Source organism: Faecalibacillus sp. TM498 (genome assembly GCF_020589955.1).
GTDB lineage: Bacteria > Bacillota_I > Bacilli_A > Erysipelotrichales > Coprobacillaceae > Faecalibacillus > Faecalibacillus intestinalis.
Map to the genome: position 1 here is coordinate 1 of NZ_JAJDKB010000017.1, position 50,401 is coordinate 50,401.

Genomic DNA, 50,401 nt, shown 5'->3' on the forward strand with positions numbered 1-50,401 from the left:
AGGGTAAAAAAATTCATACTAGATCACACAAACATATCATAGTGTTTTGGTATGAATTTTTATATACTATCTTTCTTGACGCATCCAAATTCTTAATAGATAAAAAAAGGAAAAGTAAACGGGCGTCGCTTACTTTTCCTACGTCATTCAATGAATATAGTTGTCAAAAAAATATCTAAGAGAAGAATGACTTTATAATCTTCTTTGATTACACTTTCATTTTACATATCTTTTATGAATTGAAAATGAAATTTATAGATTTTGATAACTATTTTCATATATTTTTTTATTTATGATTTAGTGTATGCAAATTATTTTCATCGATGTGCTTGAATAAAGGAAATATTTTTTAATTCAATTTCATTAAAATACTCTGACATATGATTATTCATCATTTCTGATGTCAAAGTTTCATCTGCACTATACCAACTTTTAGATTTAAAATAGTCTGCAATCTCAGGTGTTTTAAACGTACAATGATGTCTAGCATAAATTTCATTAAGTCCTAACCGTAACTGAGAATCATCTTTATTTTCTAAATCAGCTTCTGTAAGAAGTTCTGTATCACTATGAGCAAATATATATTCATCCTCATCTGTATTTTCTTCTACTGTTGTTTCTATTTTTTCATTTACAATAACTTGAAGGGCTTTTTCTTTACCAGATTCACTAGTACAAATTACTTTTGTCTTACCTGATGATAAAGCCGTAATTTTACCATTTGTATCTACGATACATATTTTTTCATTTTTCGATTGATAAGTACATTTAAAATTAGTTTGAATGGTATATTCATCTCCAATATTTAATGTAACTTTACTTTTTTCTAAATGTAATGGTTTTTCAACATGTTGACTAACAAGATTATCTGGTGAATAAGATGGTTTATTTCCTTTAAAAAATAAAATAAATCCTAACATAGCAATCACCACGACAAGTGCTATGATTCCTAAAATAATAATTTTAGTTTTTTTACGCACTTCTTTTTTATGTTTTTCTCTATTTTTAACCCTTGAACCTACTTCTTCTACTTGGATATCCTCTTGCGATATTCTTGTTCCACAAATATCACAATATTTGGCTCCTTTTGTTAGTAAACTATGACATTTTGGACATAACATAATCATCATCTCCTTACCTTTATTATAAAATAAAATATATTGATTTTCACTACCCGTTTTAGTATAATGTCAAAGACTGGTTCGAGAGCCAAACCCAGTATAAAAAACTAAGGATAAGTAATGAAGATGGCTCTATCATCTTTTTTATTTTATCTGGCTTCTAACTGTACTTTAGAAGAGGAGGACTACAAATGAATAATAAAAAGGTACAATTAATTGTAATGAATGCCATGATTGGGGCTGCTTATGCCGTTTTAACAATTTTGATTTCACCTATTGCTTATGGAGCAGTGCAAATGCGCTTAACTGAAATTATTGTTTTACTTGCATGTTACAACAAGAAATTTATTCCAGGACTTACTATTGGATGTTTGCTTGCAAACCTTGCATCTCCAATGGGATTATATGACATTTGTTTTGGAACAGCTGCAACATTGATTGCTTGTCTTGGTATGTATTATGTTAAAAATGTTTTTGCTGGAGCTTTAATTGGTGGGGTTGTCAATGGTTTAATCGTTGGTTTAGAACTTTATCTAGCTTTAGAATTACCATTTATGATTAATGCATTCTATGTTTTCATTGGTGAATTTATTGTTTTAATTATTGGAGCATTCTTATTTAAATGTTTAGAAAAAAATAAAACACTTATGAATAAATATATTTTAGAATAGTAAAAAAGCTATAACAGCGAAATGCTTGTTATAGCTTTTATTTATGTTCTTCAATATAGTTTACTATATCGTTTACTGTTTTAAAATTCATAACGTCTTCATCAGGAATTTCAATTCCAAATTCTTCTTCAGCAGACATGATTAATTCAACTGAATCTAATGAATCTAATTCTAGATCTTCTTTTAATTTAGCATCTAAAGTAATTTTTGATTCATCAATATCCATTGTATCTTTTAAAATTTCTTTGATTTGATCAAGTACCATTTTATTTCCTCCTTCTGTATACAGCTATTATAACAAATGCTTTTGATTTGTAAACAAAACAATTTGACAAACAACCTAAAAGTCTATATCATTTAGGAAAGTATGTTTGGGAGGTAAAATAATGATTTTAAGACCAACGAAAATCGAAGATATTTCACGTGTCATTGACATTATTAATCAAGCAAAAACTTATTTCAAAAATAATGATATTGATCAATGGCAAGATGGATATCCTAATGAAGAAACAATTGAAAAAGATATAGAAAATAATGAAGCTTATGTTTTAGAAGAAGACGGTGTTATTTTAGGAACGTGTATGGTAACGATTCATGGAGAACCTGCTTATAACCGTATTGAAGGAAAATGGATTTTAAATTGTCCTTATATATGTGTACATCGTATTGCTGTTGATAATGAATATAAAGGAAAAGGATTAGCTTCTACGATTTTAGATCAAGTAGTTGCTATGTATCCAGATTATCATAGTGTTAGAATGGATACACATCATGATAATCTTTCTATGCAAAGTTTTTTAACTAAATATGGTTTTAAATATTGTGGAGAAATCACTTTAAAAAGTGGTGCTTTAAGAAGAGCTTATGAAAAAAGAATCTAAGCTCTTTTTTTATGTCCTTAATTTTCCTTCTTTAAGTAATCTTAATAATTCATCATTTTGCCTTTGTGAACCTGTATAATTATCTATTCCATTTAATTTAGCTAATTTTGTTCTATTAGCAAAAGAAGCATCTTCTTGAATAGAACGCAATGCATCTGTAAAACTATTGCCTGTATAATCAGGTGCACTTAAATATCTTATCTTTCTTTCTATGACCTGATCATTGACCCAGCCGGCATCTTGTCCTATAAGATAGGGATTTCTAGCACCTTGAACAATTCTCGTAATAATTCCAAAATGACGATATGGCATTAATGGTTGCGTAGATTCACTTGTTAAAAATACATGGTGAAATTCTACCTCATCGCCTATCTTATACCTTGTTAAATTCGTATTAGAAAAATTATTATAACCACCTTCTTCGATGATTTGTGGAAAATCTTTATAGGCATAATTTAGATCCACCATTGTATCAATTCCTAAAACATTTCCTGTAGCGCTATATTGCCACATACCATATTCTCCATCATAATTAAGTTCATCATTATATCTTGCAATCCATTTTGTATACTCATTAAAGATTGGACTTGTAAGTTTAGTTCTAAACCAAAACAATGATGCATACATTCCTACATAGTAACCTTCTTGTTCAAGTCTTTGAGCAAATGTTTGTGCAATATTCGCTATTGTTTGATTACTTTGTCTTCCTGTTGTATTATTATCTTCTAAATCATAATAAACAGGATAGGCCATTTGATAATCCTTTACGAGTCTTAATACATGTTCAGCCTCTGATAAAGCTTCTCTTTCATTGGTTGCATAAGAATATAAATAAACCCCAAAAGGAATTTTTAAACGTGTACATTCATCCGCATTTCTTTTAAAATATGGATCATCTTGACTTTCCAGATTACTTCCATACCCACATCTAATGATTGCAAAATCAATATGTTTTTTAACTTCTTGCCAATCAATCAACCCTTGAAATTTAGAAACATCAATTCCATGTTTTACCAAAATTTTTCACCTCATTATAAAATATGTCACAATGTCAAAAATGTTATTATTATCGTTGTTTATATTTACTTTTGGTTAAAAAAATAAGATAATAACTACGGGAGGAATTATAGTTATGAAAAAGAGTTTAATCTCCATGATTTGTTTTACTTTGTTAGTATCCTTTTTTTGTTCTACAAGTCAAGTTCATGCAGTAAACTTTGAAGGACAAGAAGATAAATATATGAAACTTTGTTCTAGTAAAAGTTTATCTAATAGTAATTATAATACTTGTAAACAATTTAATTCATACTTAAAAAAGAAAAACAATCAGTTACAAAGTTCTATTGATGAATCTAAATCTAAAATTTCAGATACTCAAAGTTCATTAGATGACGTTGTTTCTAAAATTGCTGATTTAAATAACCAAATTGAACAAAAGCAACAAGAAATCAACTATTTAGAAAGTTCAATTAAATCATTAGAAGCAAGTATCACAGCTAAAGAAAACGAAGTTAAAGAACGTATGTATGCTATGCAATCATACAATAATAGTAATAGTTATATTGAATTTATTTTTGGTGCTTCAAACTTCTCTGATTTCTTTTCAAGAATTGATAGTGTCAATGAAATCACTCAATTCGATAAAGAATTAGTAGAAAAAATTGCTGATGAAAAGAAGCAAGTTGAATCTCAAAAAGCAACTATTGAAACAGTAAAAGCAAATATTGTTTCTCAACAAAACGAACAATATACTTTACAAACTCAATATGAAGATCTATTAGCTAAACAACAAAAAGATTTAGCATCTGCTGAAAGTGAACAATCTAAAATTTCTGATACTCAAAGTTCATTAGATTCATTCTTATCATCAGTCGTTGTTACTCAACCATCTTCATCAGGTAGTAGTGGTTCTACAACTATTAGACCATCTACAAATGTTCCTACTACAAATAGATATGGTTCTACAGTTGTAGCTGCTGCTTATTCTAAATTAGGTTGTCCTTATGTATGGGGAGCAAGTGGACCTAATTCATTTGACTGTTCTGGTTTAGTTATGTGGTGTTATGCACAAGCGGGTGTTTCACTTGATCACTATTCTGGATCTCAAGGTCAATCTGGAGCAATTATTCCATTAAGTCAAGCTCAACCAGGAGATATCTTATGGAAAAGTGGACATGTAGGTATTTATATTGGTAATGGTCAATATATTCATGCACCACAAACAGGTGATGTTGTTAAGATTGCATCTAATGTAAGTAGATTTACTTGTGCAGTTAGACCTTATTAGTAATGACTTAAAACCTTTAAGTTTATAAGCTTAAAGGTTTTTATTTTGTATAAAAACAACTTTTATTTACTTTTTTTAGAAAGTGATGTATAAATAATATGAGGGGGTGTTTTGTTTGAAAATTAAAAAATATTTTGTAGGATTTGTTGCATCTACAATGCTTGTATCAACATGCTATTGTATAAAGCCTGTAGAAGCTATTGATTTTTCAAAAGATGAAGCAAAATATATGTCACTATGTGCAAGTGGAAAACTAACAAATAGTAATAAAAAAACATGCGAAGAATTCAACAGCTATCTCAAAGCTAAAAATAAGAAGTTAAAAAAAGATTTAGAAAATCAAAAAAGTGCTGCAGCAAGTACAACTCAAACATTAGATAGTGTACAAAAGAAACTTAATTCTTTAAATTCTGACATTTCATCTAAAGAAGCTGAAATTCAATATGTTGAAACATCTATACAAAATACCCAAGCAGATATAGATAAAGATAATCAAGAAATAAAAGATCGTATGTATGTCATGCAGTCTTATATGAATGAAAATACTTTTATCAATTATATATTTGGGGCTGATAATTTTACTGATATGTTATCTAGAATAGATAGTTTCAACACACTTACTTTAAGTGATCAAGATTTAATTGCTCAAATGTTAGAAAAGAAAAAGGAAATTGAAAATCAAAAAGTTACTTTAGAAAACGCAAAAGTTGTTTTAGAAGAACAAAAGAAAGAACAAGCTGCTATTCAAGTACAATATGAAACATTATTAGAAGAACAAAGAAAACAAATTGCTGCAACTGAAGTTGATGCAAATGTTGCTGCAAGTCGTAGTGAAGCAATTGATGCCTCATTAACAGAATTCTATGAACAATCTAAAAAAGACGATGTAGGTCATGTCAGTCAGATTCCTACACCAAAACCATCTAACAGTAACAACAATAATCAAACTTCAAATTCAAATAATAATAACAATACAGGTAATAATTCAAACAATAATTCGAATAATAATACAACTAACAATGGTTCTCAACCATCTCAAGATAGTACAACATTAGGAATAAGTATTGCTAACTATGCTTTATCTAAACAAGGTAAACGCTACTATTGGGGAGCAAGTGGACCAAATTATTTTGATTGTTCTGGACTTGTTTACTGGGCACATAATCAAGCAGGCGTAAAAATAGGTAGAACAACTGCTGCTGGATATGCTGGTAGTGGTAAAGCTGTTTCTTATAGTAATTTACAAATTGGTGATGTCATTACTTTCAATTATGGAAGTGGTGTCGCTCATATTGGAATTTATATTGGTAATGGTAATATGGTTCATGCCTCTGGTAAAGGATCTGGGACAGTGGGTCAATATCCTGATCAGTGTGTTAAAGTAACATCAGTTGCTCCAGGAAGTTATTTCTATCGTCATATTTATAATTGTCGTAGATTATACTAAAATAGGATGCGCTACATTTTGTAGCACACCCTATTTTTTATTTTAAAAATGTTTTGTAGTCTTCATAATTTTTCTTTAATAATTCAGGAGTATTTAAATGATATGGACAATGTTGTTTACATTTACCACAATTTAAGCATTCTTCAATTTTTTTCATCTCTGCTTGCCAATGATCATTAAGCCAACTTGCTGCTGGTGCTCTTCTTAACATTAAAGACATTCTAGCACATTGATTAATTTGAATTCCTTTAGGACAAGGCATACAATAACCACATCCTCTACAGAAATCTCCTGCTAATTCTTTTCGATCATGAGCAATTAAATCTTGAATTTCTTGAGTAAGTTCTGGTGCTTTTGTTTGATATGAAATAAATTCATCCAATTCACTCTCTTTTTGAATTCCCCAAATTGGTAAAACATTATCAAACTGTGCTAAATATGCATAAGCAGCATCCGAACGGTTAATAAGTCCACCTGATAAAGCTTTCATACAAATAAACCCAATATTGTTTTCTTTACATTTATTCACTAAATCAATATCTTTTTGATCTGCTAAATAACTAAATGGGAATTGAATTGTATCATATAACCCACTTTCACAAGCTTCTATAGCTACTGGTAAACGATGATTCGTTAAACCTATAAAATGTATTTTTCCTTGAGCTTTTGCTTCTAACATTGCTTCATATAAACCTGTACCATCTCCTGGTTTAGGGCAAAATGAAGGATTATGAAATTGATAAATATCAATATAATCTGTTTTTAAATTATTTAAACTTGTTTCTAAGTCTTTCCAAAAACCTTCTACTGTAGTAGATCCTGTCTTCGTTGCAATATAAATGTCTTTTCTAACATCGCTTAATGCATTTCCTAGCTTTTCTTCACTATCACTATACCATCTTGCACTATCAAAAAAACGAATTCCTTGATCATATGCCTTTCTTAAAATTGTTGTTGCATCTTCTCCAGTTACTCGTTGAATTGGTAATGCCCCAAAACCATTACGATTCACTGTAATTCCTGTTCTTCCTAATGTAACTTTTTCCATTCCTTTTTCCTCTTTTTCTAATCTTAACTTAAATATTCCCCAATTCCATTTACAATTCCTTGAACAATTTTATTTTGATAATCCTCACTTGAAAGCAATCGATCTTCTCCTGGATTTGATAAAAATCCCATTTCTACAATAGTAACAGGCACTTTTGACCAATTTAAACCTGTCATATTATCAACAATTGAAACTCCTCTATTTCTAGAACCTGTTGCCTTACAAATATTATTCACAATACTTTTTGAAAGTGATTGTGATTGACTTGCAATACTTGCACAATATCTATTAGAAGTTGAAGGTGCAAGTGTCAACGTTCCTGTAGAAGAAGATGATTCACTTGAATCACAATGTAAACGAATAAATGCATCTGCATTTGCCTCATTTGCCATTTGAGCTCTTTGAACATTAGATAAATCGACATTTTGTGATGTACGACACATAACCACAGTATAACCTTGATTTGATAAAGCTTCTTGTAATTTAAGTGCCACTTCTAAGTTGATTTGTGATTCTGTTTTCCCCGTTACACATCCTGTTGCCCCTGTTGTCACTTTTGCTTTCATTGTCGATGAACCTGGTCCATTAGGTTCTAATGAACTATTTCCTCGTGCTTGATGTCCTGCATCAATACAAATCACTTTTCCTCCGCCATGATAAATCTTAGCTGCTGATAATTCTTGTTTACGTTTTTCTTTTACATGTACAGTTATTTCTTTTTCTGCTTGATTTCCTGAGCTATCTTTCGCAAATACTTTTATTTGATAATCCCCTGCTTTATTTATATCTAATGAAGATAAATCATATTGTAAATCAATATTGCTTAAATCTGTTGCTTTGATTTCTTGATTAAAATCATAATTTTCTGTTCCTTCTTCAAATGAAACTTCATTTATTTCATTAAAAACAGGAGCTGTAGTATCTTTAACAATCACTTTCTTTTTTAGTTTTTGATCTTGATATTTAATATTTATTGTATAGTTTCCAATTGCTGGATAATCTTTTTGATCTTCATTTTTTAGATTGTCTGTTATTTTTGTTTCTTTTTTTATTTCTTTCAACTTATCTCTATCTATGTCTTTTGTTTGAATAAGATCATCAAATGAATATTGAACTATATTTCCATATTCTACAAGAATCTCTTTTTTATTTTTTAAAGATAATTCAATTTTTTCTTCTCGTGTAAGATAATAAATACCTCCCACTATCACCGCGATAACAATCCCAATAACTCCTATAAACTTCTTTTTCATATTCCCTTTTTCTCCTTAAAACTATTATACAAAAAAAAGAGAAGAATGGAAGTTCTTCTCTATAAACCTTTGACATGAATACGTGTAATTGCACGTTGCAAAGCTGCTTGTGCTCTTAACATATCGATTTCATTGTTTTGTATTTTAAGTCTTTCTTCAGCTCTTCTTTTTGCTTCTTGTGCTCTTTCTAAATCAATTTCTTCTTGTGATTCAATTGCATTAGCAATTAAAGTTGTTTCTGTTTCATTTACATAAATGAAACCACCTGCGACAGAAAAATATGTTCTTTTTCCATCAATAATATAATTCATTTGAGACACTTTCACACCACTTGCTAGTGGAATATGATGAGCTAAAATACCTATTTGTCCAGCAGTTGTATCAAGATTTATCTGATCAATTTCCACTTCTTGGTAAATACCTTGAGGTGTAATGATTTTTAGCTTAAATTTAGTCATTTTCGATTTGTTTAGCCTTTTCTACAGCTTCTTGAATAGTACCAACATTATGGAATGCTTGTTCAGGTAATTGATCCCATTTACCTTCAAGAATTTCTTTAAATCCTTGAACAGTATCTTCTACACGGACATATTTTCCATCTAAACCAGTAAATTGACTAGCTACTGTAAATGGTTGTGATAAGAAGTTACGTACACGTCTTGCACGTGCAACGATTAATTTATCTTCATCACCTAATTCATCCATCCCAAGAATTGCGATGATATCTTGCAATTCTTGATAACGTTGTAAGATTTGTTGAACACCATGAGCTACTTCATAATGATCTTTACCTACAACTAATGGATCTAAGGCTCTTGATGAAGAGTTAAGTGGATCTACTGCAGGGTAAATACCTAAAGCAGCGATTGAACGATCCAAGACGATTTTAGCATCTAAGTGAGCAAATGTTGTTGCTGGTGCAGGGTCAGTTAAGTCATCAGCTGGTACATAGACCGCTTGTACTGATGTAATTGATCCTTTTTTAGTTGATGTAATACGTTCTTGTAAAGCACCCATTTCAGTTGCTAGAGTTGGTTGATATCCTGCTTGTGATGGTACACGTCCAAGTAAGGCAGAAACTTCTGAACCTGCTTGTGTGAAACGGAAGATGTTATCAATGAATAATAACACGTCTTGACCTTGTCCATCACGGAATTGTTCAGCCATTGTTAAACCAGTTAAGGCAACACGTAAACGTGCTCCTGGTGGTTCGTTCATTTGTCCAAAGACAAGTGATGTTTTAGATAAAACGCCACTTTCTTTCATTTCATAGTATAAATCGTTACCTTCACGGCTACGTTCTCCAACACCGGCGAATACTGATAACCCACCATGTTGTGTTGCGATATTGTTAATAAATTCTTGGATCAATACTGTTTTACCTACTCCGGCACCACCGAATAACCCAATTTTACCACCTTTGATAAAAGGACAAATTAAGTCTACAACTTTAATTCCTGTTTCAAAGATTTCTGTAGTTGTCATTTGTTCTGCATAAGTTGGCGCAGATCTGTGGATAGGCATACGTGGAACATCATTTCCTAATTCACCTTTACCGTCAATTGGTTCACCTAAAACATTGAACATACGTCCTAATGTATCATTTCCTACTGGAACTGAAATTGGGTGACCTGTATCAACAGCATCCATTCCTCTTACTACCCCATCAGTTGGTCCCATGGCGATACATCTTACTGCATCATCTCCAATGTGTTGAGCAACTTCTACGACTAATTCTTCTTCACCATTTTGAATACGAATTGCTGTATTTAATCGAGGTAATTTATCTTCGCTAGCAAATGCAATATCAATAACTGGCCCACGGGCACTAATTATTTTCCCAATATTTGCCATATTGACCTCCTTATTGCGCATTAGCTCCAGCAACAATTTCACTAACTTCATTAGTAATTGCTGTTTGACGAGCTTGATTGTATTTTAATAATAATTGTTCTGTTAATTCTTCTGCGTTATCTGTAGCATTTTCCATTGAAGTTCTACGTGACGCATTTTCACTTGTCACACTTTCAACAAGATAGCCATAAACGACAGCTTGTAAATACATTGGTATTAAACTATCTAAAACTTCTTCAGGACTTGGTTCAAAAATAGTGAATTTATTGGTAATTTCAATATTTTCAAACTCATTTGTATCAATTGGTAAAAGTGTTACTGTACGTGGTTTAAATGTTAAGTTATTAACAAATTCAGTATAAATGATTTTTATACTTCCCACTTCTTTATTAATATAAAGATCTGTGACACTTTTTACTAATTTAGTCACTTCATCAAAAGCTAATGTTGAATTTAATGAAGCAAAATCAGTATTGATTGGTCCTTGATGCGTTCTACGGAAATAATTTGTTCCTTTACTTCCAATTGAGTAAACATAATCTTCATCTTTAATTTGTTGACTAATTTCTTTAAAGACATTGGCATTATATCCACCACATAATCCTAAACTTGAAGAAATAACAATATAAACATCTTTATCTACTTTATTTTCAGCGAGATAGGCAGAATCTTTTAACCCTTTATTAGAAGCTAAAATTTCCGCACATGTTTGTCTAACACCTTGATAATAAGGTTTTAATTCATCAAGTTGATTTCTTGTTTTACGAAGTTTAGATGTCGCAACTAATTCCATTGCTTTTGTAATCTTTTTAGTAGATTCAACGGATTTAATACGACGCTTAATTTCTTGCATTGATCCAGGCATTAGTTAGCCCCTTGTGTTTTTAAGAATTGATCAACATAAGCGCCTGTTGCTTCTTTCATCTTCGCTTCTAATTCATTTGAAATCACTTTTTGAGTTTCTATTTCAGTAATAAATTCAGGATGAGACATTTGAATATTTTCTACTAAACCATCCATAAATTCTTTTACTTTTTCTACAGCTATTTGTTTTGTATAACCATATTTTAATGCAAATAAAGTAATGACTTGTGTTGGCACACTACGTGGTGAGTATTGTGCTTGTTTTAATACTTCACGTACTTTTGCCCCATGATCTAATGTTGCTTTAGTAGCAGCATCTAAGTCAGAACCAAATTGCGCGAAAGCTTGCATTTCTGCATATTGAGCAAGTTCAAGTTTTAAAGAACCAGATACTTGTTTCATCGCTTTAATTTGTGCAGTAGAACCTACACGTGATACAGATAATCCTGTATCTACAGCTGGTCTAAATCCAGAATTGAACAATTCTTGTTGTAAGAAGATTTGTCCATCAGTAATTGAAATAACGTTTGTTGGAATATATGCTGAAATATCCCCAGCTTGTGTTTCAATGATTGGTAAAGCAGTAATTGATCCTCCACCATTTTCTTCATTTAAACGGCAAGCACGTTCAAGTAATCTTGAATGTAAATAGAAGACATCCCCTGGATAAGCTTCACGTCCTGGTGGTCTTTTTAATAATAACGACATTGTACGATAAGCTACCGCATGTTTAGATAAATCATCATAAACAATTAAAACATCTTTTCCTTCATCTAACCAATGTTCAGCAATTGCACATCCAGCATATGGTGCAATATATTGAATTGGTGCAAGTTCACTCGCTCCGGCAGAAACAACACATGTATAATCCATTGCTCCACCTTGACGTAATTTTTCAACAACTTGTGCAACCGTTGAATTCTTTTGTCCAATAGCAACATAAACACAATAAATGTTTTGTCCTTTTTGGTTTAAAATTGTATCAATAGCAATTGCAGTTTTACCTGTTTGACGGTCACCGATAATTAACTCACGTTGACCTCTACCGATAGGAATGATAGCATCAATTGATGTAATACCAGTTTGTAATGGTTGATCAACTGATTTTCTTGTCATTACACCACTAGCAACACGTTCGATTGGTTTAGTTTTACCAGTATTGATTTCACCTTGACCATCGATTGCTTGTCCTAATGGATTAACAACTCTTCCTAACATTTCATCCCCGACAGGGACTTCAATAATTCTTCCAGTACGTTTAACTTCGTCTCCTTCTTTAATCGTACTTTCAGATCCAAGTAGTACGGCTCCTACACTATCTTCATCTAAGTTCATGACCATTCCGTAAACATCATTTGGGAAAAGTAATAATTCACCTAACATGGCATTATCTAACCCATGAATAACACTTACACCATCACCAACAGTCACGACTGTTCCGACATCTTTTTGTTCAATGATATCGTCATAATGCTTAATTTGTTCTTTAATTAAAGCACTAATTTCATTTGGTCTAAGCCCCACTATTTCCACCTACTTTCTTAATAGTTCTTTTTTAAGCATTTCTACTTTATTTTTAATTGTTCCATCATAAATACGGTTAGCAATTTGAACTTTAATACCACCTAATAATGATGGATCAATAGATACTTTTAAAGTAACCTTTTTGTTTTCTTTTTGACTGATTGCTTTTTCTATATCTTGAATTTGTTGATCAGTTAATTCATAAGGTGTATAGATCATACCTTCTTCTATACCTAAATATTGATTTGATAAATTAATATAAGATTTAACAATATCATCAATATAACGAATTCTTCTTGATTGCACTAATAGTTTTAAGAAATTTAAAACATATTGATCAACATTCCCTTTAAATGATTGATCCAATAATTGAATCTTTTTATCATTTTCAATAAGAACGTGATTAAAGAATTGAACAATTTGAGGATCACTATCTAGAACCTCACCAACTAATTTGATGTCATCAAGATATTGAGTGACTTTATTTTCTTCTTTCGCTAAATCAAATAAAGATTCAGCATATCTATCGCCAACAACACTCATTAGTTAACCACATCATCAACAAATTCTTCTACTAATCCTTTGTTGATTTCTTCATTCATTTCTTTGTTCATCACTTTAGTTGCAACCTCAATAGCAACATCCACAATTTCTTGTTTCATATCTGCTTGAGCTTGTTTCTTTTCTGTTTCAATTTCTTTTTGTGCTTGTTCAATTTTAGCTCTTGCTTCTTCGTTTGCTTGGTCAATAATTTGTTGTTTCACTTTTTGACCATCATCTTTTGCTTGATCAAGAATTTCACGATATTTGCTGGCAGCTTCACGTGCTTCTTTTTCAGCTGTTTCTAAATTTGTAGAAGCTTTTTCGTTCATTTCTTTTGCCTCATTGATTGTAGATTCTATGTAATCTGCTCTTTTAGCAAAATATTCCATGACATTTTTCCATAAAAACTTCTTAAAAATAAGTAACAAAACTCCTGTAGATAATAATTGAACAATCAGTGTTGTAAGATTAGGGAATAATTTTCCTGCTATATCTGGCATCTTTATTCCTCCTTTGTCAGATTTTCAATTATTAATATACGAATAATAAGATTAAAGAAACTAATAAACCATAGATGGCAACTGTTTCTGATAAGGCAATCCCTAAGATCATCATAGTACGGATTTTACCTTCAGCTTCTGGGTTTCTACCAACAGCTTCTACAGCTTTACTAGCAGCAATCCCTTCACCAATCCCTGTTCCTAAACCTGCACATACAGCAAGACCTGCTGCAATAGCAATTAAACCTTTTACCATAATTTTTTTCCTCCTAAAAAATAGTTCATTTTTCATTTATATCTTAACTAGCAAGCTAGTAAAGAACTTAATCTGGATTTTCCATCATTATCAAGATAGATGATAATGTAACGAATACCAATGTTTGAATGCATCCTGCAAAGACATCAAAATAACAATGTAGCCAAGGAGCAATCACTGGTCCTAAAAAGTTAAAGTTGATCAATAACCCTGAAATGTAACCTGTTAATTGATAAACTAAATACATAAGGATCGATCCACTTAAAATATTCCCAAATAAACGCATTGATAACGAAATCAATGGCGAAAGAATACTTAATAAGTTTGTTGGTGGCCATACAGCACCCCAAATGTAAGATAATAATCCTTGTTTTTTGATTGCATTAAACTGAATTAAACAGAATGTAATTGTTGTTAATGCAAGAGTAATAGAATAATTTGAAGTTGGTGCTTCAAATCCTAATAATCCACTTAAGTTAGCAATGACCAAATATGCAAAGAGCATTGCAAAGTATGGATAATAGTTCTTTTCAAATTTCTTTGGCATGATACTTTTTAAATAGTCGTAAATCATTTTAACACCTGTTTCAACAACTAAAACAACACCTTTAGGTCTTGCTGTTGGATCAGCAGTTGCAAATTTCTTTCCGGCATAAATAAAGAAAATAGCCATCACCACCATAATAATCAATGAAAAGATTAATTCTACCTGTAAAGAATCTAAGAAGTTACTCACCCTTTCACCCCCTTCATTTGATAACTTACAATATATATGGTTATTTTAATGACCATATATCCAAAAAGAACACCCATCAGATTAAACCATTTTGGAATAAAAATAGCAATTAAAAAACCAATCGCATAAATTGCAAGTTTGACTATATTTAATAAGATAATTAAACTTGTAGATCTTTTTAAGTTCAATATCATATCAGACGTGATAATAATAACATAAAAAATTGCAAGATTAAATAAATATCCAAGCAAAAAACCTAGCGAATAACTGATAGATTTCATCATCAAACCAATAATTGAAAAAACGATAAAACCTATCAAAAAAATAAAAAATGATTTCTTAAAAACTAACTTTTCATTCATGATTTTCCACCTTTTAATAATGTTCTCATCACTTCTATAAACGCTAAAACAAGAAATACTAGCGTCAGAAGAGGTTTGGTTAGTAATATACTATCCAAATATAAACCCAATATGACGCCAGCTATTAAAGTTCCAAATATTTTACCTGATAACGTCAATGCATAAAGCAAATCTTTAAAAAGCTTCTCTTTATTATTCATTTGTTCCAAACAAACGATCTCCGGCATCTCCAAGTCCAGGAACAATATAACCATGCTCATTTAATTTTTCATCTAATGCTGCAAGTGTAATATCAACATCAGGATGTGCTTCTTGAATCGCTTTAACTCCTTCTGGTGCTCCTACTAAACAAACAAGTTTGATTTTTCTTGCTCCTCTTTGTTTAATATTTTCAATTGCCATATTAGCACTTCCACCAGTTGCTAGCATTGGATCTAAAACAATGACTAAAGCATCTTCTAGACCTTTTGGAAATTTAGCATAATATTCACGTGGAATTAAAGTTTCTTCATCTCTTTCCATTCCAATATGTCCAACTTTAGCTGTTGGAATAATATCTCTAAAACCATCAACTAAACCAATTCCTGCACGTAAAATAGGTGCAAGAATAATTTGTTGATCCATTTCTTTTCCCACCATTGGACAAACAGGTGTTTCAATTGCTTTATCTTTTAATGAAACATTGCGTGTTACTTCAAATGCCATAAGTTTAGCAATTTCATCTAAGTTTTGTTTAAAAATATAAGTTGATGTATTTTTATCACGCATAATTGTTAATTTATGTTGAATTAAAGCATGATCTAATATTGTTACTGACATATTTGCCTCCTAGATATATTTAATATTTGAATACATTGTGACCTTTTCAGTAAGTTTTGCTACTCGTTTTAAACATTCTTCTTTAATTTCGTCTGTTTCTTCATTTTTTAAACGATAAGCAATAATTCTAGCAACTTCTTCAAAATCTTCTTCTTTGAATCCTTTTGTTGTCATTGCTGGTGTTCCAATACGAATTCCTGAAGCTTTGAATGGTTTTTCTGTATCAAAAGGAATTGCATTTTTATTAGCTGTAATATTGATTTCATCAAGTAAACGTTGTGCTTTTTTACCAGAAATACCACAACTTGCTTTAACATCAACAAGTAATAAGTGGTTATCTGTTCCTCCAGCAACCAATCTGAACCCTTCTTCTTTAAAGACTTTTTCCATTGCTTTAGCATTTTTGATAATTTGTTTTGCATAGTCTTTAAATTCTGGTTGTTGTACTTCATAGAAACATTGTGCTTTAGCAGCGATAATATGCATTAATGGTCCACCTTGCATACCTGGGAAAACTGCACGATCAATATCTGCAGCAAATTCTTTTTTACACATGATGGCACCACCACGAGGCCCTCTTAATGTTTTATGTGTTGTTGTTGTCACAATGTCAGCATATGGAAATGGTGATGGATGAACACCAGCAGCTACAAGTCCAGCGATATGAGCCATATCTACCATAAATAATGCGCCATTATCATGAGCAACTTTAGCCATAAATTCAAAATCAATAATTCTACTATAAGCACTTGCTCCAGCAACAACGAGTTTTGGTTTAATTTCTTCTACTTGTTTTTTATAAGCTTCATAATCAATTGTTTCTGTTTCTTTTGAAACACCATAGCTATAAAATTCATAGTTAATTCCTGAAAAGTTCAATGGATGTCCATGTGTTAAATGTCCTCCATCAGCAAGTGACATTCCTAACACTTTATCTCCATGTTGTAATAAAGCTAAATAAACTGCAGTATTTGCTTGTGCCCCACTATGTGGTTGAACATTAGCATGTTCTGCCCCATAGATTTCACAAATTCTTTGTCTTGCAAGTTCTTCAACTTCATCAACAAATTGACATCCCCCATAATATCTTTTTGCTGGATATCCTTCAGCATATTTATTTGTAAGAACTGATCCAGCTAATTGTAATACTTCTTCAGAAACAAAGTTTTCTGAAGCAATCAATTCAATGTTATTTCTTTGTCTATTTAATTCTCTTTCAACACTTTCAAATAATTGTGTATCTTTCATAGTTTATTACTCCTTTTCTAAGGCCATCATTTTTTGAATTCTTGCATCATGTCTTCCGCCTTCATATTCGCTTTCAAGCCATGCATGTAAGATTTCTAAAGCTAAGCCTTCCCCTATAACACGTTGCCCCATTGCTAACATGTTTGAATCATTATGTTGACGTGTTGCTTTTGCACTAAATACATCATGACATAATGAACAACGAATTCCGTTTACTTTATTGGCAGTAATGCTGACACCAATTCCAGTTCCACATACGACAACCCCCTTGTCGCACGTTCCATCAGCAACAGCTTTTGCTGCTTTAGAAGCATAATCTGGGTAATCACAGCTTTCTTCTGTGTATGTACCAAAATCTACAACTTCATAACCATTTTTTTCTAAATCTTCTTTTAATACATTTTTTAATCTGAGACCACCATGGTCACATGCCATTGCAATTTTCACTTCAATACCTCCCTGATTTTTTCTTCACTAATACAACCTTGACGTAATATTGTTACATCATCATCAATTTTTACCACTGTACTTGCTAGAGTATTTTGACATTTTCCTTTGACGATCATCTTTAGTTTCCCATTAAATTCATGATACACATCTAAATCATTTAAAAGTGTCTCTTGACCTGAAATATTAGCGCTTGTTACTAACATTGGCCCTACTCTTTTCAATAATTCTAATACAAATGGATCATCAGGTATTCTTATACCTATCGTTTCTAATCCCGCTGTAAAATCATCTGATAAAATTGATTTCTTTTTTAAAACAAGAGTTATCATTCCCGGCATAAATTCATCAATCAATTTTTGAGCATTTGTATTTACATAAGCATATTTTTCTATATCTTGAGAATCATAGATCATCAAAGATACTGCTTTACTATGACTTCTATGTTTAATTTCATAGATTTTTTCAAGTGCCGAAAGATTTCCAAACTTCACACCTAAGCCAAAAACAGTCTCGGTAGGAAAAGCCACAACCTCATCTTGTTTTAATAATTCAACAACCTCGTTTATGTTCTTTTTTTCTACCAAAACTGTTTCCATGATTCCACCTCATTTTGTGATATTATACTATTTTATTATTTAAAATGATACCCTTATCCCTGGATATTTATCTCTTTCAATAGAATATTTAGCATATTTCTTAACGATTTTCCCACTATTTCTTTAATTTTCCCTAAACAAGCAAAAATCAACCTATTTTATATAAAATAACAGTGAAATCTCTATACAAATAAAATTTAAAAAAAGATATTTCACTACCGACACACAGAAAATAAAAAATCTGAGATCATATCTTAAAAACACATTTCGCGTTCTCAGTTTAATATAGAGATTTTACTTGTGTTTAGAAAGGAGGCATTTAAAAAGCAACTCTGTTTAATGAGAGTTGTTTTTTATTTAAACCAAAAATGAACAAAAAAGTAATCACCTATGCTGACAAGTTTGTGATTACTTTTTAATAAATTTTGAAATAAACCATCATAGCAATGAATCTATTTGATAGCTCTTTTCATATATATTACATTTTATTTCATCTTTAAAGACAATTCTATTTTTGATTATCTTTTAACCTATATTTTCTATTTGTGTTTGTACCAATAGCTTCAATTGTTTTCATTTCTGATAATATTTTTCTTGTTCTAGCAGAACTAAGATTTAGATATTCAGCAATAGCATTTGTTTTGGATTCACCATTTTCTTTAAGATAATTTTCAATTTTTACCATGTTTTCTATTGTTTTATTTCTAATCTTACTTCCTTCGCTTGTTTTCTTCGCTTGTTTTCTTCGCTTGTTTTCTTCGCTTGTTTTCTTCGCCGTTTTTTCTTTGTTTGTTTTATCTACAAATTCAAGTGTTAAGATAGTTCGATCAGGATCAAATCTTTCTTCAATAACAGGTTCTTTCCATCCTTGATCTTCCCATGTATTGAAGATATTAGGAACACCACTTCCAGAACGTTCACCTATGTTTACAAGATTAAACATTTTCATAAGAGTTTTATTACGCGGATCAGATTCTCCACCTTTTCGCATTTGTTCCTTTCCAGTTCTAATATATCCAGGATTTTCGAAAATAATTTGATTTTGATCTTTTTTAATAACAACCCCTCTTGTCCCATAGTAATCTGCATTAATCAAACAATTAGCCAATGCTTCACGAAGTGCTTTATGGACAGGTGTATCATCTATCCTGTCCCCTCCTTTCATCGAAAAAGGAACTTTAACATCTTTAATGATTTTATTATAGACTCTAAAATAAAAGTCACATATATTTCCAGACCATTCACCTGAACTTGATTGTAAACGATCAGTCCAACGAATAGATGGATCTAAAACTTCTCGATAATCTAAAAAATAATCTGGAAAATGACGTACAATATTATACTCATCTCCAAACATCAGCATTCCTGCTGCTGTAGGATGTAATTGATGATCTTCTTTTGAAATAGCTGCTGCACCAATGCTTCTTAAATATTCATCATTATTTAATCTTTCAAAGGGATGTCCTGCATTTAATACTTGATGTCTATTTCGATAACCTTGGATTGTTTCATAGTTTAAATCTTCTAATGGAACATCATCTAACACTTCCATATCCATTGTTTTTTCTGCTTGGTCACGTAACATTGTTTTAACTTGCAAACGTGTACAATGATAATCACCATCATGATTTCTTCTATATGTTCCATAAAATAAATTATTATTAATATAGACAGGTTTTTCTTCCCTTCTTGCCATTGGAACATGAATCACAATAATTTGATCATCTTCTTTTTTATAAACTTCTACATCATCATCTCTTAATAAATTAATACTTACTTTTTGTCTATTATTAATATCATTCCAAAATTGTTTAATTAATTTTTGACAACTGTCAGCATCTAATCCTGAAGTAGACCATGTTCCATCTTTATTTTCTATTACCCCTAGAATAATAACTCCACCATATCCATTTGAAAAAGCAGAATACGTTTCCCAAATAGAGTTTGGTAAACCATTTTTAGCACTTTTTACTTCTCTTCGATTATCTTCTTTATATGAATCAAATTCATTCAAATCAAATAGTTTTTCCACAAAGATTATTCCTTTCTTTTGATCATATATAATATATGTTCATATATTGTATAAATTATACTATTTTTACTTCTAAAAAAATAGCTTATTTTAGCAAAAATAAAAAGGCACTGATCACTCAGAACCTTCATTATTTTTTAAATACAACCAACTTACTTAAAATATAATTTAAGATAACAACAATCACATTGACAACAACTTTAGCAACAACATCATTAACAATATTAAAATTCACTAAGAACCACATTAACATCATATCCATGATTCCTGTTGCTAACCTAGAACCTAAAAATTATAGCAGGATAACTTATCCTGCTATGAAATATTTATTATTTACTTGGATATTCGATACTAAATCCTCTAAAAATTCCATTTCTATTTTCATTACAACAATCAAACATGTATTTATATCCTGCATCATTTGAATAATGGAATCTACCATCCGTTTCTTGGTTTGGTTCACCTAAAACCTTTTTAACTTGTGCATATTTTACTTTATTATTTAAAGCTAACGATCCTTCACTTGTTTCTACAACAACATCTTTAGCTGCTTTATCGTATTCTTCTTCAGCGTATTCATCATATTTTACTTCAATAAACGTTACAGATGCTTCTGCTACACTAATAGCTTTTTTAGTTGGATTTTCATATCTTAAATAGAAACGTGCAACATCTCCACTATCTAATTCTACACTTAGATATGCTGCCATTGATGAAATCCCATTAGCATCTAATTCCACATCTTCTACTTTATCACCTGTATCATTTAAAGTAACTGTTCCAACTTGTGATAAATAATTTGCATATTCTCCTACTGTTTCAGGAATTGCTATTTTTTTATCATCAATTGTAAAATATTTGATTAATCCATCAGCTTCTTGGAAATCATTAACATCTTTAATTTTAATACTGTTTGATGTAGCAGGTTTCTTAGTTGTTGTTTTATCACTAGAATCACTATTACTACATCCTACTAATGACATCGATAAAACAAATGTCATTAATACAGCCATTATTTTCTTTATCATAATTGTTCCTCCACGAAATTTTCATTTCTTTTCTTTATTACTATATAACAAATTACAATTATCTACAAATCTTTTTTTCTTAAGAACAAATTTTCATACTCAGATACAATTTTAGCCCAACTATAATCATTGTTTATTCTTTCTTTAGCTGCTTTTCCTAAAGTATCAATATAATCTTGATCAAATGTTTCAACATGTTCTATAAGATGTTTTAAATTATTCTTTTCTTTACCCCAATAAATACATGAATCTAAACCTACTTCTTGATTAAAGCCAACATTTAATAAAAGATTTAAAGAAGTAGAGCCTAAAGCTTCTAATAAAGATGGATTTGTTCCCCCTACTTCATGACCATGTAAATAAGCAAAAGCATTCTTTCTTACACTTTTTAATAAAGCATCGTCATAAATCGTTCCTACAAACTTAATTCTTGAATCATTTTCAAAATGATACTTGTTATTTAAAATATGATACAACTTACTTTCTTGATATCCAGTAACAATCACTAAATCTTTTTTTGTATTTGAACTCATGAATTCTCTAATCATTGTTTCATAATTATTTTCAGGAACAAAACGTCCAACAATTAAATAATATTCATTTTTTGAAACCTCATGTTCCTTAGCCCATACTTCAAATTTTTCTTCATCACTGTTATCAACAACATCTGCTCCATAAGCGATAAATGTTGTTTGGGGTTGATACTTTTTGTAATCTTCTTGAATATACTTTTCAATATTTTGTGAATCACAAACGACATAATCCGCATTTTTAATCATCAATCTTTCAGATAATTTCCAATATTGTCTAATAAACCAATTCCATTTAGCTCTTTTAAATTCATGACCGTCAGGATTAACAAAAACTTGAATATTTTTAGTATGAAACATTTTAACATATTTCTTTAAAAATGGACCAATACGACAAGCTAAAATATAAACAATCCCCTCTTCAATGTTATGATCAACAACATATTGATAAACTGCTTTTAAAGCTGCAATATCATAATAAACTGCTTTTGCTGGTCCAATATTAGGCACTTGTACTTTAAAACATCTTGCTTGATTATGTTCAAATTCTTCTTCATGATCAGACAAACAAGCTACATGATACTTAATATCATCACTGACCTTATACTTTGTTAAATATTCGACAAAGGTTTCAAAGCCACCATAATTAGCAGGTATTCCTTTACTCCCTATAATAAATACATTTTTCATATTTTACATACCTTTCCATAATAATTGATAGATTGTATTATATAAAAATAAATCTATATTTTTTATTGATGGAACTAATTTTCCTTGTTTTTTCATATCATATTTATATGTAATAGTTCTTTTCAATAAATCAACATTGACATTATGACAATATTCTTTTAATAAATCAACCATTTCCATGTTAGACTTATGCACTTGGTCTATACTCCCTGAAACATTTTCTCCAGTATACTTATGGGTATATAATACATCATAATTCACATTAAATTGACATTTATTTTCAATCATCAAAAGCCATAAAAAGTAATCATCTGCCGAATTAACAGACATGACATGCTTTGTCCAATATTCTGGTATACTTGTTCTTTTAATTAAACAATGGCCTGGTGAAACAATTAAATCTCTCACTTTAATAAATCCTATTTGTTTCTTTAAATAGTTTTGAGAGCATCTATTTTTATAAATCAAACACTTTCCATTTTCTGATTCCATAATGCCATTAGCGATACATAAATCTGCATCTCCAATATGTTCTAATTGACTTTTAATAAAAAAATCACTAATTTCATCATCTTGATCTAAAAATAAAATATATTTACCTAACGCTTTTTTTAAACCATTGATTCTTGTTTGATGAATTCCTTGATTCATTTCATTATTAATAATTCTAATTGGAAAATCATGTTGACTACCTACAATAATTTCTTCATCAGGATAATCATTAACAAAAATAACCTCTATTTCTTTTTGACTTTCTTGATAATTTTTCTCTATTTTATTTAATAAAGATTCTATATATCCATTCCCTTTATAAATAGGAATAATAACTGACACATCCATACTTTCACATCCTATATTCCATTAAAAATATCCACTAGATTTTGAGAAATATCATTTACATCATACGCTTTGGCCGTTTGATAAGCATGATCTTTAATCTCTTTTATTTGATGTTCATTCATTGATAAAATATCTTCTATTTTTTGATTTAAATCTTTACCATCTCTTGGTTTAAAGAAAAAACCATTTTCTTGATCTTTAATATAACTTGTTGGTCCTGCCATATTAGAAGCAATAACTATACAACCACAAGCCATTGCTTCTAATCCAACCAATCCTAAACTATCGCTTTTACGATAGGTTGGAAAACAAAAGATATCAATAGCTGAATAAAATAACGCCAATTCTTTTTGAGTTTGCATTGGATATTTTTTTATCACGTTTTCTAAATGATATTCTTGAATAAGTGCATGCGCTTTTTCTTCATCTTCACCAACACCCACCATCACGATTTGATATTGTTCTACGTTTTCTAATAAACTAATAGCCTTTAAAAAGACTTCCCAACCTTTTCTTTTTTCATATCTTCCTATATAACCTATACATTTTTTATTTGGATCTAAATGCAATTTTTCTTTAGCGTTTTCTATTTCTTGAAAGACATCAAAATTAATACCTCCTGAAGGAAAAATCTTGATTTTATCTTCATTCAATCCATATTGTTCCATCATGACCTTTTGATAATAACTTGATGGTACAATACATAAATCTATTAGAGGTAATGTTGATTTAACTAAAGGAATAAACTTCTCATCATGTGCGTCTTCTGGAACAACGTCATTTCCATGAACATTTACAATAACCTTTATACTTGGTTTTAATTTCTTAATGATTTTAATTAATAATGCACAATGTGAAATATAATGAGCATAAAGATAATCATAGCGATGAAATAAACACAAAAAGATACTTTTTATATAAAAACTTAAATATCCACCTAATTTTCCTAACTTACTATCTTTCTTTTTTAAAGCTGATACATCTACTTGATATCCATTATTTTTCAAAATACTTGCTGTATTTTGAACAAACACACCATAATGTTTATATTTTTTAGATGGATACATATTTGATATTAATAATATTTTTTCCATACAATCACCTATTTAATAATGTTCACTAAATCTCCTAAAAAAGTTTTAACTCTTCCAAATCCTTTATATTTTCCTTTTAAAAAGTATAAAATCAAAGAACAAGCTTTCTTTTCTTTCATCATTAAAACTCTTTGTGTTAAATAATCTTTATATTTTAAACAATATTTTTTTTGTTCTCTATTTAGCTCTAATCCCAATGTAAAATTCACATTTTCTATTTGTGCTTTCGTCTGTTCAATACGTTCATTCACTCTTTGTTTCTTTTCATTAATAATATTCCCATCAACAATATTATCCATTCCAATGGTATTATTATTATGAATTCTATAATCAATTAAAGGAATATCTAAATAATAACATCCATTTTGAATAGCAGAAATAATATTCAATTCCCAATCATGAGGCAATTTACCTTGTGTTACTTTTAAATATTCATCTTTAACTTCTTTTTTGATAGCCATACAACAACCTTGAGAAAAATTCATTTCTAATAAACTCTTTAAATCGATTTCCGTTAATTCTTCTGTTACTTCTTTAAAAAGTAAATTATTATTTGAACGTCCTTTTATTTTATTCACTTCGAAACAATTTCCATCTTGATCCATAAAATTAAAACTCGATGCTAGAGATAAAATAGTGGATTGACTCATTTTTTCAACCATCACCTCTATTTTATTTAAATGCCAACGATCATCTTGATCACTTAAAAAGATGATATCCCCATCTACTATCTCTAATCCTTTTTTAAAATTCTTACGATATCCTAAATTATTTTCATTTTTTATAAGTTTCCAATTAATAAGTTTATAACCATCGATATACTGATGAATCAACTCATAACTATTATCAGTAGAAACATCATCTATTAATATTACTTCATCAATTAGATACGTTTGTTTTCTAATAGAATCTAATTGTTCAATTAAATACTTTTCGCCATTATATACAGCCATTACTAATGATACTTTCATAACTATCCCTTTCTTTTGTTAGAAACAGTATAACATAATTTAAATTATAAAGCGTAGTCATGGCACATAAAATCAACTAGATTTTAATTACTTCGTCTTTGAAAATGAGTAATTAAAAATACTATAATCCTATGTAGCTTTGTATAATTATCATATAGTTTAAATGTGACTACTCAATAACAAAAATTAACATTTAGTTTTATTTCTTTACTTTACAATTGATATATAAGCAACATTTTAATTATCATTTCTAACATATATTCTAAATACTGATCTTATTTCTTTTAGTAGTAACAGTTTATAAAACAAACAATTCCCATCTATCAAATATATAATGTATATAAAATTAATGCGGCTTTAAAAACATATTTTTCAATTTAACAAATTTCATATTAATTTTCTACTTTTAAGCCTACTATGTTTATAAACCAATACTTTAAATATTTTTTATCTTTGAATATTAATTTAATCTTTATTGACCTTTAAATAGCTTTTCTCTATTTCTTTTCTTTTAAATTCTTCCTTATCTATTCTTATTCCTTTATCATATGCATTTGAAGTTTTCTCATATAATTCTAAAAGTGCAATTTTCTTATTTATATCATCAATATTTTTTCCTTCAAACTTTAATAACGTGTTATTAAGATATTTAGATTTATTATATTCATAATCAAAATAACTATCCTCTTTAAAAATTTTTGATAAGACATTCATACAATAAATCCAAACAGAAACAATAAAAAAAAGAAAACATATCATTTCATATGTATTATATTCATTCAGTTTTTGATTTAATAAGACAAAATTGGACAAATACAAAGATAAAACAAAAAAATATAATTCAATAAATTTTTTTGTTAATAATTCCCATTGTACAAAGTTATATTTAAAATCATATTTAATTTTAATCTTATATTGAATTTTGTCTATCACCACAAATATAAGGACAAAAATAGTCAATACAAAAATATTTTTAAAACTAAAAATATATATAATTTCTCTAATCATTTTCCTATTCAATCTTAATAAACTAAAATTTGGAAAAAATATATATGTACTCATTACAATAACACCAAAAGTCATAAATTCTAATAAACTAACACCTTTAGGTATTATTTTTTCCATTTTCTTCTCAATATATTTAATATCCATTATCATTTTCCTCTCACTATTATAAAACCAATTACTTATATTAACAACAAATCATAAATCTTATATTTTTCTTTAAAATTATAAAATTAAAACTAAAATTCGCTCATTTAAAATGAGCGAATCAATCTTAATATTCAATTTCTTTTAAATATCTACTTAAAGCATCTTGCCATGTAGGTAATGGTTTAAAACCATTTTCTACAAGTTTTGACTTATCCAATCTACTATTAAATGGTCTAGCAGCTTTAGATAAACCATATTCTTCAGTAGTTACTGGTAAAACTTCTGTTGTATATCCTGCTTGTTTAAAGATTTCTACTGTAAAATCATACCATGAAATATATCCACCTTCATTAGTAGCATGATAATAACCATATTTATCACTTTCAGCCATATCTACTAATAATCGAGCAAGATCATAAGTATATGTTGGTGTTCCAATTTGATCATTAACAACTTTAACTTGTGGATATTTCTTTCCAACATTTAACATCGTTTTAATAAAATTTTTACCATTAACACCAAATACCCAAGCAATACGAACAATAAAATATTTATCTAAATTAGAAGAAACTGCAAGTTCACCTTCTAATTTAGTTTGTCCATAAACATTTAATGGTTTGTAATCTTTACAATCAGGATCCCAAGGTGTTTCACCTTGTCCGTTAAATACATAATCTGTAGAAATATAAATCATTTTACAATCTAACTTTTTACATACTAAAGCAATATTTTCTGTTCCTTTAGCGTTAACTGCTCTTACTTTTTCTACTTTATCATCATCTTCTGCTAAATCAACAGCAGTCCATGCTGCACAATGAACAACAACATCAGGACTGATTTTTGTAATTTCTGATTCTACAGCTTCTTTATTTGTAATATCTAATTGAACATACTTTTGAAAATGTTCATTACTTTCAGTAATATCACTTCCAATTGCTTCATGTCCTCTTTGATTTAATTCATTCATAACGTCATAGCCTAATTGACCATTAACGCCTGTTACTAATACTTTCATTGATTTACCTCCCATTATTCTTTATCTAAAACAAATGCTTTCTTCAAACTTAAATTAGGATTATAAAAACGATCACTATATAACATATAGCCCCATTTATCTTTGATATAATCATGCTCTTGTACAAAACGACGATATTTAGCACTATTTGTATCAACTGTATCATCACCTCTAGATTTAGATTCATAATGATATAGTTCTACTTGATTTAAACAAATATTATAATATCCTTGTTTCAATAACTTTAAGTTGAAATCAACATCATTGAATGCTACTTGTAGATCTTCTTCCAAACCATTGACTTCTAAATATTTTTCTTTAGAAACCATTAAACAAGCTGCAGTAACAGCGCTGTAGTTAAATGGAACTGATAATCGTCCATAGAAACCAACATCTTCTCTTGGATTATCAATAAAACAATGTTGTGCAATTCCACCAATTCCTAAAATAATACCGGCATGTTGAACCGTATTATCAGGATATAACAATTTAGCACCTACTGCCCCAATATGCGGTTGCATTGCATAGCCAACCATTACTTGTAACCAATGTGGTGTAATAATTTCAGTATCATTATTTAATAAAACAATATATTCACCTTTAGCCGCTTCTACAGCTTGATTATTGATTTTAGAATAGTTAAATTCATAATTAGCATCAATAACTCTAAAGTTAGAATATTTATTTTGATATTTTTTAAATAAATCAAAAGTTTCTTTCTTTTCACTATTGTTATTCATTAAAATAACTTCATAATTTTTATACGTTGTTTTTTCAAACAATGATTTTAAACATTGTTCTGTAATATCTGCATAATCTTTTGTTGGAATAATAATAGAAACCATAGGTTCTGTTTCATATTCATATCTTACTAAATAATAAGGTACTCTTGGATGAACAGTTACTTTAGCTTTAATACCACGACGTTTTAAAGCATCTTCTACTGCCATTCTTCCTTTTTCAACAGCATAACCTTTACTATCAATTGTTGCTGCCGTTGAACCTTCAATCATTCGCCAATGATATAAAATCTTTGGAATATGATAAACACGTTCGGGTGTTGTTTTTTCTAAAAATCTTAAGAAAATATCGTAATCTTGTGCCCCTTCATAACCTACTCTAAAACCACCAATTTCATCAACAATTGATTTTCTCATAATTTCAAAGTGACAAATATAGTTACTTCCAAGTAATGAATCAGGTGCATAATCTGATTTAAAGTGAGGATCTCTTCTTAATCCTTCCATATCCATTTTATCTTCATCAGTGTAGATAAAATCTAATTCTTTATTTTTATTTAAAGCCGCTACACATTCAGCTAATGCATTTCTAGCAAGTAAATCATCATTATCCATTAAACCAATAAATTCACCGCTAGCAATATTTAAAGCATCGTTTGTTGCTTTAGAAATATGTCCATTTTCTTTACGATGATGTACTTTGATTCTAGAATCTTTCTTTTCATATTCATTTAAAGTATCAATTGTTTCTTGTAAAGTTGAACAATCATTAGATAAACATATTTCAAAGTTTTGATATGTTTGATTTAAAATAGAATCTAAACATTCTGCTAAGTATTTTCTTTCCACATTATAAACTGGTATACAAATTGAAATAAGTGGATTGTAAGAAAATTGAGGATGTTCTTCAAATGGTTTTTCATTTTTTTCTAACCATAAAAGATATTCTTTTTGATTTAAGAAATTATAAACATCTAAAAATTTATTTTTTGTTTTCTTATTTTCTTTAATACGTTTTTTACTTTGTTTTAATCTATTTGGTGTTAAAACAAAATGATATTCCTTAGCTATATATTTAACTTCTTTACCAATAGCATAAGTATTTACTTTTACTTTATTTTTACTTGAGTTTGCTTTAACCAAAATTAATTGAAAAAAAGTTCTTATTTTAGATTTTATTCTTTTAAGTAGGTTATTTTTTCTTACACAAATCAATTCTTTTTGATTATCATGTAATAAATAAACTTTGATTTTAGAATCACTTTTATTTAAAGAAAGTGATAATTCATAATTGTCACTAACTAAATCTGGCAAAAATTTAGCTTTTCTTTCCTTTCCATCAACCACTACTTCAAGTGAATATTTTTGCAAATCACAATTTCCTCTCATGATAAATGTTGGATTAACAATGCCATGTACATGAGCCTCTCTAATATTTATGTAATCTAATGTTTTCATACATATCTCCCTTATATTTCCTCAGCGAATCCTTTTTCTAATTTTCTAAAAATAAACATACCTAACACAAAACAAATAATAGCCATGACAGCCATGTAGATTACACTAGACATTGCTGGTAACGTATGATACATAAAGAAATCACGGTAGGCACTTACGATATGTGTAAAAGGATTTAAATAAAGTACCCAACGAATAGCTTCTGGAAATAATTCTGCCGGATATAAAATAGGTGTTCCATAAAATAACATATTAATAACAAATTGAATAATATATTCTGTATCTTGAATATAAACATTGATTGCACTTAAACCAAGAACCATTCCTGCTGTAATTACAAATTGAATCAACGCAATAAATGGTACTAATAAAATATGCCAACTTAATCCAAGTCCACCAAAAACACAGAAAAGAATAATAATCAAACAAGCGATAAAAAAGTTAACAAGTCCACTTAATGTGGCTGATATTGGTAAAATTTCTCTAGGAAAATATACTTTTTTAATAACACCTGCATTATTTTTAATACTTCCCATTCCAAGTCCCATAACTGTCGTAAAGAAGTTCCATGGAATAACCCCACAAATTAAATATTGAAGATAATTATCTGTTTTGATTCTCATGATATAAGGAAATACAATGGCATAAACGGCAACCATTAATAATGGATTTAAGAATGACCATAACACTCCTAAAAATGAACCTTTATATTTACCTCTAATATCTTTTTTTACATTTGTTTTTAATAATTCACGATAGTCATATAAGTTTTTAAATAATTTCATTTTCTTTTTCTCCTATATGATATTAATCTTTAAATCTTTTTCAGATATAACTTTATCTTTTTCATCTAATAATTGAACAAGAATAGAATGTTCTCCTAATTCCATTTGACTTACATCTACAAAATAATCAAATCCACATTCATCATCATTTGTTCCATAACCACCATATTTTTCTTGATAAGCCATTAAAACATCACTTCTATTTATTTTTCTCATTTCAGTAACCTCTTGATCATCAAAAGTTACTTTTAAACGATCATTTAAACAATCACTCAATGACCATCCAGAAATTGTAAATTGAGCTGTATCTTTTTTAACTTCAGCAAATGATTGAGGAATATCAACAACAACAATACCATGGTAAGTATCTAATGGTTTTTGATATTTTTTCTTAGCTTCTTCTTTATGATCTAATTTAACTTGTTTTAAATATTCATCAATAACATAAGTTGGATCACCATCTAATTTAAATTCACCTTTATAGATCCAAACAGCACGTGTACATAAATCTTTAACTGTATCTAAACTATGTGAAACAATAACAATTGTTTTATCACTATCTCTTAATTCTTTTAATTTATCAAAACATTTATCTTGGAAATGTTGATCTCCAACCGCTAAAATTTCATCAATTAATAAAATTTCTGCATCTACATTAATAGCAATTGAAAAAGCAAGTCTCATATACATCCCAGAAGAATAAGTTCTAACTGGATTATCAATAAATTCTCCTAGTTCTGAAAATTCAATGATATCATCTACTCTTTTTTCAATTTCAGCTTTTGTTAAACCAAAAACTGCTGCATTAAAATAAATGTTTTCTCTTCCTGTAAAATCCTGATGAAATCCCGCACCTAATTCAAGTAACGAAGTCAACTTACCATGTGTTTCAATTGTCCCTTCATTAGGATAAATAATCTTAGTCATCAACTTCAATAAAGTTGATTTACCACTCCCATTTGTTCCAATCAAACAAACAGTTTCACCTTTTTTAATATCTAAATTTATATTCTTCAATACCGTATGAACTTCTCTATTGCTTTTTCCAAAAGATAATAATCTTTCTTTTAAAGTATGAGCTTTGTCATACTCAACTTTGAAATATTTTGTCATATTTCTAACTTCAATAGCATTATTAATATCCATAAGCCCTCCATATCATTCGTATTATATCATAATATATTTCTATTTCAAATTTGCAACAAAATAACTCAATTCTTTATTAAATCTCTTAATTTACGATACCATTTTGTCATTTTCCAAGATTTTGAATTGTAAACCATTTGCAATTCATCCTTTAAACTTTTAATTTCCCTATCTTTTGATTCACTATCATTTATAGTATCTTCTAACAATTCTCCACCATTTACATATAAATCATCATAATTAAAATAAATGGTTAATTTTTGTTTGCTTTCAACATTTATTGGAATTAAAATTTGAGGATCTATAGTAGAAAAAATGATTTTATTATTATATTTTTTTCCACCTATAATAGTATAATTGTTTATTTTATCAACTCCTAAAGATATTTCAAACCTATCAATAGTTATTCTTCCTATATCATCTGGATCAAAACGTATCATTTTAATGTTCTTATCTACATCTAATTCTAAAGTAAATGTATTATTATTATTATTTTGATCTAGCAAATATTTTTTTGAAAGCTTATTTTTCTCATTAAAACCATTACCTTCATCAAAAAATATTTCTGCAATCAATTCATTAGTGATATATTGATCAAGGGGAGATATGTTTTTTTGAAATAATTGACCTACTAATTTTCCTGAATCAGATATATTTTCAATTTTAAGAATTTCTTCTAACAATCGTTTTGATGAATTTCCATCTAAATGATTATGAAAAAAAGGCATCATTTCTTTTATCTTTATATGTATCATGATTTTCAATAATTAAAGATAAATTTTTTAATAGTTGTGCTTGTGTTTTTACAATTGCTCCTGGCATAAGTAAAGTTGGATCATCTACTATAAATCCCCTATCTTCCTTGTATTTTTCAATATCAGGACATGAAAAAATAATTGGTTTATTTAATAATAAATAATTAACATATATAGATGAATAATCAGTAATTAACCCGTCAAAAGCATCCATTATATGATAAATAGTACATAAATGTTCATTCATAATTTCAGTATTTAAAAAAATAATTCTTTTAGATAATTTAAAATCTTCTTGCTTATATAATTTATTACCTTCAAAATGGACTTTAGTTACAATATAAATATTATTTTCTTCCAAAAATTCATCTATTTTTTCAACATCATAATCTGAATAATTAAAAATATTATTTTCAAAATGTTCACCTTCATCTTTTAAACCTTTTCTCATTGTAGGAAGATAAAAAAAGAGTTTGCTTTAGGAAATGTCAGTATCTAATAATTCTTTTAATTTTTGTTTTGAATTATTATTAAACATCATATCGTTTCGAGGATATCCCGTCTCTTTCACTTTATGGGGATCTACTGAAAACATTCCACTAAGTGTAATGTGCGAAAATCTTGAAGTTGCTGTAATTAAATCTGTTTGTGTTGTTATAACCTTTAATCCTTTCACATAAGTTTCACTTGCTGCTGCACTATCAAAAAATCCAATAACCTTTAAAGGAAAACCATGCCAAGCAGCAATATGAATCTGTCCAATTCTTTTATTATAGGCAAAATCAAAAGATGAAGTGATTAAATAATGGGCTTTCTCAATGATTTCTCTTGCCTCTCTAGATCCCTCTAACACACACTTTATTTCCTTTCGGTTTAATAATTCAAACATCACCTTATCTTTTATGACCTAACATGTATCATAACTAGTATTTATGTTAATATACTCCCAAAATCCTCTAGGATTATCTGCAAAATCAGGACTTGATCCAAATACCATTAAATTATTTTCAATATTCATCTTTCCACATCCTTATCTTAATAGCTAAATTTAATATTCTACTTATAAAAATAGCAGGTAGTCTTATCTTTATAATAACACTACCCACAATCTTTATAAACTATTCTAAAAATAATTTCAGCAATTAAAACTAAAAACTATAAAAAATATACATATTTATAACAAGACTATTTTATTTCAGCAATGAATCCTATGTTATTAACATATTTTTTTTCAAAAGAATCAAAATAATTTGAATTTTCTAAATATACCGGACTGTCATAAAAAACCAATATATACTTACTATTTATTTTTCTAATTTTCTCATTAAAACTTTTAAAATTCATATTATAAAAATCCCAATCACTAAAATCCTGCATAGTAATATCTTGAAACCAAAAATTATCTTCATAACGAACAGCACCAGGTATACATGTTTCATCCGCCAAATCAATACAATTATACACCCATTGATATAAGTCTATTCTTTGTTCATCGTACGCAGGTAAAAATAAATATGTATTATTAAATTTCACTATATCTACATAATGTTGCGAACGTACTTCAGATAAAATATTTGGATTTTTATTTTGAAGTCGAGTTTCTATATTATTAGCAAAAATTGCAAACAACAAAATCCACATTCCCCAAACAGAACATGATAAAATTTTAGTTTCATTCTTTGTATATAAAAACCCTTCATAATTCAATAACATAATTACAAGCCAAATTGGATAATACATCTTATAATAATAATAAGTAGAGGCTTTGCCTTTTAAAACCATTATAAATATGATAATAGAAAAAACAACTAATAATGGAGTTAAAATCTCTAATAAAACATTTTCCTTTTTTCTAATAATCATTAAATATCCTAAAATTGCAACAGGAATAAAGAAAATAAAATTTGAAAATAATTCTCTATAGCATCCACCTTCATTGTTTATTGCATTTGCAACGGTTACTCCATTCGTAAAAATGCTTCCATAAACAAAATATAGTCCTAATATACAGGGAACAAGGAATATTGCACAAGATGTTAAAATTGTACCCTTCGAAAATAAACACTTAGCCTTTGATTGTTTAAAAAACACACATAAAATTACAGCAAAATATAGTACTGGCACAAATAATACATATGTTTCAAAGACACCAAAACATGTTAACATTAATAATAAAATACAAAATTTTATAGATATTTCATTTTTCATATAAAACTCCATTAATAAAATAATGATACCTATAATCGTAATACTCATTCCTAAATATGTAAACCCAAATAATGTAACATTCAACGGATAAGTTATTACATATATTCCTGAAAGTAAAACACCTATAATTTTTTCAAATGAACTGCTAATTTTATGTCTAATAACACAGTAAAACATTGCTGCTGCTAATCCTAAATTTAAAATATCAGCTAGCACATATAATTTATAAAAAGCTGATGGAGATACAAAAACACCTAAAAATTCAATAAATAACGCATTCCAAACCATGTCATAAAACATCCCATCAACTTTTTGAAAATTTATAGTATAAAGAGCATTTTTAAAATGAACTCCCGCATCAATTGAAGCATAATTTATTCTCAAAGACATACCAGAATAATGTACTTTTGTAAAATAAATTAATCCTAACAACAATAATACAATAAAGATTAAATCTACTAACTCAAATTTATAATGTTGAATATCTTTATACTTAATAATTATATACCAGAAAAAAATTGAAGATATTAAATCAACAACACCTATAGATATAACATTAATTGGAATGCAAAGTACCTGAAATATTCCAGAAATCAATGTGTGATAACAACTTAAAACTATTATTAAAATTATTATCCATTGTAAAGCAAATAATTGTTTTTTACTTTTTTTCCAAAAAAATACACTCAAAAATAAAGATCCTGCACCTATTAAAAATATAAGAGATGCAATTATTGAACAATTCACTCTCTTCCCTCCCTTTTTATGCTAATCAAACAAAATAGAATGCAAATAATTATTTCAATCAAAATACACAAAAATATAAAATTTCAATTACATAAAATATCGAACTATATTAATCAATACAAATAAATGAATAAAAATAATTATTATCGATATGATGAAATTGGCACGTTTTTTTGACAACTTCTTTGGTGGAATTAATGTAATCAATAATAATATAACAACAGGAATAAAATATCTTCCTTGTACACCCTCAGTGACGTATTTGCCAACTGGAGTCCACTGAAAATTCATTCCTAGAATAACTAACATAAACACAAAAAGCGATAAAAATACTAACCATATTCTATTAGATAACTTAAACTTCTTATTTTTTGTTTCCTCAAATAAAATCGGTGTCCCAAATAATAAGCCATAGTAACCATAAAAAGAAACTCGATTCAATGGTATAGCTAAAACTCCTAACATCCCAATAAATGATTTTACATAAAAATCAAATTTATTATTTAAAGTTTCTACATACATATAAAATATGTTTTTAGGATTTGATAATAAAAATTTGATCTGAGCAGATTGATTTACATTATTTACTTTCACATAATTATCTAACGACTCTATTGTCTGTGCATTTACTTTTAATAATGATGTACAATAATATGATGTAAAAATAAGCAATACCATCAAAATACATATTGCATATTGATTAATAGTCATTCTCTTTAATTTATCAAATAATAAAAAGTAAATTCCAAATATTGGTAAATAAATATATTTAGCTAAAAAAACAATACCAATCATTGTAAAAACAATTATTATATCTATAGTTTCTATTTTGTCACTATTAAATTTCATTTTAAGGAAATATGCAATAGCTAATAAACAGATTGTATTAATTAATGAATCAGATGAAAATGACATTTCCTGTTGAATGAGCATTGGATTGAAAAAATACACAAAAAATACCCACTTTCCAAAAGGAATAATTTTTAAAATATTATAACCTATAATTATAAAAATCAACAAATTCATCATTCTTCCACAGTAGAATCCAAAATATACAGATAAATGTAAGATCCTTGTTATAAATAAAGGAATTGCAGAAAAAATATATAAGATAAAATGATATGAACACGCATTTTGATATAATGTTAATGATTTATAATTATTAAATTGAAAAATAGCTGGCAATATATCATTGTAATTTCTTATTTCTGTTACTAAATATTTTGTAGTTATTTTTACATCTCTTATAAACGAAAAATTAAATTGCGACGTTAGGTATGCTTTAGCAAAATGAACAGGTTCATCTGGTACACTTCCTGGAAGAATAAGAAATGTAAAACATAAACCTATTGGTATAATAAATAATCCAAAAATATAAGCAACATTGTCTTTAAATTTTATAAAAGCAATGAAAATTGCAAATATAAATAATGCAATTAAATATATATCTATCAAAAATAATATTGGATTAATTAACACCTCATAATACCAAGAACAAAACACCTTTAACGTCAACAGTAATAGTCCTAAAAAAGCTAGCCATTCTATAATATAAAAATTTACCTTTTTTATTTTAAATAACCCATCTATTTTTTTCACAACACCTTGATCTTTGTAATTACAGCATAATATTAATAATATTACAAAAATTTCAATCATAGAAAAAAATGCGATTTTTTTACTCTCATATCTTTCATTTGTGCCTATAATTCCTGTTAATAAAACATTATCATTAGATTCATTATTTATTTTTAAACTTCCATCATGATAAGTACAGCTATAAATACTTAAGTCATCATTGTTACTGTGCACTTTCATATCTAAAGAAAATCTATCACATTTACTATACCGATTACTTTCTATATTTAAATTATACTTAATTTTTTCTGGTACTATATTAATCGTATCACTATATATTTGTTTACCTTTTTCATCTTTTAATGATACATCTATAAAAGAATCACCTTGTACCGTTTGTATTATCATTTGTAATTGATTAATTGATAAAGAATTAATCCATATTTTTTGCGATAATTTATCCCCATCTTGTAACGAAATTTTTTGAAAAACATCATTTTTTTCTATAATATTTTTCAAATCATTACCATCACTATATGTTAAAATTTGAGTTGTTCCCTCATCAATGCCATTATAAGAAGAAACTGTCTCTATTTGCTTTTTGTTCAATTCAACACAAACAAACACCTGTGTAATTATTAATAACATTATGCAAAAAAAATACTTATAACGTTTTATTTTTCCTACTATATTTTTCATTAATTACCTCCTCAAATTAAATATTTATCACTAAGTATTATTACTGTTTTCTGCTTTTACATAAAATCTATTTAATAATTTTGAAATACATTCAGGCCAAAACTTTTTAAACATAATCATATCTTCTTTTGTTCTAATACGTTCACCTATAATTTCAGTTGTTGTTGATTCTTCATGAACACGATGTCCCATTAAACATTCCTTGACAAAAGTAAACTTTCCGTTTTCTTTTGATAATTTTTCCCAAGCAAACCAATCAACATCACAAACAAAATTGCATTTAAAGATATCTTGTGTATGTATATTTGATGTTACAAATGTTACAGCAGGACAACATATTGCATTTCCAAATCTTAATACAAGTCTTTTTCCAAATCTCGTTTTTGATAATAAATTAATTCTTATAGGACTTAGTAAAATTCTTTTTATTTTTAAATTTAAATTTGAATAAACATTTTTATTTTCTCTAATCTCATAATAATCAGAAAAAATAATTGATGATGTAGGATATTTTTTATACTTATTAACTATCTGATATGAATATTCATAATCATATATATCATCTTGATGTGCGATTGTTACTAGCTTGGTCATTCCACATGAAATAGCATAGTCAAAATCATAGCCTATACCTTTCCCTGGGTTAGGATTTATATTTACTTTTAAGTGATATTTATTAGCAAGACTATATATGTATTCATTTGGTGTAGATGTAGCAATTACAACATTACTTTTATACTTTTGATTTAAAACAGATTTTATACACTCTTCTAAATACTTTGACTCCTTATATGCTAAAACAACATAAGTATGCATTTGAAAATTCCTCCCATTTTATCTATTTTTTTTACCATTACCTTTCATTTCTTCAACTTCTTTTTTCAATAATGAGATTTCCTGAATTAAAAGTACATTTTTTTTACTTAACCCTGTTATAATTACAGTTAATGACATAATCAAAAATAAAATTAAAACTAAAATAAACCCTATTATTAAATTTGAAATTGTTTGAAAGCCAAACAATTGTGCAAACTTAATAAACAAATTTGGTAATAAAGCCAATAAAGCAATAGCAATAGCTGGTATAAACCATATTATAGCAAACTTAACATTAATTTTATTTTTTCTAAGCGTTACTAATGTGACAATTATCAAGAGGAATGCCACCAAAAGCAATGAAATAGTTAATTTAGAGTTATCCATTTTTTCTTTTCCCCCTCAATCCAAAAACTAATAGTGATAAAATAACGTTAATCATGTAATAAGCATTTTTCCAAGCTCTAATCGATGATACGCCACCCTCTCTTTCTCTCATTGCTACAGGGACCTCTTTTACATTATATCCTTTTAATATCAGATCCATATTTGTTAATGGTTCCGGATATTCAACTGGATAGTCTTGCGCAAACATTTTTATTATTTTTTTATTAGCTGCTCTAAAACCAGAAGTCACATCATAAATTCTTTTTTTGGTAATTAAGTGTATTGTGGATGAAATAATTTTTATTCCTATTCTTCTCGCAGCACTGGACTTAAATTCACTAGCATTTTCTGTCACGAATCTTGATCCTATAACAAAATCTGATTTTTCATTAATAATAGGATCAATAATATTTTTTGCATATTCAATATTATGTTGACCATCTCCATCATATTGAATAGCTATATCATAATTATATTCATATGCATATTTATACCCTGTCTGCACTGCACCACCAATTCCTAAATTATGAACCAATGAAATAACTGGTATATCATTTCCTTTACATATTTTTAAGGTGCTATCAGTTGAACAATCATTTATAACCAAAATATCATAATTAGTTTTATATTTTGAATTATATTCATAAATTTCTTTACAAGTTTTTAAAATACTTGCTTCTTCATTATACGCCGGAATAATGATTAATATTTTCTCATTCATAACAATCTCCTTTACTAGCTTTTTTTCCTATGTTTAATCATAATTGGAATTAGAGTATCCATTATTCTATATCTTAACATAGGAAAAGGCTTCATAACTGTATTAAATAGGTTAAATACTTTAAAATAATTTTCCCATCCTAATTCTAATGGTGTATTGGCCCAAGGAGTTTTATTCCAATAAAACATATATTCATTAGTATATGTATGCTTATTTCCAACCCTCCATGGTCTTTCTTCTCCAAGAAAATGAATGATAATGGGATTATTACATTGCACTTGATAATCCACTTTAGAAATAAATTTTGTTGGTTTCATCATCTTAACCAATGCTTTATAATTATAAAATCTATAGCTATTACAGAAATTATAGCTTATTGGTATTTGTAATATATAATCTTTTAACGCACCATTTATAGCACATTGATCATTAGCAAATAATCTGCCTTGATGTTCCTTATAGAAATTTAAAACTATCTTACCTGCATTCATTTCTTTCCATTTTTCCATATTTATTAGCAAAACCCCCGCATTATAATACGGCTTTGTTAGTTCTAAACTTATCGCTTTTTTTCTTTCACTATTTGCAGTTGGCTCTACTGCTGCACCAATTACATAATTACTAAGATCTATAGACCATAAATCATGTAAACTTCCTCTTACCATTGTATCACCATCTAAATAGATAATCTTATCTACATCATTAGGTAACAAACGATCAAAAAACAATCTAGCTAAGACAATATCATTCCAACTACTTGTATCAAAATCAAAATCTATATAATCTTTTACATTCGATAATTCTATTATACATATTTTTTTTCCGTATTTTTCCACATATCTTGTTAATGCGTCTTTATTATCATCAGTAATTCCTTTAGACACAACATAAAAACAAACATCCTCTTCTTTATTATTTTCACATATAGAACATATTCCTGTAGCTAATTGGGGCACAAACTTGTTATCAACTGTATAAACTATATTCATCTTTTTAATACCTCCTAAAAGTTAACATTTGCCTAATAGAAATAAAATTCTTAAAGCAATTTCCCCACCTAATGTTATCTTTAATTTTTTCGGATAAAATAATTTTTTTATTTTATTAGAAAAAGATTTATTTTCATTTGCAAATAAACTTAATACACTAGCTGTTTCATCATGAAAATCATTTATATATGCTTTTTTAAAATAGCATAGACTTTGATGCCACTTTTTCATTTCATCACCACATATTTCAGTAGTCCACCATCTTTTTACAGATGCTAATTTAGATTTATTTCCTGATGTCACAGCAGATTCATGTCTTCTAAATTTTGCTAAAACTGTTTTATTAGGAACAATTTCCCCTATTGACGTTGCTATCCATTGACACCATATATCATGTGCTAAATTCTTTCCAATAATATAATCAAAATCCAAACTATCTACCAAGGCTCTATTTATCATTTGTGTAAATCCAGGAGCATATGTATAATAAATCCCCCTTTCAAAAGAATAGCTGTTTAAAATATTTTCACCGCTTCTTAAATATTCCATATTTTGATTATAATAATCAAATGCACAATATGTCATCGCTGGTATAGTAGAATCAACTTTTTCTAGGCACTTAACTGATGATTCTATTTTTTCAGGTAGCCAGTAGTCATCTTGATCACAAAAACAATAATATTTTGCACGTGGAACATTTTTTAATATTTCCCAAAAACAATCCGGATAACCTAAATTTTTTCCACAAGAATCCACCTTAATAAAATTAATTCCATTGATTGATTTCCCACAATATTCATTAATAATATCCATTGTCTTATCTGTTGAATTGTCATCTCTTATATATACATCAATATTTTTATATGTTTGATTTATCAAACTATCTAATTGATCTCTTAAATACTTTTCCCCATTGTATGATGCTAATAAAACAATTACTTTTTCCATAATTTCTCCTAATCTTCACTTTTTACTAATTTTGAATATTCATATAAAAAATAAATAGTATACAATATTACATGCAATACCATCGTACTAGTATATCCGATTGTCGCGCCGTGTATTCCAAATGTGCTAATAAACAAATAACTTATTATAACGCTAAAAATTGCATCTATTAAATATATAATTAATTGCATCCCATTTCTACGCATCGTAATTAGTGCTGTAGAAAAAACACCTGCAATCGCATATAAAATTGCACCAAATATAATTATTATTAAATCTAATACATAAGCATTTAAATCAATAGCATAAACAATTCCTAAAATTGGAATACCTACAGTTGCTGCTCCTAACTCTACAATAATTCCTAAAACAACTAATATTCCCAATATCTTAAAAATAATATTCTTGAATTCTTTATATTTTTTTTGATTGTAACATTCAACAACATTTGTAAGTAAAGGTGCCATTATATATTGACCACATAAACTCATAACAGTGCCAGGCATAACAATTATACTAAATATTGTTTGAAATCTATTATCTAGCAATATATCAATCACGTATTTTGGAACATTAACAATATAAACAGCTAAAAAAGAAAAAGCAAAAACTGAAAATCCTTTTTTGAATAAACCAAATATTTTATTCCATCTAATTTTTTGAAATTTATTCAAATACTTTTTAGATTTTTTTATATCATATAAAAAAACAAATAAAAAGCTATTTATATTAAGTGCAACACATGAAACTATTATGTCTTTTGTTAAAAAATCAATAACAAAAAAAATGATAATACCAACTAATGATTTGAAAAACAATGATTTCCCTACTATATATAATTCATCATTTTTTTGTAAAAAACCATAAAAAGTTTCGCTCATAGCTTCAAATAACTTATATAAACAAAGTAATATAATGATAACATTTTTCTCTAAAGAATACTTTTGAACAACTATAAATACAATTGCTATTAAAAACATCATAGTACATGTAATACATTTATGCACTAAGTACTCATAGTTATTTAAATTTTCATTTATGTCTGAAACTTGATATGTCCTACCAGCGTATATTCCTACAATAAATAATAAACAAGCAATAGAAAATGCAAAACTAAAAATTCCAGCTATTTCTACCCCATTTACCCTATTAATAATTATCAAAAAAAATAAAGAATTAAAAGAGTTAACAGTAATACCTAAAGTATTCCATATTGCATTTAATTTAAGATTTTTTTCCATTAAACATCCTTTAAAAATATACAGTTATTAAACACATAGTATATTTTACCCTTTCTATAATATTGAAAAATATTTATACATTTAATATTTTACCATTTTTTTATTATATTCGCAAAAAAGCATATAAATTGGATAATATAATTATAAATAACAAGCATTTATTAAACTTCTAATAGTTAATACTACTAAAAAACACGGAAAAACGTTTATATATTTATAAATGTTTTCTTTTAAACAAATTTTTTTATTATTAATAATTATAATAATGGTATAAATAATTGGTATAAAATACCTTCCTTGAACTCCTTCAATGTGATCATATCCTAATGGCGTCCAATAAATGCACATTGATAATAGTACTAAAAAGAAAACTATAGAATTTATACATATAAACAATATTCTCATTCTACCATCTATTTTATTTTCTTCTTTCTTTAATGCACTAATCAATAATAACAATCCCCAACATTTAAATAATTCAAACGGTAATTTAACAGTAAACCAACTTAAATCTTGTCCTAAACATGAATAATAATACCATTCTAATTTAAGATTTATAGTATTTATAAATAGTGCTATTCCTTCTATTGGGTGCGTAATTAGCCATCCAATTGAATAACCTTCTGTCCCACTCCAAGAAATAATATGCTTAGAAACAGCAGTAGACTCTACAACTTCTTTAGATGATGTACTTCCAAATGAAACAAAATTAAGCAATAATATTAAAATTGAAATACTCAATACTAAAATAATCTTATGTTTTCTTTCTAAATGAACATTACCATTTATATTATCAAATTTAGATAATATTGGAACTAAAAGTAAAAATGAATAAATAGCACTTTTAATACTTAATAACAGTACCGCTGCAAATAAATATTTTATATATTCATCATACCGTACATCTTCGCTATGATAAACGAAGAATAAACCATATGCCAAACAAAAAAATGCTGAAGCATTTAAAATTGCATCATAAGATAAAGACATCATTTGTTGGGAACACATAGGAAGAATAGATATCATAAACAATAGTTGTTTTCCAATAGGAATTTTCTTTATAGAAAAATATGTAAGCCAGATGTAAAAAAATAAATTAAACAACCTAGCAATATATAGAGTAGGTGTAGCTCCAAAATGCATAATTCTTGCGAAAATAGTGCCTATAACTGCCGGAAAATACCAAAATATTTGCTTCCAATTTGCTGAATCTTCATCTATTGTTACATATTCACCATTATCCTCACCTGAAAGTAAATGTGTATAACTATAATCATAACTTTCTTGATTTGGAGCTTGTGGTAAATGCTCATAAATATATTTTTCTTCTCCTCTTAATGTTGTCTTATCTTTTTCAACACCCATAATTTGACTTGCAAGTGAATACGTAAGCCTCATGTGCGTTGCTTCATCAGGAACCATACCTGGAATCATAATTAATGAGTAAATTATACTTATCGGTATCATAACTATTAAAAATAATTTTTCTAATTTGTAATCTTTTTTTGATAAGATATAATTTATTCCCACAAACAGACAAATTGAAATAACTACAAAAAAGAAAAAAATCATCTTTTGTATTGAAGATACTGATTGTCCATGTGTTATTACACAACTTTTAAAAAAATACACAAGTATAAATATTATCAATACATTACATATTATCTTAAAAATTTTATCAATCTTATTATTTTCTTCAACATCTTGTTGAAGAGTATTGTTTTCTTCCAAAATCTCATCTTTTTGGTTATCATATTTATTAAATACAAATTTTTGTTTTGCGTGTTTCATTCATCTACACATCCTTCAATAAAAAAGCTTGATAATATCATCAAGAACTTATCACATTATCTAGGTATTATCAATAAAAAAAGGCTATTTGCTAATATTGTTTTATTATTTTCTTCCAAAATAATTATAAATTAGCATAAGCCTTTACTCAATTACGCATATTTTTCATCTTACTATCTATTTTTTTATATATATTCGCCGTTCCAATAACAAACAATAATAAATAATATGGTGAATATAGAAATAGATATCTTGCACGTGCTTCAAACAATAACAAGAATAATGTTATCCCGATTATAGTTAAATTAATAACTAATAACTCATGATTTCTAATTTTAAATATCGAAAATATACTCATAAACAATATTAAGAGCCATATAGATTGTAAATAACTTTCAAAATATTTATAATATTCTCCATTATTATAATACATCTTTTTCAAAAATATTGATTTATTTTCGCTAATAGTTTTTTGATAAAAATTTCCTTCTATCCCCCATGCAAATGATCCATCATCATAATTTATAAGCGATTTATCAATCAATAATTGCAAATATCCGTTGACTCCATATTGATTTAACCTTTTCTTTATTTCTTTAATATTCGCTGTTTTTTTATTATCAATTCCTTTAAAAGAAGTAGTATACTCCACATCTTCATAAAGAAATACACCCTTCATTTTTTCATTCATCCCCATCATCATGAAATGTGTCATAGGCATCTCAACATCAATATTTCGCTCATAACCTAAAAAAGACTTTGAAAAATTATTGATTATTCCAAATAATAATACCGATAAAACAATAGCAATTATACTTTTAAACAAAATATCTAATTTTAATTTTTTATTACCAAACAAATAGCTCCATATTTCTATAATAGCAATAGCTATAATTGAAATAATAACTGTCGGTTTAATTTTATAACCTATTAACGATATTAATACTAGCACAAATATATATACATATTGATCCAAGTTTTCCTTATTAAAGAAAATATATAAAACACTTGTGGTAAAAAACATTGCATATGTATCTGAATAAGGAATTACAATCCATGGAGAAAACATTAAAAATAATGTGCTTATAAATACAAATAAAACACACATATGCTTATTTTTGGATATTTTTCCTATAATTTTTATCATCATGATAATAGAAAGATTTACTGAAAGTGCACTCACTATAGACATTAATAAATGCGAATCTATACTACATATATATGCTATTTTAGAAATGATAACAAAGATGAACAACAAAAATAAATTATTTGGATAAATTTGTAAATATGTATTAAAACTATTTCCTTGATTTAATTTGATTCCCTCCATCAATTGATCTGTTGCTACTCTTAGCTGCGCAACATCCCATCCTGATAGGAAAAAAATTTTATTAATTATATATATTTGTAAAATAAATGTAACAAAAAAATAAATCAATAACAAAATATTACATTGTTTTTTAGTTAATTTGTCTACATATTTTTTTATAAATTTATTGTATATTACTACTAAGATAGCAAATACTACTATTCCTATAATTAATAATTTAATATTAGAAAACAAAAATTTCTTTTTGCAAGGAAATTCTCTCCTATTTGCTACAAATAAATTAATAAAAAGTATACCCGCCATCATAACACCAAATAATATAGCTATAAAATTATAAAATATTGGATATATTTTTTTTGTTGACTTCATATATCTAAACTATCCCTCCAAAAATACATGTCTTGATATAAAATTCCATATCATAACAGTTCCCGTAGATATAACCTTTGCAAACAAATAATAAATTTTAACTGTATCCACAAGAATATACATCATAACTTGATTAATTCCTAATCCTATAATCGCAGTAATAAAGAATCCTGTCATTTCTTTTGTTTTTGACATTTCTTTTTTATCAACAAAAACATATTTAATACTTAAAACATAATTAAATAACAGTGATACTGTAAACGCAATTCCTGATGCTATTATTACGTCTACATTAAAAAATTCTTTTAAAACAATCAACAATATATATTCAATAGCTGTAGCAAAAACTCCAACCAATCCGAAATTAATAATTTTTTTAATCATTTTCTTTACCTACTGATTTAGATTCTAATAAAACATCTATATTATATCTTGGTCTTTCTTTTACCTCTACATAAGTTTTACCTATATATTGTCCAATTACTCCTATTGAAAGCAACTGAACTCCTCCTAAAAACCAAATAGAAATCATTAATGATGACCAACCACTAACTGTATTTCCTACAAAATGTCCTATAAATGTATATATCATTGCACAAACAGAAAATACTATTGCTAAAAAACCCACCCAACTAATCATTGTAATTGGCTTAATGCTAAATGAGGTAATACCATCAAATGCAAAACTTAACATTTTCTTTAATGGATATTTTGATTCCCCTGCCATTCTTTCTTTTCGTGCATAATACACACAAGAGGTTTTATATCCAATTAATGGTACCATTCCTCTTAAAAATAAATTTCTTTCTTTATAATGTCCTAATTGTTCTACTGCTCTTGCACTCATTAATCTAAAATCCGCATGGTTATATACGCTTTTTACACCCATAACTGTCATTAATTTATAGAAACTTTGTGCTGTGAATCTTTTAAAGAATGAATCTGATGTTCTATCATTTCTAACACCATATACAATATCATTTCCTTTATTAAATTCATCAATCATATTTTCTATAACATTAATATCATCTTGTAAATCAGCATCTATAGAAATAGTTGCATCTACATTTTTATACGATGACATTAATCCTGCATATAATGCATTTTGATGACCTACATTAGCAGCCAAATTTAAACCTGCAACCCATTTTTCTTGTTCATTAAATTTTGAAATAAGATTCCATGTCTGATCCTTACTTCCGTCATTTACAAATAAAATATAACTATCTTCATCTATTTTCCCTTTTTCAAGTAATTTATCAAATAATTTGCACAATTGTTTTGTTGTATCTTCTAGTACTTCTTCCTCATTATAACATGGCACTACTAACGCTAACTTCATTTTATCACTTCCTTATTAATATTACTTTTACCAAGTTGATTATAAGTCACCTAATCTTTATAGTCAAACTCTTATTTATTATGAATATTATATAATCAAAAAAAGATGCAAATAATATATATTTCAAATACATATTAATTACATCTTTTATATTTAGATATTTGGATCAGTTGGATCCCATCTTTGATTTGCTGGTATTTTGGGAGCACTCGGTTTACTTAATGGATCTGCACCACTAACAATATCAACTCTTGTCCCTAAACTACAATTATCATAAATCCATTTAGCATCTCTACACATCAATCTAACGCAACCATGCGAACAAGTTGTTCCAAGTTTATTAAATTCACTCGTTTGTAATGTATATGGATTTTGTTGACCGTATGGTAATGAATGAAATAATATACCATTTACAATTCTGGTGCAGTATTGCCCATAGCTTGGACCCACTAAATATCTCCATCTGTATTTTACAGGTGTATAATATGTTCCATATGGTGTCCCATTGCCTGTTGAACAAACAAATCTTTTATAGGCAATATTATAATCGCCTGTACCATTAGCTGCTAATACGGTTACAACATTTGTTGATTTATTTACTCGTAGTACATATGAGCTTTTCATACCCAACAATCCTTGAGCATCTTCATATAATGTTCCATTTGCATCTTTACATACTTTAAATCCATTTTTATCTTCAAACGTTATGCATGATAAATGAGAAATACCTAGATTGGTAATATTTTTAGGATATAGTTTTATTTGAATTGATTCAATTCTATAGCCTCCACCAGTTGTACCAGCTATTCTATCATTACATGTCCATCCTAGCCAACCAAAATCCTGACATTGAACCCTATAGAAAACATCATAATAATTACTAATTTCTCCTGTAAGTCTTATTTTAATAGCTTCTATTCTTTTTGATTGTCCTATTGTACCTGAAATAGAATCATTACTAGAATAATTCATCCAGCCATAATCTTGTACATGTGTACTATATTCAATATTTCCTTCATAGGAATTATCACCTAATCTGATTTTTAAAGCCTCTAATCTCAACCCTTGCCCTACAGTTCCACTTGTATTACCATTATTAACATAATTTTGCCATCCAATATTTTGTACATGTGAACTATATTCCACTTTTCCTTGTTCAACAAAAGGTCTAGAAATATCTCCAGGCGCATTTCCACCTTTTTCAACTAAACATATTTGAATTGCTTCTACTCTTAATTCAAGTCCTTCAGTACCTGCTTTAGAATCATTGCAAGTCCAAGACATCCATCCTAAATCTTGTGCATGTACTCTATAATAGACATCATAATAATTACTTATTTCACCAGTGAGTTTGATTTTTATAGCTTCTACCCTTTGGGATTGACCTGATGTTCCACTTATAGAACCATTCTTTCGATAAGATTGCCATCCTATATCTTGAATATGAGTACTATATTCTACACTTCCACTATAAGGTAAATTACATAATGAAACCTTTATTGCTTCTATTCTTTTTGATTGTCCTGACGTTCCACTTGTTTTTCCATCTCCAACATTAGATAACCATCCATAATCTTGTACGTGTGATGAATAATAAATACGTCCAGGATAAACAAATGGATTTTGCGTGTTTTCAGGTATTTGGTCACCTTTTTTTATTAATTTAATTTCTATACCTTCTAATCGTTTACCATAAGTTTCACTACCAGCGCTTGCTCCATTACAAGCCCAATCAAGCCATCCATTATCTTGAATATGTACTCTATAATACACATCATAATAATTTGCTATATCTCCTACTAGCTTAATCTTAATAGCTTCTAATCTTTTTGATTTTCCTTCTGTTCCACTTAATTGATCATCTGATACAAAACTGGTCCATCCAATATCTTGAATATGAGTTGCATATTCAATGGATCCTTCATAACTTCCTAAATCCAACTTCATTTTAATAGCTTCTAGTCTCTTTGATTTACCAACAGTTCCAGAAACGCCTTCACTTATATAATTACTCCATCCGTAATCTTGTACATGTGTTTTATACATTATTTTTGGTGTAATTACTTCCTCTGGTGAATTTGTTGTAACTTGATTAGTTATTTCATCGTTCCCTTCAGTAGTATTAATTTCACTGTTTTCATTATCATCTACTATTTCAGTATTCTCATTTTGATCTACATCTTGTAAATCATCTTCATTTATAGAAGAATCATTTGTATTATCTTCTACTACTTCATTGGAAGAATTTTCTATCTGATTCGTTTCAAAAGCTTTTACATTTAAAATAGTACTGAAAATCAATAGCAAAGAAACTATAATGCTTAATGTCTTTTTCACATTCTCACCTCCCTAACTTAAGTTTACAACATTTATTAACATATAAAAAGGTAAATATTTGGTCGTTCAGTATCTAAAACTGTTGTTTAGTACTGTTGCCTATTATTTACCTTTTGATTATTTATCTTTTATAGAAGCAATTATTTGTACTTCCTGGTGCACTGCTTCCTTTTTTTACAAGTTGGATTTGGATTGCTTC

The 50,401-nt window shown here is 28.0% G+C and carries 48 protein-coding genes, 2 pseudogenes and 1 riboswitch; of the genes and pseudogenes, 4 read left to right on the top strand and 46 right to left on the bottom strand.

Annotation, left to right across the window (positions count from 1 at the left end):
* Positions 1-317 precede the first annotated feature (317 nt).
* Positions 318-1,121: a YARHG domain-containing protein gene (locus LJD32_RS06965; RefSeq protein ID WP_227392024.1), complete on the bottom strand. Its 804-nt coding sequence runs from the start codon at positions 1,119-1,121 to the stop codon at positions 318-320.
* 70 nt (positions 1,122-1,191) lie between these two features.
* Positions 1,192-1,238, top strand: a riboswitch (PreQ1 riboswitch).
* A gap of 74 nt (positions 1,239-1,312) precedes the next feature.
* Between LJD32_RS06965 and LJD32_RS06970 the strand changes: the two genes are divergently transcribed.
* Positions 1,313-1,792 (top strand): QueT transporter family protein, encoded by a 480-nt coding sequence (locus tag LJD32_RS06970; RefSeq protein WP_032090876.1) that lies wholly within the window; start codon positions 1,313-1,315, stop codon positions 1,790-1,792.
* 37 nt (positions 1,793-1,829) lie between these two features.
* Here the strand turns inward: LJD32_RS06970 and acpP are convergent, their stop codons facing one another.
* The gene (acpP, locus tag LJD32_RS06975) at positions 1,830-2,057 is read right to left on the bottom strand and encodes an acyl carrier protein (RefSeq protein WP_022001955.1); all 228 of its coding nucleotides are present in this window, start codon (positions 2,055-2,057) and stop codon (positions 1,830-1,832) included.
* 121 nt (positions 2,058-2,178) lie between these two features.
* Between acpP and LJD32_RS06980 the strand changes: the two genes are divergently transcribed.
* Positions 2,179-2,673, top strand: a complete 495-nt coding sequence (locus LJD32_RS06980; protein ID WP_022001954.1) for a GNAT family N-acetyltransferase — start codon at positions 2,179-2,181, stop codon at positions 2,671-2,673.
* A gap of 9 nt (positions 2,674-2,682) precedes the next feature.
* On the opposite strand, the gene LJD32_RS06985 is transcribed toward LJD32_RS06980, so the two are convergent.
* Positions 2,683-3,690 (bottom strand): glycoside hydrolase family 25 protein, encoded by a 1,008-nt coding sequence (locus tag LJD32_RS06985; RefSeq protein ID WP_117828585.1) that lies wholly within the window; start codon positions 3,688-3,690, stop codon positions 2,683-2,685.
* Between the two features lie 115 nt (positions 3,691-3,805).
* Between LJD32_RS06985 and LJD32_RS06990 the strand changes: the two genes are divergently transcribed.
* Together LJD32_RS06990 and LJD32_RS06995 are read left to right on the top strand one after the other, a co-directional pair.
* Entirely contained in the window at positions 3,806-4,960 is a 1,155-nt protein-coding gene (locus tag LJD32_RS06990) for an NlpC/P60 family protein (RefSeq protein WP_227392025.1), read from the top strand.
* A 106-nt stretch (positions 4,961-5,066) separates the two neighbouring features.
* Positions 5,067-6,407, top strand: a complete 1,341-nt coding sequence (locus LJD32_RS06995; protein ID WP_227392026.1) for an NlpC/P60 family protein — start codon at positions 5,067-5,069, stop codon at positions 6,405-6,407.
* A gap of 37 nt (positions 6,408-6,444) precedes the next feature.
* On the opposite strand, the gene LJD32_RS07000 is transcribed toward LJD32_RS06995, so the two are convergent.
* From LJD32_RS07000 to LJD32_RS07205, 43 genes and pseudogenes are all read right to left on the bottom strand, one after another.
* Complete coding sequence (locus LJD32_RS07000; protein WP_227392027.1) at positions 6,445-7,455, bottom strand: aldo/keto reductase; 1,011 nt, start codon at positions 7,453-7,455, stop codon at positions 6,445-6,447.
* Between the two features lie 23 nt (positions 7,456-7,478).
* Positions 7,479-8,708, bottom strand: a complete 1,230-nt coding sequence (locus tag LJD32_RS07005) for an N-acetylmuramoyl-L-alanine amidase (protein WP_227392028.1) — start codon at positions 8,706-8,708, stop codon at positions 7,479-7,481.
* Positions 8,709-8,767: 59 nt separating this feature from the next.
* On the bottom strand, positions 8,768-9,166 hold the full coding sequence (gene atpC, locus LJD32_RS07010) for an ATP synthase F1 subunit epsilon (protein WP_032090880.1): 399 nt from the start codon (positions 9,164-9,166) through the stop codon (positions 8,768-8,770).
* On the bottom strand, positions 9,159-10,562 hold the full coding sequence (atpD, locus tag LJD32_RS07015; RefSeq protein ID WP_022001947.1) for a F0F1 ATP synthase subunit beta: 1,404 nt from the start codon (positions 10,560-10,562) through the stop codon (positions 9,159-9,161). The genes atpC and atpD overlap by 8 nt, the downstream gene beginning before the upstream one ends.
* Positions 10,563-10,572: 10 nt before the next feature.
* A complete protein-coding gene (gene atpG, locus LJD32_RS07020) occupies positions 10,573-11,427 on the bottom strand; it encodes an ATP synthase F1 subunit gamma (RefSeq protein WP_032090881.1) in 855 nt (284 codons plus the stop codon).
* Positions 11,427-12,950, bottom strand: a complete 1,524-nt coding sequence (gene atpA / locus LJD32_RS07025; RefSeq protein WP_117782701.1) for a F0F1 ATP synthase subunit alpha — start codon at positions 12,948-12,950, stop codon at positions 11,427-11,429. Before atpA ends, atpG begins: the two co-directional genes overlap by 1 nt.
* Before the next feature lie 9 nt (positions 12,951-12,959).
* Entirely contained in the window at positions 12,960-13,493 is a 534-nt protein-coding gene (locus tag LJD32_RS07030; RefSeq protein ID WP_117851323.1) for a F0F1 ATP synthase subunit delta, read from the bottom strand.
* A complete protein-coding gene (gene atpF, locus LJD32_RS07035; RefSeq protein ID WP_117828582.1) occupies positions 13,493-13,993 on the bottom strand; it encodes a F0F1 ATP synthase subunit B in 501 nt (166 codons plus the stop codon). The genes LJD32_RS07030 and atpF overlap by 1 nt, the downstream gene beginning before the upstream one ends.
* A 31-nt stretch (positions 13,994-14,024) precedes the next feature.
* Entirely contained in the window at positions 14,025-14,249 is a 225-nt protein-coding gene (gene atpE, locus LJD32_RS07040; protein ID WP_022001942.1) for an ATP synthase F0 subunit C, read from the bottom strand.
* 67 nt (positions 14,250-14,316) lie between these two features.
* A complete protein-coding gene (locus LJD32_RS07045) occupies positions 14,317-14,985 on the bottom strand; it encodes a F0F1 ATP synthase subunit A (protein ID WP_022001941.1) in 669 nt (222 codons plus the stop codon).
* Entirely contained in the window at positions 14,982-15,347 is a 366-nt protein-coding gene (locus LJD32_RS07050; RefSeq protein WP_022001940.1) for an ATP synthase subunit I, read from the bottom strand. Before LJD32_RS07050 ends, LJD32_RS07045 begins: the two co-directional genes overlap by 4 nt.
* Positions 15,344-15,556: a hypothetical protein gene (locus tag LJD32_RS07055; RefSeq protein ID WP_032090885.1), complete on the bottom strand. Its 213-nt coding sequence runs from the start codon at positions 15,554-15,556 to the stop codon at positions 15,344-15,346. The genes LJD32_RS07050 and LJD32_RS07055 overlap by 4 nt, the downstream gene beginning before the upstream one ends.
* Complete coding sequence (gene upp / locus LJD32_RS07060; protein ID WP_032090886.1) at positions 15,540-16,166, bottom strand: uracil phosphoribosyltransferase; 627 nt, start codon at positions 16,164-16,166, stop codon at positions 15,540-15,542. Before upp ends, LJD32_RS07055 begins: the two co-directional genes overlap by 17 nt.
* Positions 16,167-16,175: 9 nt before the next feature.
* Positions 16,176-17,414, bottom strand: a complete 1,239-nt coding sequence (gene glyA / locus LJD32_RS07065; RefSeq protein ID WP_227392029.1) for a serine hydroxymethyltransferase — start codon at positions 17,412-17,414, stop codon at positions 16,176-16,178.
* A 6-nt stretch (positions 17,415-17,420) separates the two neighbouring features.
* On the bottom strand, positions 17,421-17,861 hold the full coding sequence (gene rpiB / locus LJD32_RS07070) for a ribose 5-phosphate isomerase B (RefSeq protein ID WP_032090888.1): 441 nt from the start codon (positions 17,859-17,861) through the stop codon (positions 17,421-17,423).
* Positions 17,858-18,460 carry an L-threonylcarbamoyladenylate synthase gene (locus LJD32_RS07075; RefSeq protein ID WP_117814126.1) on the bottom strand — a complete coding sequence of 201 codons (603 nt, stop codon included), beginning with the start codon at positions 18,458-18,460 and terminating at the stop codon, positions 17,858-17,860. Before LJD32_RS07075 ends, rpiB begins: the two co-directional genes overlap by 4 nt.
* Positions 18,461-18,968: 508 nt before the next feature.
* Complete coding sequence (locus LJD32_RS07080; protein ID WP_227392030.1) at positions 18,969-20,492, bottom strand: ATP-binding protein; 1,524 nt, start codon at positions 20,490-20,492, stop codon at positions 18,969-18,971.
* A gap of 130 nt (positions 20,493-20,622) precedes the next feature.
* Positions 20,623-20,772: pseudogene (locus LJD32_RS15310) on the bottom strand (GtrA family protein); the annotation flags it as partial.
* 49 nt (positions 20,773-20,821) lie between these two features.
* On the bottom strand, positions 20,822-21,520 hold the full coding sequence (locus LJD32_RS07085; protein WP_227392031.1) for a hypothetical protein: 699 nt from the start codon (positions 21,518-21,520) through the stop codon (positions 20,822-20,824).
* A 62-nt stretch (positions 21,521-21,582) separates the two neighbouring features.
* Positions 21,583-22,740, bottom strand: a complete 1,158-nt coding sequence (cps2T, locus tag LJD32_RS07090; protein ID WP_227392032.1) for a beta 1-4 rhamnosyltransferase Cps2T — start codon at positions 22,738-22,740, stop codon at positions 21,583-21,585.
* A gap of 3 nt (positions 22,741-22,743) precedes the next feature.
* A complete protein-coding gene (locus tag LJD32_RS07095; RefSeq protein WP_227392033.1) occupies positions 22,744-23,580 on the bottom strand; it encodes a glycosyltransferase family 2 protein in 837 nt (278 codons plus the stop codon).
* 11 nt (positions 23,581-23,591) lie between these two features.
* Positions 23,592-24,674: a glycosyltransferase family 4 protein gene (locus LJD32_RS07100; protein ID WP_227392034.1), complete on the bottom strand. Its 1,083-nt coding sequence runs from the start codon at positions 24,672-24,674 to the stop codon at positions 23,592-23,594.
* Between the two features lie 8 nt (positions 24,675-24,682).
* Positions 24,683-25,645 carry a glycosyltransferase gene (locus LJD32_RS07105; protein WP_195932753.1) on the bottom strand — a complete coding sequence of 321 codons (963 nt, stop codon included), beginning with the start codon at positions 25,643-25,645 and terminating at the stop codon, positions 24,683-24,685.
* A gap of 465 nt (positions 25,646-26,110) precedes the next feature.
* Positions 26,111-26,797, bottom strand: a complete 687-nt coding sequence (locus tag LJD32_RS07110; RefSeq protein ID WP_175302079.1) for a hypothetical protein — start codon at positions 26,795-26,797, stop codon at positions 26,111-26,113.
* A 127-nt stretch (positions 26,798-26,924) separates the two neighbouring features.
* The gene (gene rfbD / locus LJD32_RS07115) at positions 26,925-27,815 is read right to left on the bottom strand and encodes a dTDP-4-dehydrorhamnose reductase (RefSeq protein ID WP_227392035.1); all 891 of its coding nucleotides are present in this window, start codon (positions 27,813-27,815) and stop codon (positions 26,925-26,927) included.
* A 14-nt stretch (positions 27,816-27,829) separates the two neighbouring features.
* Positions 27,830-30,013: a glycosyltransferase family 2 protein gene (locus tag LJD32_RS07120; RefSeq protein WP_227392036.1), complete on the bottom strand. Its 2,184-nt coding sequence runs from the start codon at positions 30,011-30,013 to the stop codon at positions 27,830-27,832.
* Between the two features lie 11 nt (positions 30,014-30,024).
* Positions 30,025-30,798, bottom strand: coding sequence for an ABC transporter permease (locus tag LJD32_RS07125; protein ID WP_227392037.1), 774 nt, complete (start codon positions 30,796-30,798; stop codon positions 30,025-30,027).
* Between the two features lie 12 nt (positions 30,799-30,810).
* Positions 30,811-31,944 carry an ABC transporter ATP-binding protein gene (locus LJD32_RS07130; protein ID WP_227392038.1) on the bottom strand — a complete coding sequence of 378 codons (1,134 nt, stop codon included), beginning with the start codon at positions 31,942-31,944 and terminating at the stop codon, positions 30,811-30,813.
* 65 nt (positions 31,945-32,009) lie between these two features.
* Positions 32,010-32,627 carry a hypothetical protein gene (locus LJD32_RS07135; protein WP_227392039.1) on the bottom strand — a complete coding sequence of 206 codons (618 nt, stop codon included), beginning with the start codon at positions 32,625-32,627 and terminating at the stop codon, positions 32,010-32,012.
* 28 nt (positions 32,628-32,655) lie between these two features.
* Positions 32,656-33,588 (bottom strand): annotated as a pseudogene (locus LJD32_RS07140) (CDP-glycerol glycerophosphotransferase family protein).
* A 296-nt stretch (positions 33,589-33,884) separates the two neighbouring features.
* Positions 33,885-35,654 carry a hypothetical protein gene (locus LJD32_RS07145; protein WP_117867583.1) on the bottom strand — a complete coding sequence of 590 codons (1,770 nt, stop codon included), beginning with the start codon at positions 35,652-35,654 and terminating at the stop codon, positions 33,885-33,887.
* Positions 35,655-35,741: 87 nt separating this feature from the next.
* Complete coding sequence (locus tag LJD32_RS07150; RefSeq protein ID WP_227392040.1) at positions 35,742-37,931, bottom strand: DUF2142 domain-containing protein; 2,190 nt, start codon at positions 37,929-37,931, stop codon at positions 35,742-35,744.
* A gap of 30 nt (positions 37,932-37,961) precedes the next feature.
* Positions 37,962-38,747, bottom strand: coding sequence for a glycosyltransferase family 2 protein (locus tag LJD32_RS07155; protein ID WP_107029779.1), 786 nt, complete (start codon positions 38,745-38,747; stop codon positions 37,962-37,964).
* A gap of 18 nt (positions 38,748-38,765) precedes the next feature.
* On the bottom strand, positions 38,766-39,134 hold the full coding sequence (locus tag LJD32_RS07160) for a DUF2304 domain-containing protein (RefSeq protein ID WP_107029780.1): 369 nt from the start codon (positions 39,132-39,134) through the stop codon (positions 38,766-38,768).
* The gene (locus LJD32_RS07165; RefSeq protein WP_117346248.1) at positions 39,127-39,855 is read right to left on the bottom strand and encodes a glycosyltransferase family 2 protein; all 729 of its coding nucleotides are present in this window, start codon (positions 39,853-39,855) and stop codon (positions 39,127-39,129) included. The genes LJD32_RS07160 and LJD32_RS07165 overlap by 8 nt, the downstream gene beginning before the upstream one ends.
* Before the next feature lie 14 nt (positions 39,856-39,869).
* On the bottom strand, positions 39,870-40,844 hold the full coding sequence (locus tag LJD32_RS07170) for a glycosyltransferase family 8 protein (RefSeq protein WP_227392041.1): 975 nt from the start codon (positions 40,842-40,844) through the stop codon (positions 39,870-39,872).
* A 21-nt stretch (positions 40,845-40,865) separates the two neighbouring features.
* Positions 40,866-41,792: a glycosyltransferase gene (locus LJD32_RS07175; RefSeq protein WP_227392042.1), complete on the bottom strand. Its 927-nt coding sequence runs from the start codon at positions 41,790-41,792 to the stop codon at positions 40,866-40,868.
* Positions 41,793-41,800: 8 nt separating this feature from the next.
* Positions 41,801-43,033: a lipopolysaccharide biosynthesis protein gene (locus LJD32_RS07180; RefSeq protein ID WP_227392043.1), complete on the bottom strand. Its 1,233-nt coding sequence runs from the start codon at positions 43,031-43,033 to the stop codon at positions 41,801-41,803.
* A gap of 141 nt (positions 43,034-43,174) precedes the next feature.
* Positions 43,175-44,824, bottom strand: coding sequence for a DUF2142 domain-containing protein (locus LJD32_RS07185; protein ID WP_117346246.1), 1,650 nt, complete (start codon positions 44,822-44,824; stop codon positions 43,175-43,177).
* Between the two features lie 148 nt (positions 44,825-44,972).
* A complete protein-coding gene (locus LJD32_RS07190) occupies positions 44,973-46,523 on the bottom strand; it encodes a hypothetical protein (protein ID WP_227392044.1) in 1,551 nt (516 codons plus the stop codon).
* 9 nt (positions 46,524-46,532) lie between these two features.
* Entirely contained in the window at positions 46,533-46,907 is a 375-nt protein-coding gene (locus LJD32_RS07195) for a GtrA family protein (protein ID WP_227392045.1), read from the bottom strand.
* Entirely contained in the window at positions 46,900-47,865 is a 966-nt protein-coding gene (locus LJD32_RS07200) for a glycosyltransferase family 2 protein (RefSeq protein WP_227392046.1), read from the bottom strand. The genes LJD32_RS07195 and LJD32_RS07200 overlap by 8 nt, the downstream gene beginning before the upstream one ends.
* 153 nt (positions 47,866-48,018) lie before the next feature.
* Positions 48,019-50,202: a L,D-transpeptidase family protein gene (locus tag LJD32_RS07205; protein ID WP_227392047.1), complete on the bottom strand. Its 2,184-nt coding sequence runs from the start codon at positions 50,200-50,202 to the stop codon at positions 48,019-48,021.
* Between the last annotated feature and the right edge of the window lie 199 nt (positions 50,203-50,401).

Bases quoted from the DNA above. Each gene is read 5' to 3' on its own strand.
- LJD32_RS06965 (WP_227392024.1), bottom strand. From the start codon at position 1,121: ATGTTATGTCCAAAATGTCATAGTTTACTAACAAAAGGAGCCAAATAT.
- LJD32_RS06970 (WP_032090876.1), top strand. From the start codon at position 1,313: ATGAATAATAAAAAGGTACAATTAATTGTAATGAATGCCATGATTGGG.
- acpP (WP_022001955.1), bottom strand. From the start codon at position 2,057: ATGGTACTTGATCAAATCAAAGAAATTTTAAAAGATACAATGGATATT.
- LJD32_RS06980 (WP_022001954.1), top strand. From the start codon at position 2,179: ATGATTTTAAGACCAACGAAAATCGAAGATATTTCACGTGTCATTGAC.
- LJD32_RS06990 (WP_227392025.1), top strand. From the start codon at position 3,806: ATGAAAAAGAGTTTAATCTCCATGATTTGTTTTACTTTGTTAGTATCC.
- LJD32_RS07000 (WP_227392027.1), bottom strand. From the start codon at position 7,455: ATGGAAAAAGTTACATTAGGAAGAACAGGAATTACAGTGAATCGTAAT.
- LJD32_RS07005 (WP_227392028.1), bottom strand. From the start codon at position 8,708: ATGAAAAAGAAGTTTATAGGAGTTATTGGGATTGTTATCGCGGTGATA.
- atpC (WP_032090880.1), bottom strand. From the start codon at position 9,166: ATGACTAAATTTAAGCTAAAAATCATTACACCTCAAGGTATTTACCAA.
- atpD (WP_022001947.1), bottom strand. From the start codon at position 10,562: ATGGCAAATATTGGGAAAATAATTAGTGCCCGTGGGCCAGTTATTGAT.
- atpG (WP_032090881.1), bottom strand. From the start codon at position 11,427: ATGCCTGGATCAATGCAAGAAATTAAGCGTCGTATTAAATCCGTTGAA.
- LJD32_RS07030 (WP_117851323.1), bottom strand. From the start codon at position 13,493: ATGAGTGTTGTTGGCGATAGATATGCTGAATCTTTATTTGATTTAGCG.
- atpF (WP_117828582.1), bottom strand. From the start codon at position 13,993: ATGCCAGATATAGCAGGAAAATTATTCCCTAATCTTACAACACTGATT.
- atpE (WP_022001942.1), bottom strand. From the start codon at position 14,249: ATGGTAAAAGGTTTAATTGCTATTGCAGCAGGTCTTGCTGTATGTGCA.
- LJD32_RS07050 (WP_022001940.1), bottom strand. From the start codon at position 15,347: ATGAATGAAAAGTTAGTTTTTAAGAAATCATTTTTTATTTTTTTGATA.
- upp (WP_032090886.1), bottom strand. From the start codon at position 16,166: ATGTCAGTAACAATATTAGATCATGCTTTAATTCAACATAAATTAACA.
- glyA (WP_227392029.1), bottom strand. From the start codon at position 17,414: ATGAAAGATACACAATTATTTGAAAGTGTTGAAAGAGAATTAAATAGA.
- LJD32_RS07075 (WP_117814126.1), bottom strand. From the start codon at position 18,460: ATGGAAACAGTTTTGGTAGAAAAAAAGAACATAAACGAGGTTGTTGAA.
- LJD32_RS07085 (WP_227392031.1), bottom strand. From the start codon at position 21,520: ATGATAAAGAAAATAATGGCTGTATTAATGACATTTGTTTTATCGATG.
- cps2T (WP_227392032.1), bottom strand. From the start codon at position 22,740: ATGAAAAATGTATTTATTATAGGGAGTAAAGGAATACCTGCTAATTAT.
- LJD32_RS07095 (WP_227392033.1), bottom strand. From the start codon at position 23,580: ATGGATGTGTCAGTTATTATTCCTATTTATAAAGGGAATGGATATATA.
- LJD32_RS07100 (WP_227392034.1), bottom strand. From the start codon at position 24,674: ATGGAAAAAATATTATTAATATCAAATATGTATCCATCTAAAAAATAT.
- LJD32_RS07105 (WP_195932753.1), bottom strand. From the start codon at position 25,645: ATGAAAGTATCATTAGTAATGGCTGTATATAATGGCGAAAAGTATTTA.
- LJD32_RS07110 (WP_175302079.1), bottom strand. From the start codon at position 26,797: ATGGATATTAAATATATTGAGAAGAAAATGGAAAAAATAATACCTAAA.
- rfbD (WP_227392035.1), bottom strand. From the start codon at position 27,815: ATGAAAGTATTAGTAACAGGCGTTAATGGTCAATTAGGCTATGACGTT.
- LJD32_RS07120 (WP_227392036.1), bottom strand. From the start codon at position 30,013: ATGAAAACATTAGATTACATAAATATTAGAGAGGCTCATGTACATGGC.
- LJD32_RS07125 (WP_227392037.1), bottom strand. From the start codon at position 30,798: ATGAAATTATTTAAAAACTTATATGACTATCGTGAATTATTAAAAACA.
- LJD32_RS07130 (WP_227392038.1), bottom strand. From the start codon at position 31,944: ATGGATATTAATAATGCTATTGAAGTTAGAAATATGACAAAATATTTC.
- LJD32_RS07150 (WP_227392040.1), bottom strand. From the start codon at position 37,931: ATGAAAAATATAGTAGGAAAAATAAAACGTTATAAGTATTTTTTTTGC.
- LJD32_RS07155 (WP_107029779.1), bottom strand. From the start codon at position 38,747: ATGCATACTTATGTTGTTTTAGCATATAAGGAGTCAAAGTATTTAGAA.
- LJD32_RS07160 (WP_107029780.1), bottom strand. From the start codon at position 39,134: ATGGATAACTCTAAATTAACTATTTCATTGCTTTTGGTGGCATTCCTC.
- LJD32_RS07165 (WP_117346248.1), bottom strand. From the start codon at position 39,855: ATGAATGAGAAAATATTAATCATTATTCCGGCGTATAATGAAGAAGCA.
- LJD32_RS07170 (WP_227392041.1), bottom strand. From the start codon at position 40,844: ATGAATATAGTTTATACAGTTGATAACAAGTTTGTGCCCCAATTAGCT.
- LJD32_RS07175 (WP_227392042.1), bottom strand. From the start codon at position 41,792: ATGGAAAAAGTAATTGTTTTATTAGCATCATACAATGGGGAAAAGTAT.
- LJD32_RS07180 (WP_227392043.1), bottom strand. From the start codon at position 43,033: ATGGAAAAAAATCTTAAATTAAATGCAATATGGAATACTTTAGGTATT.
- LJD32_RS07185 (WP_117346246.1), bottom strand. From the start codon at position 44,824: ATGAAACACGCAAAACAAAAATTTGTATTTAATAAATATGATAACCAA.
- LJD32_RS07190 (WP_227392044.1), bottom strand. From the start codon at position 46,523: ATGAAGTCAACAAAAAAAATATATCCAATATTTTATAATTTTATAGCT.
- LJD32_RS07195 (WP_227392045.1), bottom strand. From the start codon at position 46,907: ATGATTAAAAAAATTATTAATTTCGGATTGGTTGGAGTTTTTGCTACA.
- LJD32_RS07200 (WP_227392046.1), bottom strand. From the start codon at position 47,865: ATGAAGTTAGCGTTAGTAGTGCCATGTTATAATGAGGAAGAAGTACTA.